General features: G+C 72.8%; 48 protein-coding genes and 2 pseudogenes. 20 read left to right on the top strand and 30 right to left on the bottom strand.

The genetic code is table 11. The annotated features are described in order from the left end of the window. Window positions 1-31: 31 nt before the first annotated feature. Entirely contained in the window at window positions 32-346 is a 315-nt protein-coding gene (locus UO65_RS24245; protein WP_035286632.1) for a hypothetical protein, read from the bottom strand. Between the two features lie 419 nt (window positions 347-765). On the opposite strand from UO65_RS24245, the pseudogene UO65_RS24240 reads away from it, so the two are divergent. Then, window positions 766-966: pseudogene (locus tag UO65_RS24240) on the top strand (MbtH family protein); the annotation flags it as partial. Window positions 967-1,059: 93 nt separating this feature from the next. Here UO65_RS24240 and UO65_RS24235 read toward each other — a convergent pair. Together UO65_RS24235 and UO65_RS24230 are read right to left on the bottom strand one after the other, a co-directional pair. Then, window positions 1,060-1,566, bottom strand: a complete 507-nt coding sequence (locus tag UO65_RS24235; protein ID WP_152552240.1) for a hypothetical protein — start codon at window positions 1,564-1,566, stop codon at window positions 1,060-1,062. A 133-nt stretch (window positions 1,567-1,699) separates the two neighbouring features. After that, the gene (locus UO65_RS24230; protein ID WP_035286628.1) at window positions 1,700-2,383 is read right to left on the bottom strand and encodes a winged helix-turn-helix transcriptional regulator; all 684 of its coding nucleotides are present in this window, start codon (window positions 2,381-2,383) and stop codon (window positions 1,700-1,702) included. 209 nt (window positions 2,384-2,592) lie between these two features. Here UO65_RS24230 and UO65_RS38730 point away from each other — a divergent pair, with 209 nt between their 5' ends. Then, window positions 2,593-2,721, top strand: a complete 129-nt coding sequence (locus tag UO65_RS38730; protein ID WP_267880612.1) for a hypothetical protein — start codon at window positions 2,593-2,595, stop codon at window positions 2,719-2,721. On the opposite strand, the gene UO65_RS24225 is transcribed toward UO65_RS38730, so the two are convergent. Next, the gene (locus tag UO65_RS24225; RefSeq protein ID WP_052021715.1) at window positions 2,712-4,124 is read right to left on the bottom strand and encodes a sensor histidine kinase; all 1,413 of its coding nucleotides are present in this window, start codon (window positions 4,122-4,124) and stop codon (window positions 2,712-2,714) included. The two genes, UO65_RS38730 and UO65_RS24225, sit on opposite strands and share 10 nt — an antisense overlap. After that, window positions 4,114-4,830 (bottom strand): response regulator transcription factor, encoded by a 717-nt coding sequence (locus tag UO65_RS24220; RefSeq protein ID WP_035286626.1) that lies wholly within the window; start codon window positions 4,828-4,830, stop codon window positions 4,114-4,116. Before UO65_RS24220 ends, UO65_RS24225 begins: the two co-directional genes overlap by 11 nt. Before the next feature lie 105 nt (window positions 4,831-4,935). Here UO65_RS24220 and UO65_RS24215 point away from each other — a divergent pair, with 105 nt between their 5' ends. Next, entirely contained in the window at window positions 4,936-5,331 is a 396-nt protein-coding gene (locus UO65_RS24215; protein WP_152552239.1) for a hypothetical protein, read from the top strand. A 401-nt stretch (window positions 5,332-5,732) separates the two neighbouring features. Here the strand turns inward: UO65_RS24215 and UO65_RS24210 are convergent, their stop codons facing one another. Beyond that, complete coding sequence (locus tag UO65_RS24210) at window positions 5,733-6,158, bottom strand: hypothetical protein (RefSeq protein WP_035286622.1); 426 nt, start codon at window positions 6,156-6,158, stop codon at window positions 5,733-5,735. Window positions 6,159-6,565: 407 nt separating this feature from the next. Here UO65_RS24210 and UO65_RS24205 point away from each other — a divergent pair, with 407 nt between their 5' ends. Together UO65_RS24205 and UO65_RS24200 are read left to right on the top strand one after the other, a co-directional pair. Then, window positions 6,566-8,197, top strand: a complete 1,632-nt coding sequence (locus UO65_RS24205) for a BCCT family transporter (protein ID WP_233427818.1) — start codon at window positions 6,566-6,568, stop codon at window positions 8,195-8,197. A 98-nt stretch (window positions 8,198-8,295) separates the two neighbouring features. After that, a complete protein-coding gene (locus tag UO65_RS24200; RefSeq protein ID WP_035286620.1) occupies window positions 8,296-9,843 on the top strand; it encodes a hypothetical protein in 1,548 nt (515 codons plus the stop codon). Between the two features lie 226 nt (window positions 9,844-10,069). On the opposite strand, the gene UO65_RS36970 is transcribed toward UO65_RS24200, so the two are convergent. Beyond that, window positions 10,070-10,240, bottom strand: a complete 171-nt coding sequence (locus tag UO65_RS36970; protein ID WP_161784509.1) for a hypothetical protein — start codon at window positions 10,238-10,240, stop codon at window positions 10,070-10,072. A gap of 608 nt (window positions 10,241-10,848) precedes the next feature. Here UO65_RS36970 and UO65_RS24195 point away from each other — a divergent pair. From UO65_RS24195 to UO65_RS24180, 6 genes and pseudogenes are all read left to right on the top strand, one after another. After that, window positions 10,849-11,256, top strand: a complete 408-nt coding sequence (locus UO65_RS24195; protein ID WP_035286618.1) for an STAS domain-containing protein — start codon at window positions 10,849-10,851, stop codon at window positions 11,254-11,256. Window positions 11,257-11,382: 126 nt separating this feature from the next. Next, window positions 11,383-11,520: a hypothetical protein gene (locus UO65_RS36965; RefSeq protein ID WP_161784508.1), complete on the top strand. Its 138-nt coding sequence runs from the start codon at window positions 11,383-11,385 to the stop codon at window positions 11,518-11,520. Between the two features lie 105 nt (window positions 11,521-11,625). Further along, window positions 11,626-12,348, top strand: a pseudogene (locus tag UO65_RS39050) (alpha/beta hydrolase); the annotation flags it as partial. Between the two features lie 673 nt (window positions 12,349-13,021). Beyond that, complete coding sequence (locus UO65_RS39045; protein WP_411431371.1) at window positions 13,022-13,177, top strand: alpha/beta hydrolase; 156 nt, start codon at window positions 13,022-13,024, stop codon at window positions 13,175-13,177. A gap of 28 nt (window positions 13,178-13,205) precedes the next feature. Next, window positions 13,206-13,931 (top strand): sensor histidine kinase, encoded by a 726-nt coding sequence (locus UO65_RS33610; protein WP_052021713.1) that lies wholly within the window; start codon window positions 13,206-13,208, stop codon window positions 13,929-13,931. A gap of 178 nt (window positions 13,932-14,109) precedes the next feature. Continuing rightward, entirely contained in the window at window positions 14,110-15,009 is a 900-nt protein-coding gene (locus tag UO65_RS24180) for an alpha/beta hydrolase family protein (RefSeq protein ID WP_035286617.1), read from the top strand. An 80-nt stretch (window positions 15,010-15,089) separates the two neighbouring features. Here UO65_RS24180 and UO65_RS24175 read toward each other — a convergent pair whose 3' ends face one another. Continuing rightward, complete coding sequence (locus UO65_RS24175) at window positions 15,090-15,971, bottom strand: alpha/beta hydrolase family protein (protein WP_035286615.1); 882 nt, start codon at window positions 15,969-15,971, stop codon at window positions 15,090-15,092. Window positions 15,972-16,436: 465 nt separating this feature from the next. Between UO65_RS24175 and UO65_RS33605 the strand changes: the two genes are divergently transcribed. Continuing rightward, complete coding sequence (locus UO65_RS33605) at window positions 16,437-16,817, top strand: hypothetical protein (RefSeq protein ID WP_052021712.1); 381 nt, start codon at window positions 16,437-16,439, stop codon at window positions 16,815-16,817. Between the two features lie 58 nt (window positions 16,818-16,875). On the opposite strand, the gene UO65_RS24165 is transcribed toward UO65_RS33605, so the two are convergent. From UO65_RS24165 to UO65_RS24130, 8 genes are read right to left on the bottom strand one after another with little or no spacing between them, the layout of a single operon-like run. After that, the gene (locus UO65_RS24165) at window positions 16,876-17,562 is read right to left on the bottom strand and encodes a class II aldolase/adducin family protein (RefSeq protein WP_035286613.1); all 687 of its coding nucleotides are present in this window, start codon (window positions 17,560-17,562) and stop codon (window positions 16,876-16,878) included. Window positions 17,563-17,578: 16 nt separating this feature from the next. After that, entirely contained in the window at window positions 17,579-18,229 is a 651-nt protein-coding gene (locus UO65_RS24160; protein ID WP_035286611.1) for an MBL fold metallo-hydrolase, read from the bottom strand. A 26-nt stretch (window positions 18,230-18,255) separates the two neighbouring features. Then, window positions 18,256-19,353, bottom strand: a complete 1,098-nt coding sequence (locus UO65_RS24155) for an alcohol dehydrogenase catalytic domain-containing protein (RefSeq protein ID WP_035286609.1) — start codon at window positions 19,351-19,353, stop codon at window positions 18,256-18,258. Then, window positions 19,350-20,339: a hypothetical protein gene (locus UO65_RS24150; protein WP_035286608.1), complete on the bottom strand. Its 990-nt coding sequence runs from the start codon at window positions 20,337-20,339 to the stop codon at window positions 19,350-19,352. The genes UO65_RS24155 and UO65_RS24150 overlap by 4 nt, the downstream gene beginning before the upstream one ends. Window positions 20,340-20,370: 31 nt before the next feature. Then, a complete protein-coding gene (locus UO65_RS24145; protein WP_035286606.1) occupies window positions 20,371-21,333 on the bottom strand; it encodes a TAXI family TRAP transporter solute-binding subunit in 963 nt (320 codons plus the stop codon). Next, window positions 21,330-22,187, bottom strand: coding sequence for a fumarylacetoacetate hydrolase family protein (locus UO65_RS24140; protein ID WP_052021711.1), 858 nt, complete (start codon window positions 22,185-22,187; stop codon window positions 21,330-21,332). Before UO65_RS24140 ends, UO65_RS24145 begins: the two co-directional genes overlap by 4 nt. A 3-nt stretch (window positions 22,188-22,190) precedes the next feature. Beyond that, the gene (locus UO65_RS24135) at window positions 22,191-23,120 is read right to left on the bottom strand and encodes a VOC family protein (protein ID WP_035286604.1); all 930 of its coding nucleotides are present in this window, start codon (window positions 23,118-23,120) and stop codon (window positions 22,191-22,193) included. Next, window positions 23,113-24,735 carry an FAD-dependent monooxygenase gene (locus UO65_RS24130; RefSeq protein WP_035286601.1) on the bottom strand — a complete coding sequence of 541 codons (1,623 nt, stop codon included), beginning with the start codon at window positions 24,733-24,735 and terminating at the stop codon, window positions 23,113-23,115. The genes UO65_RS24135 and UO65_RS24130 overlap by 8 nt, the downstream gene beginning before the upstream one ends. A gap of 116 nt (window positions 24,736-24,851) precedes the next feature. On the opposite strand from UO65_RS24130, the gene UO65_RS24125 reads away from it, so the two are divergent. Next, window positions 24,852-25,643, top strand: a complete 792-nt coding sequence (locus tag UO65_RS24125) for an IclR family transcriptional regulator (RefSeq protein WP_035286599.1) — start codon at window positions 24,852-24,854, stop codon at window positions 25,641-25,643. A 15-nt stretch (window positions 25,644-25,658) separates the two neighbouring features. Here UO65_RS24125 and UO65_RS36960 read toward each other — a convergent pair whose 3' ends face one another. Genes UO65_RS36960 through UO65_RS24115 form a run of 3 tightly spaced genes read right to left on the bottom strand, consistent with a single transcriptional unit; the run spans window position 25,659 to window position 27,703 of the window. Then, window positions 25,659-25,832, bottom strand: coding sequence for a hypothetical protein (locus UO65_RS36960; RefSeq protein ID WP_161784506.1), 174 nt, complete (start codon window positions 25,830-25,832; stop codon window positions 25,659-25,661). A 5-nt stretch (window positions 25,833-25,837) separates the two neighbouring features. Further along, the gene (locus tag UO65_RS24120; protein WP_035286597.1) at window positions 25,838-26,515 is read right to left on the bottom strand and encodes a response regulator transcription factor; all 678 of its coding nucleotides are present in this window, start codon (window positions 26,513-26,515) and stop codon (window positions 25,838-25,840) included. Then, entirely contained in the window at window positions 26,516-27,703 is a 1,188-nt protein-coding gene (locus UO65_RS24115) for a sensor histidine kinase (protein ID WP_035286595.1), read from the bottom strand. A 213-nt stretch (window positions 27,704-27,916) separates the two neighbouring features. Between UO65_RS24115 and UO65_RS24110 the strand changes: the two genes are divergently transcribed. After that, window positions 27,917-29,362: an alpha/beta hydrolase gene (locus tag UO65_RS24110; protein ID WP_035286593.1), complete on the top strand. Its 1,446-nt coding sequence runs from the start codon at window positions 27,917-27,919 to the stop codon at window positions 29,360-29,362. Window positions 29,363-29,533: 171 nt separating this feature from the next. On the opposite strand, the gene UO65_RS33600 is transcribed toward UO65_RS24110, so the two are convergent. Both UO65_RS33600 and UO65_RS24100 read right to left on the bottom strand, forming a co-directional pair. Next, entirely contained in the window at window positions 29,534-30,319 is a 786-nt protein-coding gene (locus UO65_RS33600) for an alpha/beta fold hydrolase (protein WP_052021709.1), read from the bottom strand. 32 nt (window positions 30,320-30,351) lie between these two features. Further along, window positions 30,352-30,810 carry a MarR family winged helix-turn-helix transcriptional regulator gene (locus UO65_RS24100; RefSeq protein WP_052021708.1) on the bottom strand — a complete coding sequence of 153 codons (459 nt, stop codon included), beginning with the start codon at window positions 30,808-30,810 and terminating at the stop codon, window positions 30,352-30,354. A 124-nt stretch (window positions 30,811-30,934) separates the two neighbouring features. Here UO65_RS24100 and UO65_RS24095 point away from each other — a divergent pair, with 124 nt between their 5' ends. Further along, complete coding sequence (locus UO65_RS24095) at window positions 30,935-32,179, top strand: FAD-dependent monooxygenase (protein ID WP_052021707.1); 1,245 nt, start codon at window positions 30,935-30,937, stop codon at window positions 32,177-32,179. A 507-nt stretch (window positions 32,180-32,686) separates the two neighbouring features. Then, the gene (locus UO65_RS24090) at window positions 32,687-32,941 is read left to right on the top strand and encodes a hypothetical protein (protein ID WP_035286592.1); all 255 of its coding nucleotides are present in this window, start codon (window positions 32,687-32,689) and stop codon (window positions 32,939-32,941) included. 287 nt (window positions 32,942-33,228) lie between these two features. Here the strand turns inward: UO65_RS24090 and UO65_RS24085 are convergent, their stop codons facing one another. Then, window positions 33,229-35,262 carry a phosphocholine-specific phospholipase C gene (locus tag UO65_RS24085; protein ID WP_052021706.1) on the bottom strand — a complete coding sequence of 678 codons (2,034 nt, stop codon included), beginning with the start codon at window positions 35,260-35,262 and terminating at the stop codon, window positions 33,229-33,231. A 256-nt stretch (window positions 35,263-35,518) separates the two neighbouring features. After that, window positions 35,519-36,982, bottom strand: a complete 1,464-nt coding sequence (locus tag UO65_RS37545; protein WP_200873451.1) for a ricin-type beta-trefoil lectin domain protein — start codon at window positions 36,980-36,982, stop codon at window positions 35,519-35,521. Between the two features lie 353 nt (window positions 36,983-37,335). On the opposite strand from UO65_RS37545, the gene UO65_RS24075 reads away from it, so the two are divergent. Further along, window positions 37,336-37,995, top strand: coding sequence for a S1 family peptidase (locus UO65_RS24075; protein ID WP_035286586.1), 660 nt, complete (start codon window positions 37,336-37,338; stop codon window positions 37,993-37,995). Between the two features lie 34 nt (window positions 37,996-38,029). Here the strand turns inward: UO65_RS24075 and UO65_RS24070 are convergent, their stop codons facing one another. Next, a complete protein-coding gene (locus tag UO65_RS24070; protein WP_035286584.1) occupies window positions 38,030-38,902 on the bottom strand; it encodes a hypothetical protein in 873 nt (290 codons plus the stop codon). A gap of 169 nt (window positions 38,903-39,071) precedes the next feature. After that, entirely contained in the window at window positions 39,072-40,874 is a 1,803-nt protein-coding gene (locus tag UO65_RS24065) for a proprotein convertase P-domain-containing protein (protein WP_035286582.1), read from the bottom strand. 336 nt (window positions 40,875-41,210) lie between these two features. On the opposite strand from UO65_RS24065, the gene UO65_RS24060 reads away from it, so the two are divergent. Beyond that, entirely contained in the window at window positions 41,211-42,041 is an 831-nt protein-coding gene (locus tag UO65_RS24060) for a hypothetical protein (protein ID WP_152552236.1), read from the top strand. Between the two features lie 89 nt (window positions 42,042-42,130). Here the strand turns inward: UO65_RS24060 and UO65_RS24055 are convergent, their stop codons facing one another. Further along, window positions 42,131-43,060, bottom strand: coding sequence for a hypothetical protein (locus UO65_RS24055; RefSeq protein WP_052021704.1), 930 nt, complete (start codon window positions 43,058-43,060; stop codon window positions 42,131-42,133). A 561-nt stretch (window positions 43,061-43,621) separates the two neighbouring features. Between UO65_RS24055 and UO65_RS24050 the strand changes: the two genes are divergently transcribed. Together UO65_RS24050 and UO65_RS24045 are read left to right on the top strand one after the other, a co-directional pair. Further along, window positions 43,622-44,167 (top strand): carboxymuconolactone decarboxylase family protein, encoded by a 546-nt coding sequence (locus UO65_RS24050; protein ID WP_035286580.1) that lies wholly within the window; start codon window positions 43,622-43,624, stop codon window positions 44,165-44,167. A 90-nt stretch (window positions 44,168-44,257) separates the two neighbouring features. Further along, entirely contained in the window at window positions 44,258-44,875 is a 618-nt protein-coding gene (locus UO65_RS24045) for a MarR family winged helix-turn-helix transcriptional regulator (RefSeq protein ID WP_035286578.1), read from the top strand. 318 nt (window positions 44,876-45,193) lie between these two features. Here UO65_RS24045 and UO65_RS33595 read toward each other — a convergent pair whose 3' ends face one another. From UO65_RS33595 to UO65_RS24025, 4 genes are all read right to left on the bottom strand, one after another. After that, complete coding sequence (locus tag UO65_RS33595) at window positions 45,194-47,575, bottom strand: glycohydrolase toxin TNT-related protein (protein WP_052021703.1); 2,382 nt, start codon at window positions 47,573-47,575, stop codon at window positions 45,194-45,196. Between the two features lie 79 nt (window positions 47,576-47,654). Further along, entirely contained in the window at window positions 47,655-48,155 is a 501-nt protein-coding gene (locus UO65_RS24035) for a hypothetical protein (RefSeq protein WP_035286576.1), read from the bottom strand. Next, on the bottom strand, window positions 48,155-48,751 hold the full coding sequence (locus UO65_RS24030) for a glycosyltransferase (RefSeq protein ID WP_035286574.1): 597 nt from the start codon (window positions 48,749-48,751) through the stop codon (window positions 48,155-48,157). The genes UO65_RS24035 and UO65_RS24030 overlap by 1 nt, the downstream gene beginning before the upstream one ends. A gap of 14 nt (window positions 48,752-48,765) precedes the next feature. Continuing rightward, window positions 48,766-49,275 (bottom strand): hypothetical protein (locus UO65_RS24025; RefSeq protein ID WP_035286572.1); only part of this gene is annotated, 510 nt, incomplete at its 5' end.

Here is a 49,275-nt window from a genome sequence, read left to right as displayed (position 1 = left end):
ATCAGCCGATCCGCCATACCGGTCATCCCACTCAGACCTTTCCCAGCCACCTGATCGCTCCCGGCGGGATGAACCCCTCGAGCAGGACCTCTTTCGAGTTCTCCGCCAGTCGGTTCGCGGTGGCGCCCCGGATGCCCGCGCGGTCACGGGCCGCCTGCGTCGAGGCGTCAACAACCCAACCGCCGAACTTGTCGAGGTCGATCTCCACCGCCCTGCCTTGGTTCCACTTCTTCAGAACGCCCATGTCGTTCGTCGTGGAAATATACTGCGACTTGAAACCGGGCTTGCTGCCGTTGGAGATGTGCCCGCCGGGCATGTAGCTCGCGTTCGGGTTCTTCGCCGTCAACCGCCCAGGTCCGGCATCGGCCCCTACCAGATCGACGCCACCGTGGTCCGCGGCGTCCTGCTCCCCGCCGCCCTCGCCCTCCTCGGCGAACGCGCCTGGTGGCTGCCCGGCCGTTCCCGCCGTGGCGTCGCCGCGACGTCGGCGGCCAGCGCACGCCGCAGGGCCGAGCGCAGGCGATTCCCATCCCCCTCGGCCCGGTAGCCGAGGTCCCGCGACCGGTCCGGCGGCCCCACCCCCTGCCGCCGGGCCGGTCGCACAACCGCTTCACCGAAACGGGTCTGGAACTCCTCCAGGCCCGTTCCGCGCGTCCATAGGACCGATATAGGTCAGGTATCGCCTCCGGCGCGACGCTATCCGGGCGCGGAACCCGGGCAACGGCCCGGGTTCCGCGCGGACCGACCACCGGACTGGGAGCGCACATGGCCGAGGAGCAGGACGACACGCAGGTGTACCGCGTCGTGGTCAACCACGAGGAGCAGTACTCGATCTGGCCGGTCGGCCGGGACATCCCGGCCGGGTGGCAGGCGGACGGCACCGAGGGCAGCAAGGCTCAGTGCCTCGAGCACATCGAGGAGGTCTGGACCGACATGCGACCCCGCAGCCTGCGCGAGCGGATGGCGAAAAGCGGGATGGTCCAACGACCCCGTGCTGACTGCCGCGGTGAGCACGACGAGGACGAGGCCGTCGAGCGCGGTGCCGCTCGTGCCGGGTGATCACCACCGGGGGTGGTACCGGCGGCCGCTTCGCGATCCTGCGGCGACCGGGCCCCGGTGTCCCACCTGGATCGGGCTCGCCTGCGCGGTCGCGTGCAGCTCGGGCGCCGGTTCGCACTGGGCGAGCACGAGCAGCCGCAGCGCGTCGCCCACGCCCACGACGGAACCGAGGCGGGCGGCTCGGCTCGACGTGGTGACGCCGATGGTCGCCCCGGTGGCGAGCAGGCTGGTCTTGGCGCCCAACGCCGCCGCGGCCACCCCGACGCCCAGCTCCAGTGGTGCCGGGGCGGTGGCCTCCAGCTCCAGGCGCAGCAGTGGGCCCGATTCCGACAGCACCGACCAGCGGGCGGGCTTGTCCAGCAGCCGGACGGGGTCGGTGCTGCGCAGCAGCGAGAGCAGCTCAGGTCCGCCCCGCGCGGCGCGGAGCTGGTGGTCGGGAACGATGAAGACGAACAGCGGCCACACGGCGACCGCGGGCGGTGTGCTGCCCGCGCTGGGAGACAGCACGACGGCCTCCGTGGCGAACACTGCGGGGGTGTGTGCACCGGTCTTGGCCCTGAGCATGTCCACCAGGGTGGTCGTGCGACGTTGAGGCCCCCCGGTCGGCGGCATGTCGATCGGATGACGCGCCCGGGTCCGCTCAGCCGGTGCGAACCGGGGGCGCGTCCCGGGAGGCGTACCTGCTGACGCCCAGGCAGCCGATCACCGCGCGCACCGCCTCCCGGGTGCCGGTGAGCCGGATCGCCTGGTCGCGCACGGCCTCGCCCCAGGTCCTGTGCCCGAGCCACACACCGGCCAGGGCGCCGATGGCGCAGTCGATGCGCACCGCGGCGGGCAGCCCGGGGTCGACCTGGGTCGCGGCGGCCCCGTCACGCGAGAGCATCAGCCACCACCGCGGCGGCGCGGCGCTCTCGGTGAAGCGGATGTGCACGACCAGGGGCAGCGCGGGCAGCGCGGCGGTGTCCACCCCGCGGCACAGGTCGCGCGCGAGCAGCCCGGGGTCGAGGTCGGACACCCGGGGCGGGGGCAGGTGTCGGTTGGCCCAGCGGCCCAGCCGGTCGATCACCGGCACCAGGTCCCGACCGGCCTCGGTGAGCGCGAAGCGGCTGCCGCCGCGCGCCGCGGCCTTCACCACCAGCCCCGCTTTGGTCAGCTCGCCGAGACGCTTGGTCAGCAGGGCCGGGGTGATTCCCGGCAGGCCCGCCGCGAGGTCCGATCGGCTTGCCCGGCCCTCGGCCAGGTCCCGCAGGATGAGCAGGGTCCAGGAATCGTTGAGCACCTCCGCCGCGGCGGCCACGGGGCAGTGCTGTCGGTAACGGGTCACCGTTCTCCTCGCCGGTCGCGAAGTGCCATTCTGCGCCGCCCGCGGGCGGCGTGGCATGACCGCTGCCCGACGATCGCGTTGAGACCGGGTGTCGGTCCCGGTGGCGCGGCGGTACGACCGCATGACGTTGTTCACCAACGGGTTGCGGTGTCCAGTGGGTCTTGTACCGCCCGGTCACGCCGCCGTCCGACGCTCCTACCGCCGACGTCGTGTCCGCGGACGACGGCACCGAGGTCTACCTCGAACGCGGCGCGGCGGGCTACGCGGCCGACGAGGTCCTCACCGCCGGGCAGGACTCCGGAGGCGAGGTCCGGTTCGCCCCGCACCCTCAGGTCTGAGGCTCCGCCGCGCTTGCCGCGACCGCCCCGTCGCCCTCCCCGTGGTCGCGGGGGAGGCGCACGACGAACCGGGCCCCGCCGCCGGGGGCGGTCACGCACTCGACGGTGCCGCCGTTGGCGCGGACCGCCTCGGCGACCAGTGCCAGGCCCAGCCCGTTGCCCGACGTGGAACCGCGGGCCGCCCGGCCGGTGGCGAACCGCTCGAAGATCCGCTCCCGCTCGCCCTCGGGCACCCCGGGCCCCGCGTCGTCCACCGCCACGACCACCGAGTCCGCCGACGTGCTCAGCTCGACCCCGGTAACCCCGCCACCGTGCTGCTCGGCGTTGTCGACGAGGTTGGTGAACGCGCGGATCAGCGCCAGTTTGTGCCCGCGCACCCGGCCGTCGCCGTCGGCGTCGAGAACGGGTGCCGCGCGTTCGCCGAGGACGTGGGCGAGCAGGTCGCGGGTGGACACCGGTGCCTCGTCGTCGTGGTGCAGCCCCGCCTCGGTGCGGGCGAGGGTGAGCAGGTCCTCGACCATGCCGCGCAGGTGGGCCAGTTCACCCTCCACCAGCCGCAGCGCGGTGCGGGGGCGCTCGGGCATCTCCTCGGCGTGCTTGCCGAGCAACCCGACGCTGGTGACCAGGGTGGTGAGCGGGGTGCGCAGTTCGTGGGTGACGTCGCCGACGAACCGCCGCTCCCGTTCGATGCGGCGTTGCAGCGAGTCGACCATGGTGTTGAACGAGGACAGGATCGGGCGCAGGTCGCGGTCGCCCTGCTCGGGGAGCCTGCTGTCGAGGTTGCCGCCCGCGATGCTCGCCGCGGTGCCCGCCAGCGAGCGCAGCGGCCGCAGCACCCGCCCGCTCGCCCACAGGCCCAGCAGCGCGCCGCCCAGGGTGGCCGCCAGCCCGCTGATGACCAGGACGGTGCGCAGCACCCGGAGCGTGTCCCGCAACTCCACGATCGGGGCGAACTCGTAGAGGGTGCCGCCGTCGAGCGGCATCGCGGTGACCAGGTAGGGCTGGTTCCGGATCGTCGTGGGCCGGGTCGGGGCACCCTCGCGCGGCGACTCGGCGAGGTGCTCGGACGGCGCCCGCGCGGGCACCGCGGGGTCGCTGCTGGTCCACCCGCCACGCCAGTCCAGCAGCAGGATCGTGTCCGCGGGCGGGTCCACGGCGGACAACGCCGCGGCGGGGGTCATCCCGGGGACGGCGAGCCTGCTGGCGACGAAGTCGGCGTCGGCGTCGGCCAGCCGCTGGGCCGACCGCTCCCGCTGCCCCAGCAGGTACCCGCGGGAGATGGTGAACACCGACACGGTCAGCACCAGCGACACGATGGCCGCGCCCGCCGCGAAGGACAGCATCACCCGACCGCGCAGGCCGGGTGCCCGGCTGCCGCGCCCGACCCGCGCGTCAGGCGACATCGAGCCGGTAGCCCAGACCCCGGACGGTGATGACGACGGCGGGCGCGGACGGGTCCCGCTCGATCTTGGTGCGCAACCGCCGCACGTGGACGTCGACGATGCGCTCGTCGCCGAAGTAGCCCCGGTCCCAGACCCGGTCCAGCAGCGCGGTCCGGCTCAGCACCCGCCCGGGGTTCTCGGCCAGCTCGCACAGCAGCCGGAACTCGGTGAGGGTCAGGTGGATCTCCTCGTCGCCGCGCCGCACGGTGCCCGCCCCCGCCGAGAGCACCAGGGGCCGCTCACCGGATTGCAGCACCTGCTCCTGCGGTGCGGTGTCGGCGGGCGCGGCCACGGTGGCCCGGCGGCGCAGGGCCCGCAGCCGGGCGGTGATCTCCTTGATCTCGAACGGCTTGGTGACGTAGTCGTCCGCCCCCGCCTCCAGCGCGGCCACCACGTCGTGGGTGTCGACCTTGGCGCTGACCACGATGATCGGCACGTTGCTGTGCAACCGCACGGTGCGGATGCAGGTGAAGCCGTCCATCCCGCCGAGCATCAGGTCGACCATCATCAGGTCCGGTTCGCCGTGCCGCGCCAGCGCCTCCACCGCGGCCTCGCCGCTGGCGGCCTCGTCCACCGCGTAGCCCTCGTCCTCCAGGGCCAGCCGCAGCGAGGTCCTGACCCGGTCGTCGTCCTCGACGATCAACATTCGCGTGCCCACGCGGCCCATGCTGCCCCACGGGGAACCCGACCGTCCGTCCCGGGGTGAGGTCGTCACCCAACCGCAAAGAGCCCGTCGTCCCCGTCTCAACAGACAGGCGGCACGCTGGTGGCCATGGCTACCCCCAAGGCCCCGGTGTCGAGGCGCCCACCCGGGCGCCGCCGCCGGGCGGCGCCCGCGGTGGACGGCGCCACGGTCGTCGTCGGCTGCTGGCTCCTCGTCTTCGCCACCGTGGCCGACTACGGGGTCCGCCGCGGGCTGGACGCCGCGGTGGGCGACGCCGTCGCGGGCGCCGCCCTGCTCGCGCTGGGGGCCGCCGGTGGCGCGGGGTGGGTGGCCAGGTCCACCTGCGACGCCGGGCGGGCGCTGGTGGGGCTGTGGCTGCTGCTCGCGCCGCTGCTGCTCGACTTCGGGTTCGGCACGGAGTCGACCCTCGCCACCTGCCTCGACGTCGCCCTCGGGACGATCGTGGCCGCGAGCGGCGTGGGCGGGCGACTGCGGAGCTGGTGAGCCGCGCGCGATCGGGCGGGCCGGTTCGCCCGGCAGTCGACCGCGACCAGCACGACGGCCGCACAGCCCAGGACCGCGGCACCGCGCGGCGCGGACATCGCCTCGGCGAGCACCGCTCCCGCCACGAGCGGGATGACGGCGAACAGGCTCCACGGGTCCGGTGCGCCGAACGGTGCTGTGCTGCCGGTGTGGCGGCTGTCGGTGTGGCGGCTGTCGGTGTGGCGGCTGTCGGTGTGGCGGCTGTCGGTGTGGCGGCTGTCGGTGTGGCGGGGCACGAGTCCTCCTGTCGATCGCGGCGACCACAGGATCGCCCACCCGGCGGGTCGCCACCGCCGAAGTCGCACGACGGACAAGGGATCGCAAAGTCGTCGCGGGTCGGTCCCGGGTGCGTGGACCCGCCGTCACGCCGGTGGCGCCGCCTGCTGCCACCGCCGGGCCACCGCCGCCAAGTGCGGGTCGTGCGCGGTGTGCAGGCGCAGGACGTGGCCCGCCACCCGCTGCCGCATCCGGGCGAACGCGTTGTCGGCCGCCGCCACGACGTCCACCGGACCGCCCCGGGCCAACGCCGCCAAGCGGTGGCGCAGCGGTTCGGCGCGCAGGACCAGCATCCGGCCGTGGTGGGCGGCCAGCAGACCGAGCACCGGCTCGTCCGGGGAGAGCACGAGCCAGTGCCCGGCCGCACCCCGATCGCTCTCCACGACGTCGTCGAGAGCGCCGGGAGCGACCACCAGGACGGGGTGGTCCGCCCGGAACCCGAGCAGGATTCGGCGGACGAGGACCACTTTCGGCACCCCACCGGCCGGTGTCGAACCCACGGTGACGGTCACCCGGGGATGATCGCCCGCCGCGCCTGACGATGGCCGGACGGGTTCTTTGCGATCGGATGTCGATCCGCGGGTCTGCCGGTGCGCCCACACGCGGCGGCGGCGCCGCGGGACTCGGAGGTCGTCATGGGATCGCAAAGAGACAGTCGGGCGATCCTCATGTCGGAAGTGGAGAATCCGCGTGGTCACGGACCGCGGCGCGCTCCGCGCCCGGTGGCACGTGCGACCCGAGCGCTCCGCGGAGGCGTGGAGCAGGCTGCTCCACCGCCGCTGGGGATGGCCCGGGCCGATCCGCCCGGGCAGGCGGTCCGCGACTCCGGTGCGTCACCCGGACGCCCGATCAAGGCCCCACGGGAGGAGCCACAGTGCCGGACAGCACAGCAGGCCGGTCACCGCAACCGGAAGTCGAGGTGCCCGGGAAGGGCGTCCACGGCAGGGTGTTCTGGCCCGCCGCGGGCATCGTCCTCGCTTTCGTCGTGGTGACCGTCGCCTCGCCCGCGGCGGTCGAGTCCGCGGTGGGCGGTGTCTCCTCGTGGATCGTCGGCACCTTCGGCTGGTACTACACGCTCCTGGTCAGCGCGTTCGTGGTGTTCGCCGTGTGGCTGGGGGTCGGGCGCTTCGGCGGCATCCGGCTCGGTGACGACGGTGACGAGCCGGAGTTCAGCCGGTGGTCCTGGTTCGCCATGCTGTTCGCCGCGGGCATGGGCATCGGCCTGGTGTTCTGGGGTGTCGCCGAGCCGCTGAACCACTTCGCGGGCATCCCCAACCGGGCCTCGGGCATCGCCGCGGCCGACGAGGTGGGCGCGCAGGGCGCCCTGGTGCAGACCTTCCTGCACTGGGGGCTGCACCCGTGGGCGATCTACGTGGTCGTCGGCCTGGCCATCGCCTACGCGGTGCACCGCGGGAAGCGGCCGGTGTCGATCCGCTGGGCGCTCGAACCGCTGCTCGGCCGCCGGGTCAACGGCTGGATCGGCGACGCGGTCGACGTGGTCGCGGTCGTCGGGACGCTGTTCGGCGTGGCGACCTCGCTCGGGCTGGGCGTGGCGCAGATCGCGGCCGGGCTGGACTTCATCGGCGTCGTGCGCGACCCGGGGAACCTGACCAAGGTCGTGCTCATCGGGGCGATCACGCTGATCGCCATCACCTCGGTGGTGACCGGGGTGAAGCGGGGCATCAAGTGGCTGTCGAACGCCAACATGGGGCTCGCCGCGGCGCTGCTGGTCTTCGTCCTGGTCACCGGGCCGACCCTGTTCATCCTGCGCGAGTTCATCCAGTCCTCGGGGCTGTACGTGCAGAACTTCGTGCGCATGAGCTTCAACACCACGGCCTACCAAGGGGCCGAGGGCCAGGAGTGGCAGGGCTACTGGACGGCGTTCTACTGGGGTTGGTGGATGTCCTGGGCGCCGTTCGTCGGCGTTTTCATCGCCCGGATCTCCCGGGGCCGCACTGTGCGGGAGTTCGTCGCGGGTGTGCTGCTCGTCCCCACGCTGCTGAGCTTCTTCTGGTTCTCGGTGTTCGGCGGCGCGGGCCTGTTCAGGCAGCTCTTCGGCGGCGGCGACCTGGTGGGCGCGGACGCGACCGGGGCGTCCACCGTGGACACGAACGGCGCCCTGTTCGGCCTGCTGGGCTCCCTGCCCGGTGGTGCCGTCGTGGTCGGCTTCGCCATCGTCCTGGTGGTGCTGTTCTTCGTCACCTCGTCGGACTCCGGCTCCCTCGTGGTGGACATGCTCGCCTCGGGCGGCAACGTCGAGCCGCCCACCTGGAGCCGGGTCTTCTGGGGTGCCGCCGAGGGGGTCGTGGCCATCGCCCTGCTGTTCGCGGGTGGGTTGGGCGCCCTGCAGGGTGTGTCGATCGCCATCGCGCTGCCGTTCAGCGCCGTGATGATCGCGATGTGCGTGGCGATCCACCGGCAGTTCACCCGCGAGCACGCGTCCGCGCTCCGCGCCGAGCGCAGGCTCCAGCACACCGAACCGGCCCGGACGCCCGCCGCGGAGGGGAGCCCCGAGTCGACCGGCGACCAGGCGGTCGCACCCCGGCCGTGAGCGCGGAGTGCGGGCCGGGGCCGCGGACCGGCCTACACTCCCCCGGTGCCGAGGAACCGGCACCGCGCGTCCGGGCCACCTGCGGAAGAGGAAGTGCTGTGCGATCAGCCGGGTTCAGGTTGTGCGTTGCCGTCGCGGCACCGATCGTGCTCCTCGCGGGCTGCACCACGCACCCCGGTGACGTCGGGGCGGGGACCGCGGCCACGGTGGTCGTGCCCGCGGCGCCGACCACCGTGCTCGACGTCGCCGCGGGTCCGGGTGCGGCGATCGCGGTCAGCGCCGCGCTCTTCCGCCGTTCCCCGGTCGTCGTCGTGTCCACCGAGGGCGACGCCGCGGGGGCGATGACCGCGAGCGCGGTCGCTGAACGGCTCGGCGTGCCGATGCTGGTCTTCCCGCGCGCCGCCGCGAATCCACCCGACGCCCCCCTCGGGCGTGAACTGGCCAGGCTCGCACCGGACACCGTGCTCGCCGTCGGGACCGACGGGCTGCGCGCGGCACTCGAACGCGTCGGGCCCGCCCCGGTCCTGACCGTGGCCCCGGGCGCAGGCGGGGCGGAACAGCCCACCGACCTGCCCGACGACCTCCCGGTGACGAAGCGCCCGCAACCGGTCGACCTCACCGTGCTCGTCGACACCACCCACACCGACACCACCCGCACCGACACCGCCGCGGCCACCACCGCCCGCGCGGCGGGAGCCCGCGTCGTCACCGTGCGGGGCACCGATCCGCGCGCCGACCCGGACACCATCGCGGCCCTGCGAGCCCACCCGCCGACGACCGTGCTGGCCCTCGGTGGTGGTTTCGGGCCCGCGTCGAGGTTGCGCGCCCGGCTCGACACCGCCACCCGCGCCGACCAACTCCCCGGTGGCGGTCAGGTGCTGCTCCCCGGCCGCCGACTCGTCTGCCTCTACGGCCACCCCGGCTCCCCCGCGCTGGGCGCGCTCGGCGAACAGGGCGTCGAACGCGCCATCGACCGGGTCAAGGAGCTGGCCGCGGACTACGCACCGCTCAGCGACGTGCCCGTGGTGCCCGCGTTCGAGATCATCGCCACCGTGGCCCAGGGCTCCCCCGGAGCCGACGGCGACTACTCGGGGGAATCTGGGGTCGAGAAGCTGCGCCCCTGGGTCGAGCGGGCGGGCGAAGCGGGGCTCTACGTCCTGCTCGACCTGCAACCCGGGCGCGCGGACCTGGTGGCGCAGGCCCGGCGCTACGAACCGCTGCTGCGCCTGCCGCACGTCGGCCTCGCGGTGGACCCGGAGTGGAAGCTCGGCCCGGACCAGCTCCCGCTGGAGCAGATCGGCGGCGTGGACGCCGAGGAGGTCAACCGGACCACCGCGTGGCTCGCCGACCTCACAGCCGCGCACGGCCTGCCCCAGAAGCTGTTCGTGCTGCACCAGTTCCGCCTGTCGATGATCCGCGACGAGGCCGACCTGGACACCGGGCACGACGAACTGGCCATGGTGATCCACATGGACGGCCAGGGCAGCACCGGGCAGAAGAGCGCCACCTGGCGCTTGGTCGTGCGAGCCCGCCCCGAGGGAGTGGCCATGGGCTGGAAGAACTTCTACGACGAGGACCAGCCGTTGCTCTCCCCCGAGCAGACGATGGCGTACGAACCCACCCCTCTCATGATCTCCTACCAGTGAGCGCCCGTCCTCGGATCGACCGCGGTTCAACACGCGATCGCAAAACCGCTGACCCGCCGATCGTCGGCCAACGCGGCGACCATGGTCGCCGTCAACGGATCGGAGCACCGCCCGCCACACCGGGCCGCACCACCCCGCCCACACCCCACCCCGGGTCCCCGGGCGCGTCGAGCCGGTGTCGAACGCCGACACCGCCCGGTCCACCCGCGCCCGCAATCCTGCTCCTCTACGTCATGTCACCCGCATCGGGCACGGGCAGGTTGGGCTCGGAAAAGGACTGCCAACTTCCGCTCGGCAGCCTCATCCTCAACTCCGTCTCGTTGCCGTCGAAGACCTCCAACAAGATCGGAACCGTCGAGGAATCCGACCGCACGGCCAGCAGGTGAACGGTCTCCATGGTCCTACTTTCGACATCTCGGGTTGGGAAGCCAGTCTTCTGCCATCTCGAGCCAACAATCGCGGATGCGACACGAGTCACAACGACTCGGCATCCGCGACCGGTGGCACCGATCGCGAGACCGTTGCTCCGGATTGCAAGTCACCCCGCGCACCGCCGCCGCCCTGCACACCGCCTCGAACACCAAGGCGACATGCCTGCGGCGACCTCGCCGCCGACCTCACAGCCGGGGACTGGCCCCACCCGCATTACCCCGCCGAGGCGATGGCCCTGCACTTGACCTTCGCTGGGTGCAAGACGCCTTCAGCGGTCGCCGAGTTCGACCGCACGCCCGGGTCTGCTGACACGCGGCTTCGCGAACCGTTGCCACGAAGGCAGTGTGCTGGGACCGTGGATTCAATGACACCAGCGCAATGCACTCTGCAATCCCAGATCGCCGCGCACACCTCACGGCAGAACACCGAAGACCGCGCAGCCCGCACCGCACCAGCCAACAAGCCGCACTGGACCGCTTCGACAAGCAGGTCGACCCCGGCCACCGTCGAACGCGCACGACGCGCCCTCTGGTCGCCCAGCGCGTAGGCTTTCCGGGTGTTTGACTTGGTGCCATGGATGAGGCGCGGGAGTCGGGCGAGAACACCTTCGAGGTGGTGGCCGATGGCAGAGCGGTGGTGGTGACCACCACCTGCGATGTGGACATGAGCACTGCCGACGGGGTCCGGACGCAGTGGGAGCGCGCAGCGGTGGCGGCGGTGCGCGCCGGGGCGGCATTGCTCGTTGTGGACCTGCGGGCCGTGGCGTTCTTGTCCTCGGTCGGCATCTCAGCGCTGATGCTGCTCAGTGCCAGCTGCAGCCTGCGCGGCGTCGAACTGCTGCTCTGCCTGGACGAGGGCCAGGCCGTGCGCCGCGCTTTGGACCTGACCGGCGTGCTCGGCACCTCGCTGCCCGCGGTGAGCAGCATCGAGGAAGCCCTGCGGCATCCCGCACCCAGCCCACGCGGGGACCAGCAACTCTGACGACGCCTGGGGCGACTTGGAGGCAGGCTCGGAGAGGGACTTCGAGCGCTTGTGGGTCGAATTGCCGCCGCCGGTGCCTATCCGAACGAGTCCGGCTCCCGCCACGAACAGCGGAACGTCTCGCGTTTGCAGGAGGCGGTGGGGCTCTCGGCGGCGGCGTTGTCCGCAGGTCTGCCCACCGCGCCCATGGGTCGGGTCGTCGCCAACGGCGCGCCGGACAGCCTGGTCACCCGCATGCAGGTCGGCGTCTTCCTCGCCTCCTAGCGCATCGCGCAGAGTCGCTGGCGCGTGGCGGACGACCGCGGCGGGCCGGTCTGCCCTGGGGCAGAGGCAGGATCGGTCCGGCGGCGGAGGCGCCACCGCACGGCGATGCGGGAAGCTCCGAGCATGTTGACCACTTCCAAGCACAGGACGGGTTCGCTGGTCGCGTTCGGCGCGGCCGTCGGCATCCTGGCCTGCGCCGTGCAGGCGGGCACGGCATCGGCCGCTGAAGGGCTGGTTCGGTTCGACCGCCAGGTCATCGACTGGCACGGTTGTCAGAACGGGTCGGACGACCGGGTCGGTGCGCTGGTGGACGCCGCGGGTGGGCGTTGCGGCGACGTCGCGGTCCCGTTGGACTACGGCCGGCCGGGTGGGCGGACGATCAGGCTGGCGGTGTCCCGCATCCCGGCCGCCGACCCGGTTCGCCGGCGCGGCGCGCTGTTCACCAATGGCGGCGGACCGGGCGGCTCGGGCATCGGGCAGCCGGTGGCCTTCGCCGACAACACCGGCATCCGCGCGCGCTACGACGTGATAGGCATCGACCCGCGGTTCACGTGGCGCAGCACGCCCTTGCGCTGCGACTGGCGATCCGACACGTTCATCCGCGGCGCGGGCCCGGACCGGCGCTCGTTCGAGCGGAGCGTCGAGCTCGCCAGGGTGCAGGCGGCCGGTTGCGACCGGGGCGACCAGCGGAACCTGTTCCCCCACGCCACCACTCGCAACACCGCCCGGGACATGGACCTGGTCAGGGCCGTCCTCGGTGAGCCGAGGATCTCCTACGAGAGCGGGTCCTACGGCGCCTACCTCGGCGCGGTCTACCTCCAGATGTTCCCGGACCGGGTCGACCGGTTCGTCCTGGACAGCTCGCCCGACCCGACCGTGCTCGGGCCGAACCCGTTCGTCCACAACGGACCCACCGCCACCGCGGCGCTCGAGCACTTCGCCGCCTGGGCCGCCGACCACGACGCGACGTACGGGCTCGGTGCCACCGCCGACGACGTCCTGACCACCGTCGACCGCATCGCCCGGGTCTCCGGGCGGTACCCGCTGCGGGTCGGCGGGTTCCGGGTGGATGCCCACACCGTTCCGTACATCATGCTGATCCAGGTCGCCGAGGACGGCGACGAGTTCCACGCCCCCGCCGCCGACGTGGTGCGGACGCTGCGCGACGCGGCCGACGGTGCCGCGGTCACGCCCTCGCCCGCGTTCGCCGAACTCCTCACCGGGCTGTTCACGGGCTCCGGGCCCGCGGCCGACCGCGTCGGCCTGCCGATCCTGTGCGGGGACCGCGAGGTGTCGCGCGAGCCGGGAACGTACTTGCGGGACATCCGGGCGCACCGGGCGGACGACCCGCTGTTCGGGCCGCTCGCCCACAACATCACGCCCTGCGCGTTCTGGCCGACCCGCCCCGCCGAGCCGACCACGACGATCCACAGCGACGTCCCGGTGCTCGTGGTGGGCAACGCGGGCGACCCCGATCACGCCGCACTCCGGCCAGTTGGTGATGCACCGGGCGTTGGCCGGGTCCCGCATGGTCACCCAACCGGGCGCGTTCCGACACCAGGCGTACCAGAACCGCAGCGCGTGCGTGGACGACGCGGTGCACCGGTACCTGCTCGACGGTGTGCGACCGGCGACCGACACCACCTGCCCCGCGTAGTCCCGGCTGCCCCGTTCGGGCCAGGGAGATGCACGACACCATCGCCCACTCGCTCGCGGTGGTGATCGCGCAGGCGGACGGGGGGCGGTACGCGGCCGTGGCGTCGCCCGAAGCCGGGCGGGCCGCGCTGGCCACGATCGGGGACTGCGCCCGGCAGGCGCTGGGCGACATCCGGCGGGTGCTCGGGGTGCTGCGGGACGGGCCGGGGGTCCCCGCTGACCTGGCGCCGCCGCAACCCGGCCTGGCGGACGTGCCCGCGCTCGTCGAGCGGGTGCGGGCGGGCGGGCTCGAGGTCCGGCTCGCCGTGCGACCACCGCCGAGCCCGGTCGAGCCGGGGCTCTCGCTGGTCGCGTACCGGATCGTCCAGGAGGGACTGACGAACGTGGTCGAGCACGCGGGCCCCGCTGCCCGCGCCGAGGTCTCGGTGCGCTGGTCCGGCGACCGGTTGCGGATCGACGTCGTGGACGACGGTGGGGCGGGCAGGCACCAGCCGGGCCGGGCGGGTACGGGGTGGTCGGGATGCGCGAGCGCGGGCGCCACGGCGTTCGCCATTCGTCCCGCAATGCTCGCCGGTCGCGTACGCGCTGGGCGCAACGGGCCGGAATTCACTCTTTCGTTGCAGCCATGTCCCGGATTGACATGGATGTGGATCATTGTTCGCCTACCGTGCGTCCATCCTGATCGGACACCAGGCTCGTGGCTCGGTCGGGGATCATGGCCTGACGTGCGATTGGTACGTATAATTACGCACTAATTTGAACTACGTCCGCGAAAACAAACAGGCCCGCGGGATTCTTGATCCACAATTGGCCTTCACCGGTCGTTCTCGGGAAGTTGTCTTCGATTGTGGGCCGACCCACTTGTTTTTCCACTGCCCGGCGACCAAGACTCTCACCGTCCCGGTTGGACTCCCACGAGGTGGAGGAAATCCCATGACCACGAGCAGAATCCGCATTCTCCTGATCGCCGCGATCTTGTCCGTCACCTCGGTGGCGGGCGTCGTCTCGACCGCTTCCGCGACCGAGGGGCTTCCGACGACGGCAGCGGCGGCGAACCCGTACGAGCGGGGACCGGCGCCCACCGCGGACAGCGTGGGCGGAAACGGGCCGTTCTCGGTCTCCTACAGCGATGTCTCCGCCGAGGACGGCCCGGGATTCGGTGGCGGGCGGATCTTCTACCCCAGGGACACCAGCCAGGGCACGTTCGGCGTCGTGGCGGTCAGCCCCGGCGGCGGCTCGGTCCAGGCGTCGATCGGGTGGCTCGCAAGGGGTCTGGCCACGCACGGGTTCGTGACCATCGCCATGTCCAACATCGCCAACGACGACAACGCCCCGGAACGGGGCAGGCAACTCCAAGCCGCGCTGGACCACCTCACCCGCCAGGCACCCGCCGAGGTCCGGCGCCGCATCGACACCAACCGGCTCGCCGTGGCGGGTCACTCGCTCGGCGGTGGTGGCGCGCTCTTCGCCGCCCGCTCCAACCCCTCGCTCAAGGCGGCGTTCGCCATGGCCCCCTGGTCGGTGGTGAGCAACTGGTCCGGCGTCGGGGTCCCGACCGCGCTCGTGGGCGGCGGCAAGGACAAGACCGCCCCCGTCGACAACTTCTCCATCCCCATGTACGAGGGCCTGCCGGATTCGACCCGCAAGGCCTTCGCCGAACTCACCGAGGCCGACCACCTCACCTTCACCAGGTCGACGCCCCTCGTCAGCACCCTGGCCGTGTCCTGGATGAAGAGGTTCGTCGACGGCGACACCCGCTACACCCGCTTCCTCTGCCCCGGCCCCAAGGGCGACAAGGTGACCCAGTACCGCAGCAACTGCCCCTTCGGCTGATCCAGGCCCGCGGAGATCGTGTCGGCCGATGGAACGCGCCGCACGGACCCCGGTGGGGTCCGTGCGGCGCGGGTGTTCGCTCAGACGGGGCAGGTCAGTTGGAAACCGGACTTGACGGGGCAGAGGAACTGCGAGTAGCGGGTGTCCTCGTCGACGTAGCGCTTGAGCCAGGAGACGGTGTACGCGGTGACGGTGGCGTCGTAGCGGTTGGTGGTGAAGTGGTCGGCGTTCTTGAGCTTGAGGTAGCCCTGGTCCTGCTTGGCCTTGAGCGAGTTGTACATGGGGGTGGCGTGCATGACGGCGGGGGCGATGAAGTCCCGGCCCGCACCGACGATCAGCGTGGGCACGGTGACGTCGGAAAAGTCCGAGTACAGGTTCCAGGGCGCCAGCGGCACGGCCGCTTTCAGGGCCGGGTTCTTGGAGGCGGCGATGAGGGTTCCGCCGCCACCCATCGAGTGGCCCGCGACGGCGAGGCGGGCGGGGTCGACGCGGTCCTTGACCGGGGACTGGTTGGCGAGCCAGTCCACGGCGGCGAGCAACTGGTCGCTGCGCGGCTCGGGGTAGTCGGTGGTGGCGTTGGGCGCGAGGGTCAGCACGACGAACCCGTGCGAGGCCAGCGTCGGGCCGAGCCAGGAGATGGCCGACTCGCCCTCGAGGAAGCCGGGGATGACCGCGACCGCGCCGAAGGTGCCCTGCGAGGTGTCGTCCGGGTAGTAGATCGTGCCCTTGTTGAACCCGCGGCCCGCCTGGGCCGGGACGACCAGTTTGTCCGTCGCGAACGGACCCCGCTGCGCGCCCACGGACTGCTCGGTGGGAGCGGGCCCCTTGGCGTGCCCGGCGAAGGCGACCACGGCGGCGCCGGGGCCCTCGCCCGCGAAGGCCTGGGGGCCTGCCAGGGCCGCGGTCGCGACCGCGACCGCGGCGGCGGCGATGCCCGCCTTGGCGAAGATGCGTCGTTGCATGGGAACTCCTCGATTTCTGCACAGCACAGGACGAACAGGGCCCCCGCCCAGGGTGATGGAGGCCGTCATACCTTCATCACGCACATCCCGAGCGTTGCTGCGGCGTCCGCAGCCACGGTTGTGCGCACACCGGGAGAGGCGGAGGTCCGTCCGCCACCACGGCAGCTCACCCTAACAGTCGTTAGGTACAGTGACCAGGGTCCGACCGCCCACCCTCGGAGAACGGAGGCGTACCGGAATCCCCCGTCGGGATCGCGTTCCTCGAACAGGGCGGCTACGGCCGCCGGGGACGCCTTCGACTCCGGTGTCGTTCCACCGTCCGAATGAGGCGGCGGTCCCCGGACACCGGCACGGGGTTGCTCCGATCGGGTCTTCACCGCGTGACCCGCGTCGGAACGCCGTAAGCGGAGCCCGCCGGGCCTGTCTCCCCGGTGGGCAGCGGACCAGGAAGATCGAGGAGGTCACGTGCAGCAACCCATCTACGCCGACTACACGACCGCGGAGAACGGATGGACAGTCACGGTGACCTGCGACGGCAGGCAGGCCGGTGATCGGGTCGAGGGCGGCCTCGTCGCCGCCCGCGACCGCGCCGACACCCTGGTGGCCACCGTCGCGGCCACCGCCGGGCACCGCCCGGTGGTGCACCTGCTCGACGGCGACGCGCTCGTCTTCACCACCGCCTACCTGTCCGAACGGCTGGGCATCCCCGCCGACGCCCACACCGGGTCGGCGGTGGCACCGGTGGTGGCCGCCGAGTCGGCCCCGGGGGCGGTCGAGCCCGACCCGGCGACGGCCGAGCAGGCACCCGCGCCGCCGACCGAGGACGCCGGGGAACCGACCGGCTGACACCCCCACCGGCGGAGCGGCGTTCGCCACGGCACCCCGGGCCGGGGTGGGCGACCGGTCAGGTGTCGACCTTCCTGAGCAGGTAGTCCCACCCGGCGTGGAGCTGGGTGGTGTTCCACACCTGGTCGCGCTTGAAGCGGGTTTCGGCGTCGTCGGACCAGGTCGCCGGGCCGCCCGCGGCGGCGGCGAGGAGCTGGGTGCGGCACGCGCGTTCGAGCAGCACGGCGTGCATGACGGCGGTGGCGGCGTCCGGGCCGACGGTGACCGCGCCGTGGTTCGGGATCAGGATCGCGTTGGCACCGCCGAGCCGGGAGGCGAGCGACCCGCCCAGCTCGGGGGTGGCGATGAGGGCGCCGGTCTCGGTGAACCGGGGCAACTGCGGGCAGGTGAAGGGAACGGCGTCGTGGGAGATGGGGCGCAGTTCGCAGTCCAGGGACGCGAACGCCGCCAGTGCGGGCGCGTGCGTGTGGACGACGCTCCCCACGTCGGGGCGCCGTGCCAGGACCTCGGTGTGGATGGGGGATTCGAGGTGCCTGGTCCCGGTGCCGTCCAGGACGGCGCCCCCCGGTGACACGAGGACCACCTTTTCGGCGTCGACCTCCTCGAACCCCCAGCCGGACGCCTTCATCCACGCGCCCCGCCCCCCGGGGTCGCGCACCGACGCGTGGCCCCACACCATGTCGCCGAGCCCGGCGGCGGCCAGGACCCGACTCGCCTGGACCACCGCGTTCCTGATGTCGTCCACGTCGCTCCTCCGCGTGTCAGGGTGCGTGCGGGACGGCGTGTTCCAGCACGACGACGTCGGTGCCCGCGGGGGCCAGGCTGCCCAGCAGGTGGTGGTGCATCCGCTGGTGCGCCGGGGCCAGACCGGCCTGGTGGATCGGGATGGCCACGCGCGGTGCGACCGAGCGCAGGTAGTCGACGCCCTCGCCGAGCTTCATCCACGGTCCGCCCGCCGGGACCAGCAGGGTGTCCACCGGCGCCGGTGGCGGGTCGAGGGCGTCACCGGGGTGGAACAGCGAACCGGCGAGCAGGTAGCCGTTGTTGTCCGAGCCCGGGAGGTCAGGGTGGATGCGGGCGTGTTCCCCGCCGGTCACCGCGATCTCGACGCCCGCCAGGGTCAGGGTCTCACCCGGGTGCGCCAGGTGGGTGCGCCCGGCGTGCTCGGCCAGGGCGGTGGCGGCGCCCGGGCCGTGGACGACCCGGGCGCCCGGGTTGTCGGCCAGCAGCACCCGCAGCCGGTCCGCGTCGAGGTGGTCGGGGTGGGCGTGCGTGATCAGGACCAGGTCGAGGTCACGCAGGTCCTCGAAGTCGCGGGAGTAGGTGCCCGGGTCGATCAGCACGCGCGCGGACCCGGTCGCACCGGGGACGTCGACCAGGACGCAGGCGTGCCCGTAGTGGGTGATGTGCATGGTTCCTCCGGGGCTCATCGGGGCGCTCAGGGGTGGACGACGGTCATCCACATGGGGTGCTCGCGCCGCCGCATCGCCTCCACCGCCGTGGGCGCGTCGGCCAGCGCGAACCGCTGGGTGATGAGTTCGTCGACGTCCAGGGCGCCGGTGCCGAGCAGGCGCAGGACCTCGCGGGCGTCGGTGCGGGTGCAGGCGCGGGTGCCCACGAACCGCCAGCAGTTCACCATCAGCGCGGCCGGTGGCAGGGCCAGCGCGGTGCGGTTGGCGCCCATGTGCACCAGGGTGCCGCCGGTGGCGAGCGCGGCCACGGCCTGACCGGTCGCCGGGCCGTCGGGGATGAAGTCGAGCACCGCGTGCGCGCCCGCGGGGGTGACCTCCCGCAGCCGCCGGGTCAGCCCGCCGGTGCCCGCCCAGTCGGGGAGGTCGTCCAGCGCGATCACCTCGGTGGCCACCCGACCGGCCAGCGACCGGACGGCGTGCAGGCGTTCGGCGTCGCGCCCGACCAGGACGAGGCGGGACACGCCGAAGTGCTCGGCGAGCTTGGTGGTGGCGGTGCCCATGGTGCCGGTGGCCGCGGTGACGACGAGGGTCGACCCCAGCGGCAGGTCGGCGCACTTCAGCGCCCGCACCGCGTTGGCCAGGTCGTGCACCTTCGCGCCGACGTCGAAGTTGACGCGGTCGGGCAGCGGGTCGACCAGCCAGTGCGGGACCCGCAGGTACTCGGCCAGTCCCCCGTCGTGGTACTCGTCGTACAGCGGCATCGGGGCGTCGCCGAACGCCGCGTGGCCGATCATGGCCTGCTGGGCGCACATCATGTCGCGGTCGGTGCGGCAGTACGGGCAGTCGCGGCAGTTGAGGTTGGGGTGCACCCGGACCCGGTCACCGACCGCGGTCCCGGTGACCCCGGTGCCGACGGCCGCGACCGTCCCGGCGGCTTCGTGGCCGAGGGTCGTCGGCAGGTGCTTGAACGCACCGGATCGCAGCAGCCGCATCATCCCGGGCGCCAGTCCGGCGGCGGCGACCCGGACGACGACGTCGAGCGGCCCGGGTTCGGGCACCGGAATCCGTTCCAGCGCGATGGTGTCGGCGTCGCGGTGGGCGCGGGCGGCGAGCATGGTGGTCATCGAGCCCCCCTCGCCAGGGCGGCGGCGAGCCGTTCGGGGGTGCAGGGGTCGGCGGTGCGCGCGGTCTCGGCGATCTGCGGCAGTTCCCGGTGCGACAGCAGGGAGATGTACTGCCCCGCCTCGTCGTCCACGTCGGCGTGGGCGACGCCCAGGGGGATGCGGACGAGGTCGCCGGGTTCGAGGTCGACGATCCCGCGCTGGGTGAGCAGCGTGCGCCGCCCGCGCACCTGGTACTGGACCTCGTCGCCGTCGAGGGTGCGGCGGTAGCGGCGCTCACCACCGGTTGCCGTGACCACCGCCAAGCGGAACCGCGGCGCCTCGTACAGCACGGTCGTTCCGGTCCCGTCGCCGACGCGCAGCACCCGAAGGCGGTCTTCCTCGTCGTGGACCCGGTCGAGCAGTCGCCGTTCGTCCACGGGGAACACGGCGATGTCGTGCCCGTGGGCGCCCATGCACTGCGTGACGGCCTCGTTGACCTCCCCCGGTTCCCAGCCGGGGAACGGTGGCGAGACCGGTTGTGAGCTGCTCGCGGCCGTGGCCTTCTCCGCCACCGGGGCGGGGACGTAGAACAGCAGGTGGCTCTCCTGGCGGCCGTAGTTGTCGTGCGCCACGCCGCGCGGGATGCGGGAGAAGTCGCCGGGCTGGTGCTCGACCACGCCGAGTTCGGTCATCAGCGTCCGCTCGCCCGCGATCTGGTAGGAGATCTCGTCGACGTCGCAGTTGCGGTGGTAGAACGGTTGCCGGTTGTCCATGGTCTGCCACTCGACGCGGATCTGGTCGTTCTCGTACAGGCCGCGCGGCGGGGCGAACGGCTGCGCCCGGTACTGCTGCGGGTGGTGGACCACGGTCAGCGGCGGGTGCTCGCTCGCGAGCTTCATCGGCACCTCGCCCGGGTGCGGCGGGGCGAGCAGCAGTTCCTCGTCGCGGTCGATGCTGCGCAGCGGCCGGTCGGATTCCATGACCACGACGTCTTCGACGACCTTCACGGCGACCTCCTTGTCTCGCGGATCGTTGGGGTCATCGGTTTTCCGGCAGCGCGTCGTAGTAGCGGGCGGCGCCGGGGTGCAGCGGGACCGGGGATCGGCCCATGGTGGGCGGGTGCAGCGGGTAGGTGATGGGGCTGCGCTCGGGCGGCAGGTGCCGGTACTGCTGTTCGATGAGGTGGCGGGTTTCGCCCAGGACCCAGGCGACGGCGTGGGCCACGTCGTCGGGGAGGTCGCTGCGGGTGAGCACGAGGAAGTCGGAGAAGTCGAGGGTGCGGAACGCGCGGCGGCCGGGGAAGAAGTCGTCGTCGACGGTGGCGGCGGGCCAGCCGAAGTCGGCTTCCAGCGACGCCAGCACCTCGGGTTCGACCTCCAGGAAGTCGAAGTCCGGTCCGAACCGCTGCCAGTGCGGCAGCATGACCGCCTCGTGCACGACGGCGTTCGCGCGTCCGGCCAGCACGTGCTCGAACGACTCGAACGGCCGCTCGTCGGACAGGAACCCCCCGCCCCACCCCCGCACGTCGACCCCGGCGCGGTCGAGCAGGGCGTGCGCGGCCAGCCCGACGTGGTTGACGCCGTCGTCGACCGACGTGGCGACGGTCAGTCGCGGCTTGCGCTCCCGCAACTCGGCGAACGTCGTGGCGCCGATCGACTTGTGCACGCCGACGACGAGTCGGTCGCGTTGCGGCACCACGCCGAGCGCGCGCAACTCGGGGAAGGATTCGTCGCGGTAGACCCCGCGCGCGTCCAGGGCCGCGGTGGCGAACGCCGCGGGGGTGGTCATCGCGATGTCGACCTCCCCCCGGCCGACCGCGCGGACCGAGTCGCTGAAGCCGCGCCCGTTCCAGATCGCGATCCGGGTGTGCGGTCCACTGCGGTCGGTGAGTTCCTGGGAGATCCAACCGCAGACGCGGTGCAGGTTCGCCGTCCCCCAGTCACCCTTCAGGTGCAGGGTCAGCGACCGCCGGATGCGTGGTTCCGCCGGGCGCGCGGTCACTGGCCGCCACCTTCCTGAGTGGACTGATCGGTCTGTTCCATGGTAACCAGGTTGTTCAGGGTCCCGATGCCGTCGACCTCGACGCTGATCCGGTCGCCCGCGGTGAGGAAGACCTGCGGATCGCGGCGGTACCCGACGCCGCCGGGTGTGCCGGTGAGGATGAGGTCACCGGGTCGCAGCGCGGTGAAGGTCGAGATCGTGGCGATCAACCGCGGCACCGGGAAGATCAGCATCGACAGGTCGGACTCCTGCACCTTCTCGCCGTTGAGGACGGTGCGGATGCCCGCCCCCGCGAGGTTCACCCCATCGGGTGGGATCAGGTAGGGGCCGATCGGGGTGCAGGCGTCCCACGCCTTGCCCTGCACCCACTGGTGCGTCCGGTACTGGAAGTCGCGCATGGTGACGTCGTTGGCGACGGTGTAGCCCAGCACGTGGTGCGGGGCGTCGGCCTCGGTGATGCGCCTGCCCGCCCGCCCGATCACCACGGCCAGCTCGCCCTCGTAGTCCACCTGGGTCGATTCCGGCGGCAGCACGATGTCGTCGTGGGCGCCGATGAGGCTGGAGTCGAACTTCGGGAACAGCACGGGGTAGGTCGGCAGTTCGCGCTTCGTCTCGGTCACGTGGCCGAGGTAGTTGAGGCCGACGCAGAAGACCTTCGACGGCCTCGGCACGACCGGCAGCAGCCGCACCTCGTCGACCGGCACCTGTGCGCGCTCGTCGCGGACCGCGTCGCGCAACCACTCCGGACCGGTGTCCAGGCCCAGTTCGGTGCCGCCTTCGAGGGGGACCAGCGACGACCCCCGCAGTTCACCGACGCGGCGGACACCGCGGTGCTCGTAGCTCGCGTACGCCACCGGTCACCTGCTCCCACTGGTCTTGCGCCACGAGGCGAGCTGACCGCCCCACAGGTTCACGGTGTGCGGGATCGGCTCCCACCGCCGCGGCGCGTAGGTGGCGCGGTCGTCGTGGAACTTCTCCATCTCCGCCGACAGCTCGATGTGGTTGCCCGCGGGGTCGTCGAAGAAGACGAACAGGTTGTTGCCCGGACCGTGCCGCCCGGGTCCCCACGTCACGTCCACGCCCTCGTCGGTGAGCCGGTCGCACCAGGTCTTGAAGTCCTCCCACTCGGCCAGGTCGTAGGAGTAGTGGTCGATGTCGCCGCCCGCCCCGGTGTTCACCACCGCCAGGGTGTGGTGGTCGCGGTCGCTGCGCAGCCAGGCGAAGCGGCCGTCGTCGAGCTGGTCGGAGATGCGGAACCCGACCACGTCGACGAAGAACGCCACCACGGCCTCGACGTCGTCGGTGGCCAGGGTGATGTGCTGGTACTTGACCGGCCGCCGCCCGGTGTCCGCGGTGGCCTCGCCCTGGCGCTCGACAGCGGTGTGGAAGTGCACCCCGGTGCCGTGCGGGTCGACCGTCGCGATGCCGCGCGCGGGACCGATCCCGGCGTCGAGGTAGGCGGGGTCGAGGTCGGTGGTCGGGTGCCCGGCGGCGGACAGCCGTCGGGCGATCCCGTCGACGCCGTCGGGGTCGCGCACCTCGAAGCCGTAGTGCCGCAGGGCTTTGTCCCCCTCGACCAGCTCGATGACGTGGTGACCGCTGCCCCATCCCAGCCGCAGCCCGCCCGCCGGGAGTTCGTCGTGCACGACCATGCCCAGCACCCGCCGGTGGAACTCGGCGGTCGCGGCCACGTCGGGGACGGCGAAACCGACGTGCGACACCGCGGTCCGGGTCAGGCTCCCGGCCGCGCCGCGTTCGGCCAGCACCACCCGCTGTGGTTCATCCATGGTTCAACACCCTTTCCGGTGAGGTGGGGTTCGAGGCGGGCGTCCAGGACAGGACGCGCGCGCAGGTCTCGGCGCTGCTGCCCGCGGGCCAGGCGGCGGCCACCACGCGGTCCGGTCGCAGCAGCGCGAAGCGCCCCGCGTGGTCGGCGAGTTCGCGCACCAGGGCACCGTCGACGTCGATCAGCACCCGGTGACCGGTGCGGGGCATGTCGTCGCCGAGGACCACCCGCACCGCCACCGCGCCCAGTCCGCGCACGACCGGTTCGACCGCGGCCCAGTCCGCCTCGGCGGTCCCGACCCCGAGCACGGCCCACCCGGTGCCGAGCGCGTCGTCGAGGCGGCGTACCCGGTGGGTGCCGGTGTCGAACACCAGCGGCTGCCCCACCGGCACGCCGACGGTCTCGGGCCGGTCGCCAGGGACCACCAGCCCGTCGGTGTAGTGCAGCGCGGGCCGGTACCGCATCTCCTCCAGGTGGGCGCGGCCCTCGTCGGTCGCCACGGCGCGGGCGACCACGGCGTCGCGCCGGGCCGCCACCCGGCGCGAGGTGGTCATGACGACCCGGCCGAGCCGTTCCGACAGCCGCACCGTCGCCAGCGCGTGCGGGCCGCGTTCGCTGTGGTAGCTGCTCAGCACCCCCGCGTCGAGGCGCCCGGCCAGGACGTCGGCGATCTTCCAGGTGAGGTTGGCCGCGTCCCGGATTCCGGAGTTCAGGCCCTGGCCCGCGAACGGCGGCATCATGTGGGCGGCGTCGCCGAGCAGGAACGAGCGCCCGATCATCCACTCGTCGGCCACCACGGCGTTGAAGCGGTAGTTGACGGCCCGCTCGACCTGGTCCTCGGTGATCACCCGGTACCCGGACAGCAGTCGCCGGATGAGGTCGAACGGCGGCTCCCGGTCCGGGGTCCCCTCGCCGTCGAAGAGCCGGAACTCGTAGCGGCAGCGCCCGCCGAGCCCGGGCACGATCACGTGCGGGCGGTCCGGGTCGCCGTGGTGCATGGCGAACCGCTCGGTGTGCGGGTCGTCGAGGGTGTCCACGACCAGCCACACCTCGTCGTGGCTGCGCCCGGTCATGCCGACGCCCTGCAACAGCCGGGTGGCCGAGCGCCCGCCGTCGCACCCGAGGACGTACGCCGCGTCGATCGCCACCGGCGCGGTTCCGGTCCGCGCGTGGACCGTCACCCGGTCGGGGTGCTGGTCGAACCCGGTGACCCGGGTGTCGAACCGCAGGTCCGCCGTCGGCGCCGCCGCCACGGCGGCGGCCAGCGCGCGTTCGAGGTCCGGTTGCGCGAACGGGTTCTTGAACGGGTGGGCGAGCCGGAACGGCCGGGGCCCGCGGGCGTGGAACAGCACCTGCCCGTCGCGGCCGTGGTAGCGGGTGCCGGTGCCGGGCACGATCACCGGCAGGACCCGGTCGACGACCCCCGCCTGCTGGTACACCCGCAGGGCCTCGTCGTCGATGCTGATGGCCTTCGGCTCGTCGCTGGTGCCGCCGCGCTGTTCGAGCACGACCACGCCGACGCCGCGGGCCGCGAGCAGCGCGGCGGCGGTCAGGCCCACCGGGCCCGCACCGCAGATCACCACGTCGACGCGGTCGCCCGTCGCGTTCGGCGCCATGGCCCCACCTCTTCCCGCTCGTCCGGTCCGCTGTCGACACAGTACGAGCGGTGTCCTGTTTTTCGTAAGTCTCGTCCTGATTTACAGGACAGACCGGAACTGGCTACGGTGTGCCCATGGCCGGACCCACTGACGCGGCGAGCGGCAGCTACCGAGAGCGCAATTCCACCGCCGACCGGGCGCTGGACATCCTGCTGCTGTTCAGCGCGGACAAGCCGGTCTGGGCGGGCGCGGAGATCGCCGCGCGGCTGGGGGTGGCGCGCTCCACCGGCTACCGCTACCTGCAAAGCCTCACCGGCACCGGGTTCCTGGAGGAGGCCGCCGGGGGGTTCCGGCTGGGACCGCGCATCTTCGAGCTGGCGCGGCTGGCCCGGACCGGGATCGGGTTGTCCGAGGTCGCCCTCCCGGCCATGCGGGCACTGGCGGCGAGCGTCGGCGAAACCGTGCTGCTGACCAGGCGTTCTGGTCGCTCGGTCGTGTGCCTCGACCTGGTCGAGGCCCGGCACGCGGTGCGGCTGTCCTACGAGCGCGGGCACGTGCTGCCGATCAACGCGGGCGCCGCCGCCGAGGTGCTGCTCGCCTGGGCCGACCCCGGCGAGGTCACCGCGGTCCTGGACCAGGCCCCGCTGGAGCGGTTCACCGCGAAGACCCTCACCGACCCCGCCGCCCTGCGCACCCGGCTCGCCCACATCCGCAAGCGCGGCGTCGCGATCTCCCAGGGTGAACTCGACGACCACATCCTCGGCGTCGCGGCGCCCATCCGCGACGCCGCGGGCTCGGTGCGCGCGGCGATCAGCGTCGCCGCGCTGGCCGCCCGGGTCCCGCCGGGCGAGCTGAGGACCGTCGAGGCCGCGGTGGTCGACGCCGCGGCAGCCGTCTCCCGCGAACTCGCGCTGCGCGACGCCTGACCGCCCCGGTCACCGTCAGCCCCCGACGGCGGACCCTCGACTCGGCAGCGTCACCGCCCTGGGCATGCCGTTCGGGTCCGTCCTCGCCGGGTGGGCGGCCGACGCCCGGGGCAGGCGCACCCCGATGGCGGTGGCCGTCACCTGGATCTCGGCGACGATGCTCGCCGCCGCGCTCGCGCCGGACCTCACCCGGCTCAGTCCTCCGCGTCGCGCACCACGAGGGCGATCTGCACCCGGTTCTCGACCGCCAGCTTGGCGAACAGGTTGCCGGTGTGCGCCTTCACCGTCGCGACGCTGATGTGCAGCCGTTCGGCGATCTCCGGGTTGCCCAGCCCGTCGGCGACGGCCCGCGCGGTGTCGAGTTCCCGTTCGGTCAGGGTGGACAGCTTCGCCCGCGCGGCCTCGCGGGACGAGCGGCGGGCGGCGGCGGACCCCGACCCGGTCGCGGCGGCGATGACCCGCGCCATGGCCGCCGGGGACAGCACGGGGTTCCCCTCGGCGACCGCGCGCACCGCGTCGACGATCCGCGCGGGCGGGGTGTCCTTGAGCACGAACCCGAGCGCCCCGGCGCGCAGGGCACCGAGGACCAGGTCGTCGGAGTCGAAGGTGGTCAGCACGAGGACCTTCGGCGGCCCCGGGCGGGTGAGCAGTTCCCGGGTGGTGCTGAGCCCGTCGCGGCCGGGCATGCGCACGTCCATCAGCACCACGTCCGGTCGCTGTTCGGCCACCGCGGCGAGCGCGGACTCCCCGTCGGCCGCCTCCGCGACCACGGTCAGGTCCGGCTCGCCGTCGACGACCAGGCGCAGCGCCATCCGCACCAGTCGGTCGTCGTCGACGATGACCACCCGCGTCGGCTCACGCGCGCTGCCCACTCAGCCTCCCCCGGGGTGGTCCTGCCCGGGCCAGGGTAGTCGCGCGGTGAGCAGGTACCCGCCGCCGGGCGTCGGCCGGTGCTCCAGCGCGCCGCCCGCGAGGGCGACGCGTTCGCTGAGGCCGAGCTGGCCGAAGCCGGAGGACGGTGGCCGGGCGCCCGCCGCGGTGGCGGCCGAGTTGCGGACGTCGACGCGCAGTTCGCCCCCGGCCGTTCCCCCCAGGGTGACGCGCACCCGCGCCCCGGGGGCGTGCTTGGCGGCGTTGGTCAGTCCTTCTTGGACGACGCGGTAGCAGGTCCGCCCGACGACCTCGGGCGGTTGGCTCGTCACGCTGTCGGTGAGGGTGACCTCCAGCCCGGAGCCGCGGGCGGCGGCGACCAGTTCGGGAACGCGGTCGAACGAGGGCTGCGGCGCTTCCGGGCGATCCGGGTCGCCCCGGAGCACGCCGAGCACGTCCCGCAGTTCCTCCAACGCCTGCCGGGAGCCGTCCGCGATCCCGCGGACCAGCATGCGGTGCTCCTCGGCGGTGAGGTTGTCGCGGTGGTCCAGCACCCCGGCCTGCATGGCCACCAGGGAGATCCGGTGCGCGAGCACGTCGTGCATCTCGCGGGCGATCCGGTTGCGCTCCTGGGCCCGGGCCTGCGCGGCGCGCGCCGCCTGCTCCCGTTCCGCGCCCTCGGCCCGGTCGCGCAGGGACCGCACCTCCACGCGCCGGGCGCCGATGGCCGCGCCGATGGCCACCGCGGTGCCCGCGGTCAGCGCCGGGAAGACGAGTTCGAGCCACGTCGGAACCGGTGGGGCGTCGATCGGGTAGAGGTCGGAGGCGAATTGCGAGGCGACCACGAAGGCGAGCACCACCGGGCCGATCTCGACCGGGCGGCGGCGGGTGGCGAGCGAGCACAGGACCAGCAGCGCGGCGCCGGTGGCCAGCGTCGAGGCGGCCGAGGCGACCGTGACCGCCGTGGCCACGGCGATCGGGAACCGCCGCCGCCACGGCAGCAGCACCAGGCAGGCGAGCGCGAGCAGCGGATCGCCGGTGACCAACCAGGAACACGTGTCCGCCGCGCACCCCGGCGGCACCAGCGCGGCGACGGAGAACCAGAAGGCGGTGCCCAGCAGCGCGGCCACCGCCAGCCGCCACGCCTCCCGCCACCACCTGCCCGGCCGGGGTGCGATGTCCGTGCTCACCCCGCCATTGTCGCAAGACCGCCCAACCGGTGCACCGGTCCTGGGGCCTGCGCACCCCCGACCGTGGTCGCATGCGGGCATTCGACCCGGGTCCAGTGTGGGCCGAGCCGCCGGACCGATGTGCCGCCGGTGCCGAGTGGACAGGATCGTTCCCGGACCGGTGCGCACCGCCCCGTCCATCAGCCCTCGCACAGTGTCGACAGGAGGACAGGAATGCACAGAACCCTGCCGGTCGCCCTCGCCGCGACCGCGGTGCTGGCGACCGCTGTTCCGACCGCGTCAGCGGCGGCAGCGCGGACCCTGGAGTGGGGCGCGTGCCCGGAGGGGGTCGCCGCGCCCCGGCTCCAGTGCTCGACCCTCGAAGTCCCGCTGGACCACCGCGACCCCGGCGGCAGGAAGATCGAGATCGCGATCTCCCGGCTGGCGAGCGAGAACCCGGCGCGGCGCCGCGGCGTGCTGCTCACCAACCCGGGCGGCCCCGGTGGTGAAGGGCTCGGCTACCCCGCCACGCTGGCCGGGGCCGGGCTGCCCCAGGAGGTGCTGGACTCCTACGACATCATCGGGTTCGACCCGCGCGGCGTGGGCCGCAGCACGCCGGTGACCTGCGAGCTGACCCCGGAGCAGCAGGCCAGAGGCGCTTTCGCGCGGTACGCGCACACCGCGGCCGACGTCACCCGCGAGGCCGGGTACGCCCGCGCCACCGCCGAGCAGTGCGCCACCTCCCCCACCGCGTACATGCTGCCGCACACCACCACCGCGAACACCGCCCGCGACATGGAGCGGATTCGGGTGGCGCTGGGCGAGCGAAAGGTCTCGTTCCTCGGCGCCTCCTACGGCAGCCACCTCGGCGCCGCGTACGCGACGATGTTCCCGGACCGCGGCGACCGGATCGTGCTCGACAGCAACCTGGGCGCGGGCGGCTACGACGCCACGGCCATGCGGAGGTTCGCCCGCGGCCTGCAGGACCGGTTCCCGGACTTCGCCGCGTACGCCGCCGCGCACCCCGAGCACGGCCTGGGCAGCACCCCGGAGCAGGTGACCGCCGAGTTCTTCGACCTGGCGGAGCGACTGGACGCGAAGCCGGTCCAGGGCGTCGACGGACTGGCGTTCCGCGGGCTGACCTTCGAATACCTCTACAGCGACGCGGCCCTGCCCGCGCTGGCCAAGACCTGGCAGGCGCTGGCGGCCGACCGGCCGGTGCCCCTGCCGCCGGTGGTCGACCGCGACAACCTCATGTCCGCCCGCCTGTACGTGATCTGCGGTGATTCCCGCTGGCCGGATTCGATCCGGGACTACCAGCGCGCCGTCGCGGTCGACCGGGTGAGGTACCCGATGCTGGGCGGGGCCACGGCCAACATCGGGCCGTGCGCCTTCTGGCCGGACGAGCGCACCGAGCCGCCGGTGCGCATCGGCGACCGGGGCCCGTCGAACGTGCTGCTGCTGCAGAACGAACGCGACCCGGGCACGCCGCTGGTCGGCGCCCGCGAACTGCGGCGGGCGTTCGGGCAGCGGGCCACGCTGGTCACCGCCGACCAGGGCGGGCACGGGGTCTACCCGTGGGACGGCAACAGGTGCGCCAACGACGCGGCGACGGAGTTCCTGACCACCGGGCACCGCCCCGCGCGAGACCTCGCCTGCCCGGCGGAACCGGGCGAATGAGCGGGAGGCCGTCCGTGTTCGACCTCGACCGGAGCCGCCGGACCGCCCAGCGGGTCGAGCCCGGCGACGGGCACGCGCTGCGACGGTTCCGGTCGAGGTCGAACACGGGCGCGGCGATGCCGTGCACGTGCGGTGGTCAGGCCGCCCAGGACGACGATCGAGGGTGCCTGTTCATCGTGGTGCGTCGGCTTCCGCCGCCGGGAGGTGGTCGGGCAGGCCGAAGAACCGGTGGACGCGGGAGACGAACCAGTCGGGCCGCGCCAGGTGCGGGTAGTGCGTGCGGGTGGGTGCCTGCTCGACCACGGCCGTGGGGATGCGGTCGGTGAGCCAGTCGGCGTAGTCCGCACCGGGGTCTGTCCCGTGCAGCGACAGGTACGGCACATCGGGCGGCAGGGTCGTGACGCGTCGGGACCACGCCGCCAGCGCGTCGGCGTCCCAGTCGAGCAGCGGGGTCCAGAACCCGGTGAACACGTCCCGGTCGAGGGTGTGGCGGCGCTCGATGTCGGCCACCAGCGCGGGGTCCAGCTCGCCGTACAGCGAGGTGAACAGCGTACGGGCGAAGTCCGCGAAGCCCTCCCCCCGCACGGTGGCGGCCACCTCCGCGGGCAGCGGGTCGACCCGCAGCGACTGGTCGACGTTGACCACGCCGCGGGTCGGGTGGCGGGCCGCGTAGGCGGTCGCGATCACCCCGCCGAGGGAGTGGCCGACGACGAACGGCGTCTGCCCCTCCCCCAGCGATTCCAGCAACCCGTGGATGTCCGCCACCGACTCGTCGATCCCGTAAGGCGGGATTCGCGGTGAGTCACCGTGACCGCGCAGGTCGACGCGCAGCACGCGGAAGTGCCGCCGCAGGTCGACCGGGTCCCAGGAGCCCCGGTTCTCGGTGATGCCGTGGACGGCCACGAGCAGCGGTCCCGTGCCGTCGAGGTCGTGGGCCAGGTGGTTGTCCGGTGTCATGGTCACTCCTTCGAAAGACGGCGGGCCGCCGCTCACCGGTGCTGGTCGGGGGTGTCGGGCCGCATGGTCTGGATGACGCGGTCTAGGTAGTCGACGACCACCCGCTGCGCGTCGGGGTCCAGGGCTCGGCTGGCCTCGTCGACGGCGAGGATCGAGGGGCGCAGCAGGGCGAGGCTGGCCCGGTGCGCCGACGGCGTGGTGGTGACCGTGACGCGGCGGCGGTCGGCCTGGTCGGGCACCCGCTGGACGTGCCCGGCCCGTTCGAGGCGGTCGACGACGACGGTGACCGAGGCGGTGCGCAGGCCCAGCCGGGTCGCGAGCTGCGCGGGGCCCATCGGGCCGTGCTGCTCCAACAGGGCCAGCGCGTCGAGGTCGGTGGCGTTGACACCCAGTTCGCGCGCGGTGCGGGCGGAGAACTCCCGTGCGGTGTTGATCAGGTTGCGGATCGCCAGGGTGACCTCGGACAGCTCGGGCAGCTCCACGTCGCTCATCGGCCGGATACCTCGTATCGTCTAGTAGCTAGATAAAATGGTACAGTTGTCGTGTCGCCACCGCCACCGAGTGCCGGTCCCGGCACCAGCCCAGCCACCCTTCCCCATCGGAGGACGCACCCGCATGTCCGCACCCAGCATCCTGATCTCCGGAGCGAGCATCGCAGGCCCCGCACTGGCCTACTGGCTCCGGGCCGCGGGCTGGCGCACCACCGTGGTGGAGCGCTTCGACGGCCTGCGCGAGGCCGGGCACAACATCGACGTGCGCGGCGCGGCGCGCGAGGTCGTGCGCCGGATGGGGATCGAGGACACCCTGTTCGCCTCGGCCACCGGCGAGCAGGGCACCGAGTTCCTCGACGCAGGCGGTCGCAGCATCGCCGTGTTCCCGCGCGCCACCTCCGAGACCGGCGGGGCCACCGCGGAACTGGAGATCCTGCGCGGCGAGCTGTCGCGGGTGATCCACGAGGCCACCCCGCCCGGGACCGAGTACCTGTTCGGCGACTCGATCACCGACCTCGACGACCGCGGCGACCGGGTCGAGGTGACCTTCCGGGAGGGGCCCCGGCGCAGCTTCGACGTCGTGGTGGTCGCCGAGGGCCTGACCTCACGCACCCGGTCGCTGGTCATGCCGCGGGCCGACATCCGCCACCTCGGCCTCTACATGGCGTTCCTGACCATCCCCCGCACCGACGAGGACAACGACTTCTGGCGGTGGTTCCACGCCCCCGGGCAGCGCCAGGTGATCACCCGCCCGGACAACCTCGGCACCACCCGCGCCCTCCTGGCGTTCATGACCAACCTGCGCGGCCTGGAGAACCTGGACCAGCGCGCGCAGACCGAACTGCTGCGCCGGACCTTCGCCGACGTCGGCTGGGCCGCCCCGCGCATCCTCGACGCCCTCGACGACGCCCCGTACCACTTCGACGCCATCGGCCAGGTCCGCCTGCCCACCTGGAGCCGGGGCCGGGTCGGACTCGTCGGCGACGCCGCCCACTGCGCCAGCCCCCTGAGCGGGATGGGCACCAGCCTCGCCCTGGTCGGCGCCTACGTCCTGGCCGCCGAACTCGCCACCGCCCCCGACCACACCCGGGCGTTCGCGCGGTACGAACACCGCATGCGCCCCTACGTCGAGGGCGCCCAGGACCTCGGCCCGGGGACCCCGCGGCTCGCCTTCCCCCGCACCCGAGCCGGGATTCGCGTCCTGCACACCGCGGTCAAAGCCGCCGCGAGCGCCCCCGCCCGACGGCTCGCGATGCTCGACCGCTTCGCCGCGCCCCCCGCGGACAAGATCGAACTCCCCGACTTCTTCCCCGGGGGCACCCACCGCCACGCCGCCGCCCCGGGGTGTCGGCCGGTGCGGCGGCCATAGCTCCGCGGTGCAGCGGCCGCCCGCACCGCTACGCCGACAGGCGCGGCAGCGCGACCAGCTCGTCGCGCCGGGGGCGGCGAACGCCGAGCCGATCGCCGCCCGCAGGTGCGGCCGGACGGCCGCCAACCGCCAGTCCGGTGTCCACGATTCGGCGACGGAGTCGCGGTCGACCCGGTCGAACCCCTCGTCGACCAGCTCGATGTCGACCAGCTCAATCACGCCACGGGGTGCCATCACCGCCCGCAGCGCGGCCGCTCCGGCAGTGGCGCCCACGTGCCGCTTACCCGCGCGAAACCACCGCCGTGGGGCTGGCAGCCCTCCTGACACCGGCCTGTGGCGATCACCGCCACACCGGTGGCGACCGGCGGACACCGCTCCGGGCGCTCATGATGGAGTGGACAACCAGCAGCCTGCGGAACGGAGTCGGCATGACCGGGATCGGGCTGTGGCGCCCACCGCGCCTGTTCGCGACCGCCGCGGCGCGGTGGCGACCCCGGGGGACCCGCCGTGGCTGACATCATCTCCGCGATCGACTCGGTCATCGGGTGCGAGCAGTGCGGCGGCCCGCTCGGCGGGAGCCCGTCGGGGGACTTCTGCGGTCCGGGCTGCGCGAGCGCGTGGGCGGCCGGGCGGGTGGGTGCGCGGCCGGGTGACGTGGTGGCGGCTTTCCCGGCGCTGGCCGAGGCCGCCAGGGAGATCGCCGCCTCGCTGCGCGCGGGTGCGGCGGGTGGCCAGATCGTGTGGCGTGGCGACGACGAGTGAAGGTCGTCCGCCGGTGGGAGGAACTGTCGACCACCGCGGCGTCGAACCCGTGACCCACCAGGTCGCCGATCGCCACACCGACACGATCCCCCGGCAGGGGAAGACGTCGTGCCAGTCGCCGCCGACCGCGTTCCCGGCACCGGGGACGCAGCGGGCGGAGAAGGTGGAGCCGGGGATCGGGGGGAAGCTCGTCGGCAGCGCGGGGTCGTGGACCAGGGCGGTCGCTCACGTCTGGAGTGGACGCAGGCGGGCCGGCCCGGGTTGCCCTGGCCCCCGGGCTGACCGGTTCAGCCGGTCACGCCGTGTTGGCCGTTTTCGATGTGGCCGCGGAAGGTGCGCTCGAAGCCGGGGTCGGTGTTGATCCGCACGGTCATGTCGTACCAGCGCCGACCGTACTGGCCCGCGCGCCACGTGTCCGCGGTCGTCCCACCCGGGGCGACGGTGTAGGTCCAGGGGCCGTCGGTGCGGTAGGCGTTGGCGTGCACGGTGAAGGTGACCGGGGTGCTGCCGCCGTTGGCGAAGGTCAGGGTGACCGTGCCGCCGTTCGCGGTGCTGAGGTCGGCGGTGACCTCGGTGGCGGCACCCGCGGTGTTGAGGTCGCCCTTGGCGCGCCGGGCGAAGCCGTTGGGGCCGTGGCAGGACAGGTCGTACTTGCCGCCGCCGTAGGCCCCGGCGTTGAACGGGTCGGTGGTCGTCGCGCCCGGGGTCACGTCGTGGTGCCAGGGCCCGTCTGTCCGGTGGGCGTTGGCGTAGACGGTGAAGTGCGTGGTGCGGGTGCCCCTGTTGGTCATGCTGAAGGTGACCCGACCGGTGGACTTCGACTGGCTGAGGTTGGCGTTGGGCTGGTAGGGCAGTTTCCGCGCGGGCTTCGTCCCCGGTTCCTGGACCGGGGCCACCTGCGGGTCCGGCGGGGAGGGCACCGCCGGACCGGTGCCACCGGTGGGCACGGGGCGGGTGAAGCCCGGGTACGGGGCCGTCGTCGTCGTGTCCAGGGCGGAGGTCAGGTCCCCGCACAGGTCGCGCCGCCACGGGCTGATGTTGGTCTCCCGGACGCCGGTGACGACCTCCAGGAACCGCAGGACCGAGGTGTGGTCGAACAGTTCCGAGCACACGTTGCCGCCGCGGCTCCACGGGGACACCACCAGCATGGGAACGCGTGGTCCGAGCCCGATCGGCACGCCGTCGACGTGTTCGCCGGTCGCCGACGCGGGCGGGACGGGGGGTGGCACGTGGTCGAAGTAGCCGTCGTTCTCGTCGTAGTTGAGCAGGAACACCGTCTTGTCCCACACCCGCCGGTTCGACGCCAGCGCGTCGAGCACCTGCCACACCAGTTCCGACCCGGTGCTCGGCCCGTCCGAGGAGGGGTGTTCGCACTGGTCCTCCGGGGCGATCAGCCACGACACCGCGGGGAGGCGGTCGTCGGCGACCGCGTCGCGGAAGCTCGCGGTGAGGCCGCCCGCGCGCACCCGCCGCAGGGCGCGGTCGAACAGGCTGCGCTCGGCCGCGCCGAGGGTGGCCACGCCCCGGTCGAGGGTGGCCAGCAGTTCGTTCCGCTGGGCCCCGCTGCCCGCCTGCCGGACCGCCGTGTAGAAGGAGTCCATGCTCCGGTGGGTCGTCCTGGCCAGCGCCTTGCGCGCCACGGCCTTGAACGTCCGGAAGAACTCCAGGTTGTTGTTCTGGTAGTTGTCCCACTCGTGGAACACCTGCCACGGGACACCGGCCCGCTCCAGCCGCTCCGCGTAGGTGGTCCAGGAGTACCCCGCGTGGGTGTCCTCGGCGTAGGCGGCGTTGCCGATCGCGCGGGTCCCGTCCGGCTCGTCGCCGATCATGCCGGTGACGTGGAAGCTGCGGTTCGGGCTGGTCGAGCTGATCGCCGAGCAGTGGTAGGCGTCGCAGATGGTGAACGCGTCGGCGAGCTGGTAGTAGAAGGGCAGGTCGGCGCGGTCGTAGTGGCACATGGTGTGCACGCCCTTCGCGGGCACCCAGTTGTCGTACCTGCCCCGGTTCCAGGCGCTGTGCCCGTCGCTCCAGGAGTGCGGCGTGCCTTGCAGGTGGTGGTTGTCCGTTCCGTACGGCAGCACGTGACCGCCCGAGCCGTCCGGCTGGTGGTACACCGACCGGCCGTTGACCCCGAGCTGGATCGCGTTGCGGTCGGAGTACCCGCGCACACCCCTGAGCCTGCCGAAGTAGTGGTCGAACGACCGGTTCTCCTGCATGAAGACCACGACGTGCTCGACCACGTCCAGCCCACCGGTCGGCGCGTCCCGGGCGAGCGCCCGGACCAGGCTCGGCGGCAGCGCCGACAACGCTCCCGCCGCCATTGCCGCACCCAGAAAAGCCCGCCGGTCCACGAGACCTCCACGAATCGCACAGCCTGATCGGTGCACGGGAACGCGAGTTCGACAAAAACCTTGCCGCACAACACATCCGCGAGCTTGCCAAGGCGATGCTAAAGACTTTCCAACGGTTGCGTCCAGGCACCGCCGGTGAACGCTGGTGAACGACCAGGTGTGCGCCAACGCCCGACCGACGAGGGCGTTTCGTGCCGTGGTGGTCGGTCGGGTCGCCGGTGTCCGCTCAGCGGGTGGTCCACTTCTGGGTGGCACTGCCCGCGCAGGTCGTGACGACCAGGAGCGCGCCGTTCGCGGCGGTCCTGGCGTCGAGGCACTTGCCCAGCGAACGCAGGGTGCCGTCGGCGTCGGCGGTCCACCGCTGGTTCGCGCGACCGTGGCAGTCCCAGAGGATGACGCGGGTGCCGTCCGCGGTGCCACCGGCTTCGACGTCGAGGCACTTGCCCAGCGAGCGCAGGGTGCCGTCGGTGCCGGTGGTCCACCGCTGGTTGGCTCCACCGTGGCAGTCCCACAGGATGGCCCGGGTGCCGTTGGTGGTGGCCTGGTCCTTGACGTCGAGGCAGCGCCCGCCCGCGCCGAGGAGGGTGCGCCCGGCGGGCGGGGCGCCCTTGGTGGTGATCCGGACGGTGGCGCTGGTGGCGCCCGCCGAGACGGTCTCGACGGTGATGCCGTTGGCGGCGTCGGTGACGCGGGCGCCGACGTCGAGGTCGGTGTCGTCCTTGCCGGTCGTGGCCGCGGACGGGTCGACGAGGGTGGAGGTGTGGTAGGCGCCCTGGGTGGTCAGGTGCAGTTGCACGCCCTCGCCGACACCGGTGTCGAGGGTGTTGCCGTTGCGGCGGTAGGCCACGGTGATCCGCTCGGTGCCGGAACGCGGGATCTCCAGGACGCGGGTCCCGGGGGTGGAGTCGGGGGCGTGCAGGGGCACGAGGGTGTAGGTGCCGGAGGCGGGCGCGGTGATGAGCTGCGCCGCGGGCAACCAGCCCATGTGGAGCAACTCGGGCGCGGACAGGCCGCTCCGGTACCCACCGCCGCCCATCGGCGAGGAACCGCGGTAGTCCGCGTCGACGCAGTCCGACAGCGTGCCCGCGGTGCAGGTCTTGGCGCTCAGGTGGCGGAAGCCGAGGTTGTGGCCGAGTTCGTGGACCACCCCGCTGGGCGGCGTGCCGGTCGCGTTGTCGGGCATCCAGGTGGTGGGGCCCGGCTGCTGCCCGAGCCCGCCCCAGCCGCACTTGGCGAGCCGGTTGGGGAACCAGATGGCCAGCGAGTCGAAGCCGCTGATCCCCTTGGCGGACAGGGCCTGCCTGGTCTTGCTGTTCATCGCACCGGAGTCGCAGCCCGCGGCCACGCCGATGGCCAGCGGACCGATCACCTCCGGTTGCCCGGCGAGCGGCGCGAAGTCCAGGGCGCCGTTGCTCGCCTCGCGGTAGTAGCGCGCCAGCGACGTGTCCGCGCCGAAGTACATGTCGCGCACCTTCGCGCGGAACGCGGCAGAGGAGTCGATCCGGTCGTCGGTGAAGTCGACCAGCACCACCGCGATCCGCTTGGTCACCGCCACGGGCGCGGGCGCCGCGGGCGCCTGGGCCGACTCGGTCGCCGACACCGACCCGGTGGACACCACCACCGCGCCGCTCAGCACCAGGGCCGCACCCAGCGCGAGCACCGCGCGACGCCGAAAACGCTGCTTGTCCATGGAGGACTCACTTTCCGCTGGCAGGGGCGTCATTCATATATGACCACCGACCCCGCGGGCAAACATCGCACATCCGGACGACCAAGTGGACCGGCATTTCATCACCAACAGCACAGGGCGACCGATCGTCGATCCCACGGCGCAGAACGGTGTGCCCGGCAGTGGCGCGATCCTTTTACTTTTCACGGTTTCACCACGGTGTGCGCTGGTCAGCGCCACAGCGGGTGACGCACTGCCGATTCACACTCTTGAGTGATTCATCAACACGTGCCTACAGTCGGCGGCACGCCCGTCCCGGGCGTCGATTTCCCGAGTCACATCCTGCGTTTTCCCCCTGACTCCCAGGAGAATCCGTGCTCGTCAAGAAAATCGCCGTGGCCCTGCTCGGCCTGGCCGCGTTGACCGGAGCCGCGGTTCCCGCGGCCGCGGCTCCGGCCCAACCCGCGATCATCGGCGGCGGCTACGCCCAGACCGGCCCGTGGGCCGTCGCGATCATGGTCAACGGGGCGCAGAACTGCTCCGGCTCGATCGTCGCCGCCCGCTGGGTGATCACCGCCAAGCACTGCGCCAACAGCGCCAACCGGTTCCTCATCGGCAGCACCGACCGCAACGCCGGTCAGTCCCGCACCGCCGTGCGCTCGGTGTCGCACCCGTCGGCCGACCTCATCCTGTACCAGATCAACAGCCCGGTGAGCACGACCTACGCGGCCCTGACCACCACCGCGCCCGCGGTCGGCAGCAGCGAGCAGGTGTACGGGTTCGGGCGCACCGAGTCCGCCCGCGACTCCCGCTACCTCAAGGTCGCCACCATGCGCATCACCGGCAGGAGCAGCAGTTTCATCGACGCCACCCAGAGCAACGGCTACACCGGCCCCGGCGACTCCGGGGGCCCGGTGTTCCAGAACGGCCGCCTGATCGGCGTGCACTCCTACGGCAACACCTCCGCCGGGACCTCCGGGCACGTGAACGTGTACACCTACCGGCAGTGGATTCAGACCACCATCCAGGGCTGACCGGCGTGGGGGCACCCGTGGCGCACGGGTGCCCTCACCAGTCCCAGCGCACCGCGTAGATGCCGGGGTCGGCACCGGACACCGCGAACTGGGCGGTGGTCCCGTCCAGGCGCAACCCACCGCCCCGGGCCGCCCTCCCCCCGTCCGCCACCAGCCAGCGACAGCGTTCGGGCACGGCACGCGGGTGGAACTCGACCTCGACGAAGTACTCGCGGACCGGGAACCGCAGCTTGCGTTCCGTGCGAACGCTCCTGGGCGCGCCCGGCGGGTAGACGATCTCGTACTCGACCATGACCACGTCGCCCCGCGCCAGCTCCCGGTCCAGCCTCAGCGAGGCCACCATGGACCCGAACTCCGGCAGGTACGCCACCTCCCCGACCGAGCAGTGCCGCACCGGCCGCACCCACTGCCCCGTCGGGTGCGGCTCGTCGAGCACGGACACGACCGGCAACCGCGACACCCCGGACCGCGCGGCCCGCAGCACCAGGCGCACGGCCAGGGACACCTCAGCCCCGTCCGCACCCAACCGCAGGACGTCGTGGTGGCTCAGCCGCATCAGGAACTCGTCCTCGTCGTCGACCTCCCCCAGCAGCGGCGGCACCTGGGGCTCCCCCGGCCACACCGCCTCCGGCGACACCCGCCGCTGCCGTTGCGGCCCGCGCGGCCTCGGCGGTCCCACGACCCCGGTCAGCGTGCCCGCCGGGATCGACAGGACGTCCTCCAGGACGACCAGCGCCCGCAACGACTCCTGGCGCTCCGGTCGCCGCTTGCCGGACTGCCACTGGCTCAGCGTGGCGATGCTGACCCGGCACCCGCGTCGGGCGAGGTGGCACCTGATCCGTTCGAGGCCCAACCCGCTGCGCGCGATCGCCGCCCGCAACACCCGGTCGAACGAATCCGTCTCCACCGGCCCACAGTGCCACCGCACTCCACCCGCGACAATCCCCTCCCGCGTTCCAGCGGGACTTCGCCGGGTGGAGTTGTGCGGTGTCGTGCGGCCCCTCCCCACCGAGGTGGAGAGGGGTGAGGTGGGGAGGGGCCGCGTGCCGGGTCGGGCTCCCGGCACACCTGGTCGATCAGACCGTGATCGACCAGGAGTCGAGGACACCGGTGTTGCCGGTGCGGGTGTCGGTGACCTCCAGGGTCCACGTGCCCGAGGCCTGCTCGGCGAACGGGCTGAACGAGTGGGTGGCGGTGCCCGGGAACGGGGTGCAGGCGGAGCCACCGGAATTCTTGAGCTGGTACCACCAGCCCGCCGGGCTGACGACCCGCAGTCGCAGGTCCTCCTGGCAGGTGTGGCGGGCGGTGACGGACACCCGGACCGGGTTGGCCGCCGCGCCGGTCGCCGTGGAGGAGATCCGGCTGGCGGCGGTGCGCTGGTCGGCGATGGGCTGGTCGGTGTCGTTGCCGAACGCGCGCCCGCCGCCGCTGCCGGGCTTGGTGCGGACGGCCAGGGCGGCACCGGGCGGGGAGGCGTTGCCCGCGGCGTCCCTGGCCCGGACCGTCACCGAGTAGGCGGTGTCGGGTGTCAGACCGGAGACGGTGGCGGAGGTGGTGGCGGTGGAGGCGGCCAGGGTCGCGCCGAGGTAGACGTCGTAGCCGGTGACGCCGACGTTGTCGGTGGCGGCGTTCCAGGCCAGCGACAGCGAGGTGGCGGTCTGGGCGGTGGAGCGCAGGCCGGCCGGGGTGGACGGGGGCTGGGTGTCACCGCCGCCACCGCCACCGGTGAACAGGGTCAGGTTCCACTTGCGCAGGGCTTCGCTCACCGGCTGGAAGACCGACTGCTCGTCCTTGGCGGGGTTCGGCACGCACTGGGCGGGCCCGCCCGAGTGCAGTCCGACGGCCTTGTCCCCGCGCAGCCAGGCGCCCCCGGAATCCCCGCCCAGCGAGCACGCGGTGGTGAAGGTCAGGCCGTCGACGACGGTGCCGCCGCCGTAGTCGACCGTTTCGTTGACGTAGGTGACCGTCCCGCACCGCCACTTCGAGCCGTTGCCGGAGTGGCAGACGCTGTCGCCGACGATCGTCTCCGCCGCGCCGGTCACAGTCACCGCCGCGGAACCCCAGGTGTTGACCGAGGCCGACAGGGTCCACCCGGGCTCGGTCACCGCGACGACGCCCATGTCGCCCTCGCGCCCGTTGACGCTGCGCGACCCGCCGACGTTCGAGGTGCCGACGCGGTTCTGGTTGCCGCTCTGGCCGTACGCGGGTTGGTTCGCGTTGTTCGTGCAGTGCCCGGCGGTCAGGAAGTGCTTGCCCCCATTCGCGTCGGTGGCGGCGAACCCGACCGAGCAGGCGCCCTCGCCCTGCGGCCACCACGGATCGCCCGGCCGCACCTCCCCCGCCTGCTGCCGCGGTCCGGTGTCGGACTGCTCCACCCGCACACCGGAGATCGAGGACACGGCGGCGACGAACTGCCGGGTGGCCGCGGTCATCCGCGTGCGGTTCACGGTGACCAGCACCTCGTTGGCCCGCTGGTCGATCCCGATCGTGTTGAACGCGACGTCCGGGGTGGCCAGGGCGCGGACCCGGTTGCGCAGTTCCGCCAACGCGCCTGCGCTGCGGGGCACAAGAACCGCTCTGGCACCGTGCGCCCGGGCCGCCGCGGCGGCGGTCTGGTCGGTCACCGCCACGGTGAGCGACCCGCTCCCCTCGTCGAACCAGGTGCCCGCCGGGTCGACCACCGGGGGCAGCGCGGCCAGCACCTCGTGCGCCCGGTCCTGCTGCCGGAGGCGTTCCCTGGCGGCGTCCTGGCTGATCCCGAGCCCTTCGGCCAGGGCGGACGCCGCCGGGTCGGCCGCCTCGGGCGCCGCCGATGCGACTCCACTATGGACACTGACGGTCACCAGCGCCACCAGTGCGGCAACTGCGATGCTGCGCATCAGTCCTCCTCCGTGATTGCGGGGCAGCCGACGATAAGCCGCCACCACGAGAATGCGCGCCGTTTAACCGTTAACTCGAAAGGGCATCCATGCCGTCAAATTGTTCGACCGGGCGCACCAGGCACCTCGCCGTCACCGAAAGGCTTGTCCGACAACCTGTTGGAATGTAACAAAAGCACCATTTCCCAATACCCGGTTCCGCTCATTCCACAAGACGAACCGGGCGCGGGCCCGGCCTATCAACCACCGATCGGCCGAAAGAATTGCCCGCCCATTGCGCACGAGCGGCTGCCGAGCCGACAATCCCAGACCGGACGAAGGAGAGCGCAGATGAGGATGAGCGCGACAGCGGCTCTGCTGGTACTCGCAACAGTCACCGCCGCCGTGTCGGCGGCCCCGCAGGAGGTCTTCGCTTCCCAGGACGTGCCCGGGGGCACGACGCGGGCCGCGGTCCAGCAGCCCGTCCCCCGGGACGTTGTCGACCGGTACCACTTGGACACCCGGTGGTACGCGAAGTACGTGCGGGGTCCCGTGGACGCCACCACCGGCCGGTCCATCGCCGTGCTGGGCTCGGCGGCGATCGCCGACTCCACCCTGCTGAAAGCGGCACGCCAGTTGACGGCCCTGGTGCGGACCTTCCCCTACCACCCGGTCAACGAACTCGACCGGCGCGACGTCCGGGTCGTGCTCACCGCCCGCGGCGAGAAGATGAGTTCCATCCCCGAGGTCCGCGCGGCGTACGGGACCTCGCTGGACGCCCGCTACTGGGCGGGGATGGGGGCGACGGACTCGCTGCCGATCTCCGTGGGCACCGAGGCCAACCTGGTGGACGACCAGGGCGCGGAGAACTGCTACGTCCACGAGTTCGGCCACACCGTCGCCGACATGGCACTGCGGCACATCGACCCCGCCTTCACCCGCGACCTCCGGGCGGCCTACGACCGGGCGCGGTCGGCGGGGCTGTGGAACAACACCTACGCGGGCAGCAACAGCTCCGAGTACTGGGCCGAGGGCGTCCAGAGCTACTTCGACCTCAACCGGGAAGGCCCGAGGGGCGGCGACGGGGTGCACAACGACGTCGACACCCGGGCCGAACTGGCCCGCTACGACACCGGGCTGCACGCCCTGCTCGACCGCGTCTACCGCGGTGCGGCGATGCCGGGCTGAGGTCACGACCCGCAACCCGGTGGTGGGCGGAACCTCGGGCCGTCACCCACCGGGCGGCGGGTCTCCGGGGGCCGTTGCGCGCGATGGCGTCACCTGTCGACCGGCGGGGACCACCGGAAGCCGTAGCAGCCCGGTCCGAAGTTCAACGCCACCCCGTGCACGGACCCGCCCGGTTCCGGTGCGACCGGCCTGCTCTCCTCGACGTCGTCATCACCGCGGGTGTACTGCTCGCAGCGGGCGGGCAGGCGGCCGGGGTCGAAGCACACCTCCAGCACGTACTCGCGCACCGGGAGGCGGAACTTGCGCTCGTAGTTGCCGTCCACCGGGCCCGGCGGAACGTGCGCCACCTCGTGCTCGATGATCACGGTGTCGTCGCGGGTCAGCCTCCGGTTGAACAGCAGCTCGGCCACCACCAGGCCGCCGTCGGGGTCCTCGGCCACCTCGCCGAGCGTGCAGTTGCGCAGTGGCCGGACCCGGGGCACCGGGTGGCCGGGCTGGTCGATGTGCACGATCACCACCCAGCGGTCCGGCCCGTCCGCCTCCGCGCGCAGCACCTGCCGCGACACGGTGGACAACTCACCCCCCTCCGGTCCTATGTGCACGCGGTCGTGCTGGCTGAGGCGGGTGAGCCGCTCGTCCCAGGTGGTGTCGACCCGGCCGAGGGCGTGGGCCACCGCCGTCGGTTCCGGCCAGAAGGCGCCGATCGCGGGCAGCCCGCTCGCGCTGTACCCCCAGCGCCCGCGCGGCCGGGGTGGGCCGAGCAACGCCGTGAGCGAACCGTCGGGGACCTCCAGCACAGCCTCCAGGTGCCGCAACGCGATGAGCGAATCCCGCCGCTCCGGGCGACTGCGGCCCGACTGCCAGTAGCTCAGGGTGGCGCGGCTGATCCGCACCCCCCGCAGCCGCAGTCGTTCCTGCAACCGCCCCAGCCCCAGGCCGCGGGTGGTGATGGCCGCGCGCAGGGCGACGGGGAACGGGCCGCTGTCGAGCAGGGTGCGCAGGTCCGCCTCGGCTGTCACAACGGGCTCCCGGGTGCCATCCGCGCCGGGTCGGCGGGCTCATCGATGATCACGGGCGCAATGGTGGTGTGCGCGACCCCGCGCGGGAAGCCGGGCACCTGTCCCGGCCCGCCGGACCACGATCGGTCAGGGGTCCAGGACACCGGTGCCGGCCTGCGACGTCCACGTTCCCACGGTGGGGTGGGCAGCGGACGGGTGCGTGACCGCGCCGGGAACGTGGGGCATCCGACCCGGCTCGGTCACCGCGTCGAACCACGTGCCTCCCGGGGCGACCGACGCGGGCGGGGCGGCGCGCACCGAGTCCTCCTTCGCATCCGCAGGGAACCTGACGTTAACGCGACTTCTGCCCCGAGCGCGCCCGTTAACCGTTAACTGCCGCATTCCGGGGTCGCGGTCCGCCAATCGCCGAGCCGGTTGGTGGCCACTCCACGAGCCCGCGCCGTGGAGTGCCGTGGTGAGTGCTGCGTCACAGTGTAGGTAGGAGTCCTAACAAGTTTGTGGCACACTTCCCGACGTCGGCCGACCCGTCCCCTCCACCCCGATGCCAAGGAGCACCACGAGATGTCCCGAGTCGAACTGATCGACCCCCAGACCGCCACCGGTCCGGCCAAGCCCCTGCTGGACGACATCACCGCCGCCTTCGGCGCGACGCCCGCGATGTTCAAGGCCGTCGCGAACTCGCCCGCCGCGCTGCAGATGATGTGGGCCGGTTTCGGCGCGCTCGGCGGCGGGCGGCTGGGCGCCGCGCTCGGCGAGCAGATCGCCGTCCTCGTCGCCGACCGCAACAGTTGCGAGTACTGCCTGGCCGCCCACACCGCCCTCGGGCGCAAGGCGGGCGTCTCCGCTGAGGACATGGACCGCGCCCAGGCCGGGCACTCGCACGACCCGCGCACCGACGCCGCGCTCGGCTTCGCGGCCAAGCTGGTGCGGGACCGGGCCCAGGTGACCGACTCCGACGTGGAAGCGCTGCGCGCGGCCGGTTTCGACGACGGGGAGATCGTGGAACTGGTGGCGCACGTCGCGCTCAACCTGTTCACGAACTACGTCAACGTCGCCCTGTCGGTGCCGCTCGACTTCCCGAAGGTCGCCCTGCGCAAGGCGGGCTGACCCGAGGTGGGCGGGCGGCCCGAGACAGCCGCCCGCCCGCGCAGGCGTCTATCATCGAGCGCTGGGGGGTCCTACGCTCAAGGCGGTGGCATGACCGAGCACGTGACCGGCACCGGCGGCCCGGCCGACCTGGACCGCAGGCTGGCCGACGCGGTCGAGCGGCTCGGGCACGGCCTGCGCGCCCTCTCCCAGCGCAGCGCCCGGGGCCTCGGGCTCTCCCCGTTGCAGCAGCAGGCGGTGCTCGCGCTGTCCAGGCAGCCGACGGTCCGCCGGGAGGTGAGCGCGCTGGCCGCCGAGTTCGACGTCACCACCCCGACGATGTCCGACGCGGTCAGCGCGTTGGAGCGCAAGGGTTTCGTGGCGCGTTCACCGGGCCCCGACGGGCGCAGGCGGCTGCTCACCCTGACCGAGGGCGGGCAGGAGGTGGCGCGGCGGTTGGAACCGTGGGACGAGCCGCTGCTGGGGGCGCTGGCGAAGGTGTCGGCCGCGGACCGGGCGACAACGCTGCACAGCCTGCTCCAGGTGATCGCCGACCTGCGGCGCCAAGGCGTGGTGAGCGTCGCCAGGACGTGCACCACCTGCCGCTTCTTCGGCCCCGACGCCCACCCCGACCCGGTCGCGCCGCACCACTGCCACCTGCTGCGGGTGCCGCTGCCCCTGGCGGACCTGCGGACCGACTGCCCCGAGCACCAACTGGCCACCGCGTAGACCGCCCGGCGTGGCGGACGGCGACCACCACACCGAGCGCGCACGCGGCCCCACCGCGCGAGCAGGCCCGACCCGGCCCGCCCGGCGCCCGCCGGTGCCGACCAGCCCGCCATCCGACCGTGGCCCGTCCTGGCCGACCTGCGCGCACCGGCCGCGTCGGGGACCAAGCCGACGCGCAGGACCCACCCGCGCCTCCCGCTCGGGGTTGCAGGTGTTCGGCACGAGAGCGATCATTCGGCCGCTCAGGTCAGCCGTCGAACGACCGAGAGTGTGAACCCCCGCACTGAATGGCTCTCGTTCCCACTCCGAGCCGTCGTGTCAGGCGCGCTCCGGATTCCAGTGGACCGGTCCGGGTCGTCCAGCCGGAGGTGCGGGTCGCTGAGGACGCAGCGGATCAGTGGCGGCGCGGGCGAGGTCGTCGCCGCGGAGTCGGGTGCTGAAGGTGGTGCCGGGGTTGACGATGACGGTGATCCCGGACATGGCCAGGGCTTGGCCCTCGGCCTGCGTCACCCGCAGGACGCCCTGCGGGACGTGGCCGGGGGAGGAGTAGACGGCGAGGAAACGGGTGCCGTTGGCGTCGACGCCGATTCGCAGGTTGCCCGTGCTGTCGGGTTCCACGATGAACGAGGATCGCAGGAATGCGTGCGGCAGGCGCGCGTGCGGCAGCCACCCGGCGGCGGCGTAGCCCAGGACCAGCTCGAAGAAGGTCTGCGGTTCCGGGTACCCGCGGCGGCGGGGGCTTGGGCGGTGGTGCTCGTTGAGGTGGGTCTCGCCGGTGAACCGGCCGTCCTCGCCGACCTTGTAGCCGCCCAGCAGGACGGGCAGCGGCATGCCCTCGATCACTCGGGGGTCGGCGTCCGGGTCGGCGCAGTACACCCAGCCACCCGGGTTCCGGGCCGCCTCGGCGCGCATCGCGTCGGTGATCGGTGGCAGGCCGGGGTGGTCGGGTCGGGTGACCTCCACCAGTTGCCCGGAGCGCAGGTGCTCGATGATCGCCCGCGGCAGGACGTAACCGCGGCCGCCCGATGCCGAGGTCACCGCGAGCACCTGCCACGCGCCGCCGGTGAGGCGGTACCGGCGCAGGGGGCGGGAGGCGAACCCGGCGGGCAGGCCGCGCTGTTCGAACGGGGTGTCCGCGACGAACACCAGGTTGCCGTCCGGTTCGCCGTACCGGTCCACCTCGATGTCCTCGACCACCGCCGACGTGACACCGGCGAACGACTCCACCGGCGGGTCGTCGGACAGCACGACCGGCGGCGACTGCCGCACCGGGATCTGCTCGCCCGGCTCGGACCCGAACTCGGCGGCGTTCACGGACAACTGCCCCGCCAGGTACGCCGCGGCCTGCCGCACGTCGTCGAACCGGACCGCGCTCGACCGGTCCGACGACCACTGCACGCGGTACCGGTCACCGTCGCGGACCAGGCACCAGGCACCTTCCTGCTCGGCGAACACGCTGTAGTACCGGGGGCTGATCCGCTTGTCGGTGATCACCGCCTGCACCGGTTCAACAGCCCGATGCGCCTTGGCCTCCACTTCGGACTCGTCCCACGGTCGGCCGACGGCCGACGCCGCCGCCCGGTCCATCGTGACGGACGCGACACCGCCCGGCAGCCGGTACCGCGCCGCCCTGATCCACTCCACCAGCGGCGGCACCGGCGGCACCCCGTGCGCCCGCAGGTAGTACGCCACCGCACTCGGCCAGACGAACCGGCCGTCGGTGTGGAAGCCCACCGGCACCACGTCCTCGGTGCCCAGCGCGTCCCGGGTCGTGCCGCGGGCGGGCAGCACGAGCGGCGCGCCCTCCAGGTATGCCAGCACGGCCTCGCGCTCCAACTCCCCGAGCACCGGCCGGTACCAGGTCGGAAGGCCTTCGTCGTCCACGCCGTCGAACAACCGGACCAGCTCCGGCGGGCCGTCAGGCTCCGGCTCGACCTGCCGCGCGGCGCGAATCTGCTCACCGCGCACGGCCGCCGCGAGCAGCCAGCCCGGGGTGGCGACCGCGCTGCGGGGAAGCACGCGCAGCTCGGCGGCGGCGGCTTCGGCATCGGCGTCGGTCACCAGCTCCAGGGGCTCGACGACGTAGGTGATCGTGGCCAGTGCGCCCTGCCGCACCTCGAACCGGGCGCGCCACCACGTGCCCCGGGTGGGGTGGTAGTCCCGCACCCGCTGCCGGTGCAACCACTGCCCGACCATCGCGGGCGGCGACCAGTACCCGATGTGGCCGTCCTCGTTCTGGACGAGGCCCGCGATCTTCGTCCGCGGCCCCGTGGCCTCGCAGTCGACCATCAGCCGGTGGCCCCCCTCCGGCATGGCCGCGAGGAGCGCGCGCTCGAGACCGGGGACCACGTCGAGGGGGGCCGTGCCCGGCTTGGCGCCCGCGGCGGGTTCCGTCAGCACCGACGTGAAGCAGGCCACCGCGCGCCCGTCCGGGATCTCCGTGCGGATCTGCCGGACGACTTCCTCGGCCAGGAAGCCAGCTACCGGGTCGAACGCGTGCTCGTCCAATTCGGACGGACGGATGCCTGTGGTGAACAAGGACTCGAACCCGCTCAACGGCAGCCGCTTGACCTCCCGCCCGTCCGGCAGCGTGACGACCCGCCCGTCCACCGGGGCGTCTGCCGCGACGTGCGCGGTCCGGTCCGGTCCCTGCTCAACGATGAACGCCGCGCCGCCGATGATCCCGATGCGCTTGGTCACGATCTTCCCCCCGGACGACAACAGCCGACACCCACGAACCCCCCACGGGTCATCGTGGTCCTATCAGGACTCCCGGAGGTCACATGGAGGTCATGTTGATCAGCTTCTCGGAGAACTCGGTCGCCAACTCGGCGAGGTCGCGCCCTGCCTGCGCCATGCCGACGGCGGGCCCTGGAGCGAGTCGGTCCGCCAACTCCTGGAGCAACTGACCGATCACCAACGCCCGCACCTGCGACACGTGCACGTCTCGGACCGGTTCACCCGGCAGGTGCTCCCCGCGACCGCGATCACCCGCAAGATCCTCACGGAGCTCAGCCGCCAACTCCACCAACCCGTACGGGGCCGACGACCCGTCGTCCCGGAAGTCGGTGAACGCCAGGCTGAACCGAGTCGGATCAAGCGAACCCACCGGCGACTCCACCCGCGTGGCCGAACCCTGCTCAGCCAACAGCAACCGGTACACCTCATCCAGTTCTGCCGTGTACGGCACCGGGGGGTTGTGCGGCGTTTGGTGGTGGACCAGATCGGCTGCTGCCGCGCGCAGGGTCTCGTACCGCGCCGCCAGGTCGTCGTCGGTCATCACTTCTCCTCGCGCACGGTCATGATGGACTTGATCAGATCGCCTGCTGACTGCCCCGCGCTCTGCAGCGTCCGCAGCGCGGTCACCACCGCCTCGCGCAGTTCCACCGCCCGCCGCCGGGCCGCCCGCGGATCGTCGAGCACCGCCGCGAGTCCGGCCACCCACCGCTCGATCGGCACCGCCGCCTCCCCCTCGGCACGCCGGATCACCGAGTGCTCGGCCAACCGCGGGTCGATCCGTCCGCTCCCGGCCAGGAAGTTCCCCACGCCGCAGGTGTCCGGCACCAGCACCGGCACATCCGCCACGATCGCGTCCAGCGCGGTCAAGCCGACGTTCTCCGCGCGAGCGGGCACGATGACCAGGTCCGCCGCGCGGACCAGTTCGCGCTGCGCCCGCTTGTCCGTCGAGTACGCACGCACCTCCACCGCGCGTCCGGCGACCTGCGACAACAACCGCCGGGCCGCACGCACCGTTTCCGGGGGCGCGCCGTTCACGACCATGCGCACCGCGCGCTCCGGCCCGACGCCGCGCACCATCAGCGCGGACTCGTGCGCACCGTGCTGCATGAGGTCGCTGCGCCCGGAATAGACCACCACTGGCCGCACACCACTCATCGCTGCGCCCCGACGAACGTCGGCGCCAAGATCTCGTCGGCCACCTCCCCCACCACAACCGCCAACTCCCGACCACCGGAATCACCCGTGGCCACCAACCGCGCCACCAACTCCCGCAACAACGTCCCCACCACCATGGCCTGCACCTCAGTCAAAGTCGGGTCCCACACATCAGGCCACTCCCCACGCGGCTCCTCACTCGCATCATCAAGGGCCAGACTCTCCCTAATGCTCCGAGCCCTTTCGGCAAACGGGCGCAGTGCACCATCGGGAGCGCCTCTCCGGTAAGTCCGCGAGGACAACAGGTGCAGGCTGGGATCGACAACCTCTCTGGCACTGACACCCGAGGGCCCGGGCTCCGCCAAAGCCGCCGCCAAACCATCCAACTTGTCCCGGTGCACCACAGACACCTCAGCAGTCTCAGTCACCTCGAGCAACGCCGCGGCAGCCCGCCGCAACCTCGCATAACGATCCACGAGTTCGTCACCGGTCATCACAGCCTCCCA

Origin of the sequence: Actinokineospora spheciospongiae, assembly GCF_000564855.1 — a bacterium.
GTDB classification, from domain to species: Bacteria; Actinomycetota; Actinomycetes; order Mycobacteriales; family Pseudonocardiaceae; genus Actinokineospora; species Actinokineospora spheciospongiae.
This window is presented reverse-complemented; position numbering and strand designations above follow the sequence as displayed.

What these genes read in the sequence shown, in the direction of transcription:
- UO65_RS24100 (WP_052021708.1), bottom strand. Translation starts at nt 30,810, where the DNA reads ATGAGCGACGTGGAGCTGCCCGAGCTGTCCGAGGTCACCCTGGCGATC.
- UO65_RS24225 (WP_052021715.1), bottom strand. Translation starts at nt 4,124, where the DNA reads ATGTCGCCTGACGCGCGGGTCGGGCGCGGCAGCCGGGCACCCGGCCTG.
- UO65_RS24160 (WP_035286611.1), bottom strand. Translation starts at nt 18,229, where the DNA reads ATGCACATCACCCACTACGGGCACGCCTGCGTCCTGGTCGACGTCCCC.
- UO65_RS36970 (WP_161784509.1), bottom strand. Translation starts at nt 10,240, where the DNA reads ATGGAGACCGTTCACCTGCTGGCCGTGCGGTCGGATTCCTCGACGGTT.
- UO65_RS24195 (WP_035286618.1), top strand. Translation starts at nt 10,849, where the DNA reads ATGGATGAGGCGCGGGAGTCGGGCGAGAACACCTTCGAGGTGGTGGCC.
- UO65_RS24155 (WP_035286609.1), bottom strand. Translation starts at nt 19,353, where the DNA reads ATGACCACCATGCTCGCCGCCCGCGCCCACCGCGACGCCGACACCATC.
- UO65_RS33610 (WP_052021713.1), top strand. Translation starts at nt 13,206, where the DNA reads ATGCACGACACCATCGCCCACTCGCTCGCGGTGGTGATCGCGCAGGCG.
- UO65_RS33600 (WP_052021709.1), bottom strand. Translation starts at nt 30,319, where the DNA reads ATGACACCGGACAACCACCTGGCCCACGACCTCGACGGCACGGGACCG.
- UO65_RS24085 (WP_052021706.1), bottom strand. Translation starts at nt 35,262, where the DNA reads ATGGCGGCGGGAGCGTTGTCGGCGCTGCCGCCGAGCCTGGTCCGGGCG.
- UO65_RS24110 (WP_035286593.1), top strand. Translation starts at nt 27,917, where the DNA reads ATGCACAGAACCCTGCCGGTCGCCCTCGCCGCGACCGCGGTGCTGGCG.
- UO65_RS39045 (WP_411431371.1), top strand. Translation starts at nt 13,022, where the DNA reads ATGCACCGGGCGTTGGCCGGGTCCCGCATGGTCACCCAACCGGGCGCG.
- UO65_RS37545 (WP_200873451.1), bottom strand. Translation starts at nt 36,982, where the DNA reads ATGGACAAGCAGCGTTTTCGGCGTCGCGCGGTGCTCGCGCTGGGTGCG.
- UO65_RS24175 (WP_035286615.1), bottom strand. Translation starts at nt 15,971, where the DNA reads ATGCAACGACGCATCTTCGCCAAGGCGGGCATCGCCGCCGCCGCGGTC.
- UO65_RS24060 (WP_152552236.1), top strand. Translation starts at nt 41,211, where the DNA reads ATGAGCGCGACAGCGGCTCTGCTGGTACTCGCAACAGTCACCGCCGCC.
- UO65_RS24215 (WP_152552239.1), top strand. Translation starts at nt 4,936, where the DNA reads ATGGCTACCCCCAAGGCCCCGGTGTCGAGGCGCCCACCCGGGCGCCGC.
- UO65_RS24095 (WP_052021707.1), top strand. Translation starts at nt 30,935, where the DNA reads ATGTCCGCACCCAGCATCCTGATCTCCGGAGCGAGCATCGCAGGCCCC.
- UO65_RS24220 (WP_035286626.1), bottom strand. Translation starts at nt 4,830, where the DNA reads ATGGGCCGCGTGGGCACGCGAATGTTGATCGTCGAGGACGACGACCGG.
- UO65_RS24125 (WP_035286599.1), top strand. Translation starts at nt 24,852, where the DNA reads ATGGCCGGACCCACTGACGCGGCGAGCGGCAGCTACCGAGAGCGCAAT.
- UO65_RS24130 (WP_035286601.1), bottom strand. Translation starts at nt 24,735, where the DNA reads ATGGCGCCGAACGCGACGGGCGACCGCGTCGACGTGGTGATCTGCGGT.
- UO65_RS24050 (WP_035286580.1), top strand. Translation starts at nt 43,622, where the DNA reads ATGTCCCGAGTCGAACTGATCGACCCCCAGACCGCCACCGGTCCGGCC.
- UO65_RS24180 (WP_035286617.1), top strand. Translation starts at nt 14,110, where the DNA reads ATGACCACGAGCAGAATCCGCATTCTCCTGATCGCCGCGATCTTGTCC.
- UO65_RS24035 (WP_035286576.1), bottom strand. Translation starts at nt 48,155, where the DNA reads ATGACCGACGACGACCTGGCGGCGCGGTACGAGACCCTGCGCGCGGCA.
- UO65_RS24045 (WP_035286578.1), top strand. Translation starts at nt 44,258, where the DNA reads ATGACCGAGCACGTGACCGGCACCGGCGGCCCGGCCGACCTGGACCGC.
- UO65_RS24135 (WP_035286604.1), bottom strand. Translation starts at nt 23,120, where the DNA reads ATGGATGAACCACAGCGGGTGGTGCTGGCCGAACGCGGCGCGGCCGGG.
- UO65_RS24065 (WP_035286582.1), bottom strand. Translation starts at nt 40,874, where the DNA reads ATGCGCAGCATCGCAGTTGCCGCACTGGTGGCGCTGGTGACCGTCAGT.